The following is a 57,671-nucleotide window of genomic DNA, read 5'->3' as shown; positions in this document are numbered from 1 at the left end:
ATTACTCCATTATCGCCACTGTGAGGATTTATCCCTAAAACCGCGATTTTTGGCTTTTCAACCCTAAAATCCTGCTTCAGCGTTTCATGAATAATTTCAATTTTCTTTTCTATTAATTCCGGAGTAATCACACTGGCAATATCCTTAAGCGCCACATGGTCTGTAAGCAAACCTATTTTAAGCGTATCGGTAATCATAAACATAAGGCTTTCACCTTGCAATTCCCTGGCAAGATAATCGGTATGGCCGGGAAAATTAAATTTATCACTCTGGATACTGCTTTTATTGATAGGCGCGGTAACAAGTACATCAATATCATCGTTTTTTAAAGCGGTTGTGGCGGCTTCCAGAGAAAGAAAGGCATAATTTCCAACATTTGGATCTTCCTCGCCAAAATTGATATTTACATTCTCCTTCCATACATTTACCACATTTATCTTCCCGTCTATGGCTTTAGAAGCTTCCTCCACTCCCTGAAAATTAAGCGATAGCTTATAATGCTTTTTTAAAAATGTAATAATCTTTGCTGAAGCAAAAATTACCGGAGTGCAAAAATCGAGCATTCGGGAATCGTCAAAGGTTTTAAGAACAATCTCGCTGCCAATCCCGTTCAGGTCTCCAATACTAATTCCTAATTTTATCTTTTGAGCATGTTTCATAAAACTTCCCGCTATTTTATTTCTATTTTTACAACACAAATGTACTAATATTATATCTTCCATGTTTACAGGGATTATAGAAGAAGTAGCTGAAGTAGTTGAATTAACGAAGGAAAATAACAACCTACACATCAGGGTAAAAGCCAAGCTGACTCCTGAACTTAAAATAGACCAGAGTGTGGCGCACAATGGCGTTTGTCTTACAGTGGTGTCTCTGGACGAAGAAAGTTATACCGTAACTGCAATCAAGGAGACCCTGGATAAAACTAACCTAAAGGACCTTAAAGAAGGAAATGCCATTAATTTAGAACGCGGGATGAAACTGGGCGACCGGCTTGACGGACACATTGTTCAGGGGCATGTAGACCAGACGGCGGTTTGCACTGCTGTGGAAGAAGCCGGCGGCAGCTGGAATTTCACTTTTGAATATGATCCAAAATTGCAAAATGTAACGATTGAGAAAGGTTCTGTTACGATAAACGGCGTAAGTCTCACAGTCGTGAATTCAGAAAAAAACAGGTTTAGCGTATCTATAATTCCATATACTCACGAGCATACCACTTTTAAATCCTTAAAAAATGGAGATGTGGTGAATCTTGAATTTGACGTAATAGGAAAATATGTAAAGCGAATTTCTGAATTGCGCTAATCCTCTCTTTTTTTTCTCAGGTGATACGCTCCAAGAGCAAGCCCTGAAGCAATAAGTGCTGAAATGCCAAAATCTATAGGAAGTCCCGGAGGAGGGGGCACACCCGGGCGACATTCCCTGGATGGAACACATTGACCACCCGGACCACAAGCGCGGTAACCCGGATTACATTGAGCATAGCCATTTAAACCAAGGAACAGCAATAGCAATAGAATCCCACTTGAGGCAAGTCTTTTATGCTTTCTGAAATATTCCATATTTGGCATCCTGAAACCCGGTACTATATTAACGAATAAAATTAGTCTTTGGTTTTACCGGATAAATGTACTTTAAAATCTAATATTCAATTAAATAGTGTTTGAGATAATTTCCTCACACGTTCTGCTCCAAAACTAAAGAATACCACCTTGGAATTCAAATATATTCGGTAAAAGACAAGATTACAGTAAAATCCAATACAATAGCGTAACAAAAAGGTAAATATTCAGCATTGAATTTTTTCCATCTGAAATTTGTAACTTGCTAACGCAACCGATTGCTTATAATTTCCATAGCTTAAATTCTCTTAAACAATAATGAAAAAAATCGCTCTCACTCTATTTATCCTGTGTTGCAGCCTCAGTAGTATTTCGCAAGCTCAGGAATATTTCCAAAATCCCATTCTCGCCGGCTGGTATCCCGATCCTGCAATTACAGATGATGGTAATGGCAATTATTATATGGTGCATTCCACATTCGCGTTTTTTCCAGGAATTCCTGTTTTTCACAGTACAGATCTGGTTAACTGGGAACCAATTGGAAACGTCATTTCCCGTCCCGAGCAACTTGACCTAGAAGGTTTTGGCGTTTCAAGGGCTATTTTTGCTCCCGACATAAGCTATGATAATGGTACGTTTTATGTAACCTGCACGGTGGTGGACGGAAAAGGGAATTTTGTGGTCACCGCCAAAGATCCCGCCGGACCATGGTCCGATCCTGTGTATTTACCTGAGGTTAAAGGTATAGATCCCGGCCTGTTTTTTGACGAAAATCAAACCTACCTGGTTTATAACAGCGATGCACCAAACAACGAACCGCAGTACAGCGGCCACAGAACTATAAGAATGGTGGAGTTTGACAAGGAAAAACTACAGGTAACCAGCGGGAACAGGATTCTTGTTAATGGAGGAGTGGATATTTCAAAAAAACCGGTATGGGCTGAAGGGCCAAGAATTTATAAAGAAAATGGTTACTATTATCTTATGACTGCGGAAGGAGGCACTGCCGTAAACCATTCAGAAATGATCTACCGCACCAAAGACATTGACAGTGACCTTATTCCCTACAAAGAAAATCCAATTCTCACCCAAAGACACCTGGATCCAAACAGGGAAAAACCTATCACTTCTGCAGGACATGCAGATCTGGTTCAAACTCAAAACGGAGACTGGTACGGAGTGTTTCTGGCGGTAAGGCCTTATGAAGATGATTATTACAATACCGGAAGGGAAACCTTTATGGCTCCTGTAAAGTGGGTAAATGAGTGGCCGGTTTTTGATTTAGGAGGAGAGAATATCAAATATCAGTATCCTTTACCGGAAGGCACCCACCTCAATAAAAATAATTTTCCTTTAAATGGAAATTTCAGCTTCCGCAAAGAATTCGATAAAGACAGCCTTGGGTTAAGCTGGTTGTTTTTACGAACACCAAAAAACAGATGGTATAGTTTTAACAATGGAGCGCTTAAACTGAAAACCAGGCCGGAAACTATAGAAGGCACTTCAAACCCTACTTTTATAGGCCACCGTCAACAGCATTTAACGGGCGAGGCAAGTATCTCCCTTGATTTTAAACCGGTGTCCAAAAATGAAAGTGCGGGTATTGTGGCGTTTCAAAATGAATCACATTACTACTACCTGAATAAATCAATGGAAAACGGAAAATCAGTAGTAGAATTATTACAAGGTACTGAAGATGGAAATAAGGTTCTTGCAAAGACAGAAATTGCCAATACCGTGTCTCCCCTTCTTCTAAAGATTGAATTCAACAAAGACAAGTATAACTTCTATTATGCCAGCGCTCCCGATGAATGGAAAATCCTTAAAAAGGATATTGACGCAAAGTACCTAAGCACTAAAACTGCAGGGGGTTTTGTGGGAGTTACCCTGGCAATGTATACCACCTCTAATGGAGAAAAAAGCGATAATTCTGCCAGCTTTAACTGGTTTGAATATACCGGAAATGATGAGATCTACAATGAAATGGACTAAGAGTTTCAGACTTTTAACCTGTTTCTGAGAATGCTATAAAGGCTGAAGAAACAGATAAAATTCTGCTAATATTTCCTTCAAAATAAAAAACAGGATCAGAGAAGCTCTAATCCTGTTTTTTATGGTTCTTTAAAAATGGTTATTCCAAGCTATCAGTCCTGAAAGGCGACGCTGGAAATCCAGCTTTGTTGTAAAGATTTGCCCCTTCAGGATTATCTGCCCAGGCATATCTTACCGCCACCGGATTTTCAACTTCCGGGCTGGAGACAATGATTTTATCGCCCTGAATTTTAGCATTTGCCCATACGAATTTATGGTCTTTCCCGGCAATGGCAAATTGCTTTAGCTTTGAACCATTTTTAATCATCAGGCCTTTTCCAACATTCTTAAAATCTATTACTATTGAATTCCCCTTGCGGGTATAAGAATTATAAACGGGGCCGCCGGCTACAACTTCTTCATCATACGCTATCTTTCGTGCAGCCTGGGCTAACCTGTCTCCAACTGTTTTTTTATTTAAGGGATGTATATCATTCCATTCCCCAACATCTATGGTAACCGCCATTCCTGTTTCTGGTAAGGACAAAGTCTTTAGCTGGGCATCCCTTAACCTTGCCCAGTTACTATCTCCAGGTTTCTCTTTAGATTCCATAAAATTGGCGAGCTGTACAAAAAGAAAAGGTAAATTTTCCTGTTTCCATTTTTTTCTCCAGTCCCGGATAAGGGTGGAAAACAATTCTTCATATTCTGCCGCAGTATCCGTATTGGATTCGCCCTGGTACCAGATTACTCCCTTTAAAGAGTAGTTTGTAAGGGGGTTGATCATAGCATTATATAGCCCGACCGGTTTCCAACGGATGAAAGTTTGCCCTTTTAAAGGAGGCATTTCCACACCTAATTTATAATTCCATTCTCCAGCCAGATCTATCTCAGAATCCTGAAAAACCAGTTTATATGGTTTATCTTCAACAAAACCACCACGGCCTCCCTCATTTATAACACGAATACTAATAGTATTTTCTCCGGGGTTCAAAACATCAGCAGGAATATTATAACGCCTTGGAGGATACTGGTAAGTTGTATTTCCGACAAACTCTCCATTAACAAAAACAGAATCGGCATCTACTATTCTCCCCAACAACAATTTTGGGGACTGATTAGTAAGCTTCTCGGGAATTTCAAATTTCCTCCTGAACCAAACTACTCCGTTTTTCAACCCCAACTCGTTATCTGCCCAATAACCGGGAATTTGCATTTTGCCCCAATCTGAAACTTTAGTGTCTTCTCCTTTCCAATTTTCTTTTATCCCAATATCTTCCTTAGTGGATTTTTTGTACCAGTCGCCTATTCTTTCTGAATCGCTTTTCTCAATACTATCCCTGAATTCAGCACTTTTATAGCGGGCTGCCTCCTCTAAATAATGTGGAAATTTTTTCAGTGATTCTTCGCTTATCCACGCTTCCGCAGGTGAACCGCCCAAACTGGAATTTATTATTCCCACAGGAACCTTATAGCGCTCATTAAGGTTTTTGGCAAAAAAGTAAGCGACCGCAGAGAATTGCCTAATATTCTCCGGCGTTACCGGCAACCATTTCCCTCCTTCCAGATCTTGTTTTGGTTCATTGAAATTATAGGTTTGTGGAACCTGAAAAAACCGAATGTGTGGATTAGAGGCAGTTGCCACTTCCTCTTCATACAAAGGCTCCACGCGGTACATGGGCAGCTCCATATTAGATTGCCCGGAAGCAAGCCAGACATCCCCCACATAAACTTCTTCAAGACGAATATTGTTTTTGCCGGTTATGTTCATTTTATATGGGCCGCCTGCTTTTAAATTGGCCAGGCTGATGTCCCATTTGCCATTTTTGCCGGCTTTTGTTTCATACAGCTTATCCAGAAAAGAAACACTTACTGCCTCTCCAGCGGAAGCCCAGCCCCATATTTTTACCTCAGCATCCCGCTGAAGCACCATCCCGTTATTTATAAGCTTTGGTAAACATACTTGCGCCTGGAGAAATCCTGTAGAGACTCCAAGCAGCAGGATAAACAGCAATTTTTTCATAATGAATGGGAACTGATTTTACTCTGCCTCAACCATGGCATTTACGGTTTCTATGCTCCCATCTTCGTTAATCTGAAGTTCAGTCATTTTAACACTTCTAAGGTAAGTCTTACCTCCAGACAAAGAACTGTCATGATAGAACAGGTACCATTTGCCGTTATACTCTACAATTGAGTGGTGGTTCGTCCAGCCTAGAACCGGCTCCAGAACAACACCCTGGTAAGTAAAAGGTCCGTAAGGGCTATCCCCTGTGGCGTAAACAATTTTATGAGTGTCCCCGGTGGAGTAGGAGAAATAATATTTGCCATTCATTTTATGTACCCAGGCAGCCTCAAAAAATCTTCTCTCGTTATCTCCTGTGGTAAGTTCATTTCCTTCTTTATCCAGGATTTTGATGTCGCGTGGCGCTTCAGCAAAACCCATCATATCATCACTCATCTTTGCCACTTTAGGCTGAAGGGCAGCTGCGCTATCGGCCGGATACTTATCCTCTTCAACATAATTTCCAGATTGCCAGCGTTGTAATTGTCCGCCCCAAATTCCGCCGAAATACATATAATATTCCCCATCAGAATCGGCAAAAACCGCGGGATCTATGCTAAAGCTATTTTCGATAGGCTCCGGCTGCGGCGTAAAGGGACCTGCCGGATTATCGGCAGTAGCCACTCCAATTTTAAAAATATCATCTTCATTTTTTGCGGGAAAATAGAGATAATAGGTCCCATCTTTTTCAGCTGCATCAGGGGCCCACATTTGCCTTTTTGCCCATTCGACATCTTCAACATCAAGAACAACCCCATGATCCTGAACTTCTCCTCCAACACTATCCATAGAATACACATGATAATCCTTCATATTAAAATGGCTTCCCATATCATCCTCAGGAATACCGGAATCCCAGTCATGCGAAGGATAAATGTAAATTTTGCCATTAAAAACATGGGCAGAAGGGTCTGCCGTATAATTATCGGTTACCAGGGGCTGGGAATTCTCTTGTTCCTGAGCATTTAGCGAATCCTGCTGCACTGTGGTTTCTTCGGAATCATTATCCTTTTTTTCACCACAGCTTATCACGCAAGATGCAGTAAGTATAAGGAAGGAATAATAAAAAGGGTTCTTCATAATCTGGTGTTTTAACGGTGTTTCTGTATTGATTTTAAAAGCTAATGTATAAAAATCTTTAATCAATCGTATTCGTAAAATTTTTAAATATTATATGATATTGTAAATCAACATCTTAATCTTTTTCAAATAGAACTACTTATGTTAAATTTTGAAATATTTTATATTTATTAACGCAACCGATTGCGTCAATAGAATATTTATGTATATTTATCATATCAAAAATTTACAAGTGTTTAATTACACATATTATACTTTTCATTACTAAGAAATATAAATACATCATTATGATCGAAAAATTACCAACTCATGGCAGTCAGTTATGGAAAAGACCATTGTTTCTTTTCTTTCTGATTTTTAGTTTTGCCGCAAATGCCCAAACCTCCACAGTAACAGGAACTGTGACGGATGAGACTGGCCCTGTTCCCGGGGTAACGGTTCTGGTTAAAGGGACTAGCAATGGCACAACCACAGATTTTGATGGAAACTATAGTATTTCCAACGTGCCGGCAGATGCGACGCTCCAGTTTAGCTTTATTGGATTTACCACTACTGAGGTTCCCGTAAATGGCAGATCTTCTATAGATGTTACCCTGCAAGAAGATACGGAAGCTCTGGACGAAATCGTTGTCGTAGGGTATGGTACCCAGCGAAAAGAAGCGGTTACTGGATCCGTTTCCTCTATAGGAGGGGATGAATTAAGAGATGTTCCTTCAGCTAATATTTCTGAAGCTTTACAAGGCCGCCTGCCAGGTGTCCAGCTTTCGCAAACTTCCTCACAACCTGGTGCCACTCAGCAAATACGTATACGAGGAACACGTTCATTAAATGCTGAGAACGACCCACTTATTGTCTTAAACGGTGTACCCTTTGCGGGATCACTGAATGACATTAATCCTAATGATATAAAAAGTATGGATATACTTAAAGATGCTTCAGCAACAGCTATTTATGGATCCCGTGGTGCTAATGGGGTAGTATTAATTACCACAAATACAGGACAACAAGGACAGAAAGCTCAATTTAGTTATGATGCTTTTTCAGGCTTGAAAACTGTTTTTGGAGAATACCCTATGATGAGCGGTCCGGAATTTGTTGCACTACGGGAGGCAGCTGGCCGGTATGAAAATGGTCAGGATGAATTTAATGATATTGATACTGATTGGCAGGATTTGTTCTATGAAAACAGCTTGATTACAAATCATAACTTAGGAGTTTCCGGAGGTACAGAAGGTGGCAGTTATCATGCCAGCCTTGGATATACAAAGGACGAAGCAGTTATTCCAGAACAAAACTTTAAACGTATCTCTCTAAATGCCAACCTTGATCAGCAAATTGGAGATTTTGTACGCGTTGGGCTATCAACAAACAGTAATTATTCAATAAGAAACGGAATGAATTTAGGAATATATGGTTTATTAACTCAATCTCCAATTGCCAGCCCATATGATGAAGATGGTAACCTTAGAAGGATAATAAGAATGCCTCTAGATGAACAATGGGTATATACTCGGGAAAGTTTGGAAAATCTAGGAGATAGTTGGATAGATCAAAGCAGAGAGTTTGGTTCCTACAACAACATATTCGGAGAAGTTAAAATCCCAGGGGTTGAAGGTTTGAAGTATCGTATAAATTTAGGCCTCAACTACCGAAACACCAATGGAGGTAGTTATACAGGACAAGGAGTATTTAGTGCTTCACCAGACACTCCTTCAACCGCTTCAATAAATAATTCCACTACAACAAGATATCTAGTAGAGAATTTACTTACTTATGATAGAACTTTTAATGAAAAACATACTATTAATGTAGTAGGTCTTTACTCTACTGAACAAACACGATTTAACAGTTCAAGCATTGGAGCCCGTGATATCCCTTCAGATCAATTCCAATTTTACAATTTAGGCCGGGCAACCGGAGAAATAACTATCAATCCTAACAACCAGGGTTACTACGAAAGTGGCTTAATGTCTTACATGGGAAGAATCATGTATGAATATGATAATCGTTATATGCTTACAGCTACTGTTCGATCTGATGCCTCTTCCAGATTGGCAGAAGGGCATAAATGGCACACTTATCCCGCAGTCTCTGTAGGATGGAACATTGGCAATGAAACTTTTATGAATGACATTAGCTGGATGAACTCCCTGAAATTACGTGCAGGTTATGGCGAAACTTCTAATCAGGCAATTGACCCTTATTCTACTCTTGGAAATCTTGCTTCAAGGCCTTATAACTTTGGACCTGATGAGTATGCGGTAGGATATTACGTTTCTCAACTGCCTAATTCTGATCTTGGCTGGGAATATTCTACTACCTACAACTACGGGGTAGACTTTTCACTTTTTAACTACCGTCTTACCGGTACGGCTGAGTATTATATTACTAACACTAATGACATTCTTCTTGCCGTAGGTCTTCCACCTACTTCCGGTGTGGCAAGTTATACCGCTAATATTGGTGAGACTCAAAACAAAGGTTTTGAACTCTCACTTAACGGAACAATTATAGATAATCCTGATGGGTTCAGTTGGGATGCAGGATTAAACTTTTATTCCAATCAGAATAAATTAGTTGCCCTGGCTTCCGGAACACAGCAGGATGTGGGTAACAGCTGGTTTGTTGGACATCCTATTAACGTAATCTATGACTATAAAAGAATAGGACTATGGCAGGAGGACGATCCTTATCTGGATATCCTTGAACCCGGAGGCAACGTTGGTATGATTAAAGTAGAATATACAGGAGAATATGATGAAAATGGTGTTCCGGTGAGGGAAATTGGCCCTGATGACCGCCAGGTTATTGATGTTAACCCTGACTTCCAGGGAGGATTTAACACTCGCTTTTCATATAAAAATTTCGATCTTACCGCTGTCGGTGCTTTTCAAAAAGGCGGAACCCTTATCAGTACTGTATATGGTTCAGCCGGTTATCTCAATTTGTTGACCGGACGTCGTGGGAATATTGATGTAGATTACTGGACACCTGAAAACACCGATGCGCGCTATCCAAAACCGGGAGGAGTTGAGGCGAATAATAATCCAAAATATGGTTCTACCTTGGGTTATTTTGATGCCTCCTATTTAAAGATTCGAACCATAACTCTTGGATACAATTTTGATCAGGACTGGCTGGAAAATTTGGGGGCTGATCAGCTAAGATTATATGCCAGTGTCCAAAATGCATTTGTATTATTTTCTCCATATCATGATGAATCAGGAATGGATCCAGTAACCAACTCTTATGGAGATGAAAATTCTGCGGTAGCTTCCTATAACAGAAGGCTTTTAACCATTGGAGCTAATACCCCTTCTACTAGAAATTACCTGTTTGGTATTAATTTAACATTCTAAAATAAATTAACTATGAAAAATATAAATTTAAAAACTTCCATTATATCGAGCCTGATGCTAGCATTATTGCTGATTTCCTGTTCAGATGATATTTTGGAGGAGACACCAAGAGCCACTTTTGAGCCCTCTTTTTTTCAAACTGAAGAAGGTGTATTAGGCGGATTAACTTCTATGTATGCTCACCTTCGCTACATTTATGGTCAAGGTTATTATTATAATGCTTCCGAAACAGGGACAGATGAATACACTTATGGAGCAAATGGTGATCAAAATTTCCTTGTAATGGATCTTTCCGGCCAGGGTAATATCACATCTAGCACGAGCCGCGCCGATGTTCTATGGAATGCCGTGTATTCTAACATTAATACTGCTAGCGGTATTGTTGAAAACGGAACAGAAGTAGGTGTCTCTGACGAACTACTTGCTGAGGCAAGGTTCTTTCGTGGCTTTGATTACTTTTTGTTAGTACAAACTTTTGGAGGAGTGCCTTTAGATTTGGGCGCTGGAGAACTCGTATTTAATACAAATCCTGTTCGAACTTCCGTAAGAAATACAGTTCCTGAAGTTTATACACGCACTGTCTTTCCTGATTTACTTAATGCCGTTGATAATTTACCTGAATATCCACGGGTAACCGGTGGAGCTACAAAAACCGTGGCCAGGCTTTACTTGGCCAAGGCTTATCTCACCTATGGCTGGTGGCTGGAAAATCCTAATAATATTCCAACCTATCCAGAGGCACCGCGTACAGATCCTGATGGACATGATGCCCAGTGGTATTACCAACAGGCATATGATGTAGCAACCACTGCTATCAATAATCCTGGTCCCTTTGGTTTACAGCCAACCTACTATGATGTGAATAATGCTGAGAATGACCGTAATAACGAAATTTTACTTTATGCAGATCATACTGAAACCAGCCAATTTTATAATGGTGGTAGTCTAACTTATGGTACTGGTTCCGCTCCAGATAATTTCGCTGGCTGGATGGTCACCTGGAATTATACAATTATTAGAAGTGCAACGACTCCCAATTGGGAAGAAACCGTTAGTTCTGTTCAAAGGGAAGCTGCGCAAAAGTATGGAAGACCTTGGACTACCATGGCACCTACTATAGGAGCGATTACAGAAACCTTTAATAATAAAGACCAAGATTCACGTTACGATGGTACTTTTACCACAGTGTATCGTGGAAATTGGCCTAAAGGTAATATAGATCAAGGTGTTTTATATAATGCAAACGGATTACCTGTAGAGCCAGGAGATGCTATCCTCACTTTCCTAGATGAACAACCTGAAACTGCTATTAATTATCCTGATGGGCCGGGTAAAAGTAATGTAGGAGGTGGAGAATTGCCAGGAAGATCTGATTTTGTAATAGCTCCAATGGGAATAAATAGAATAGCTTATCCATCACTATGGAAAATCGGAACTTATAGAACCGATAATGGCGAGGGATTAGGTCAGCCAAATGCAGGTAGTACTCGTCCATGGAGTATTGCAAAATTCTCAGAATTATATTTTATTGCAGCCGAAGCCGCTGTACAAGGTGCAAACGCTACTGGCATGTCAGCAAGAGATTTAATTAATGTTATTCGTGCAAGAGCAGGAGTCTGGCGTTGGGACAAAAGTGAAGAAGAACCCAAAATTGCCGATTTCAGTGATGAACTGGTTTCAAATACTCCGGCTGAAATTGATATTGATTACATTCTTGCAGAGCGATCCAGAGAATACTTTGGTGAAGGCTATCGATGGTATGACCTTGTCCGTACTCAAAAATGGGAGGAAAAAGCTTCTACCTATAGAATAGGAGGAAGTACGTTTGGAGATCATACTCCACAAACAATAACCCGAAATATCGAACCTTACCTTTATCTTCGTCCTATTCCACAAAATCAATTGGATGCTATGGAAGGAGATGTAGAAGCATATCAAAATCCCGGATACAATTAATACACTTTATCAAATAATTATATTGGCTGCCTACATAGAAACTCTATGGGCGGCCAATTTTTTCTTATAGTATTTAAAAAGCAATTTAAATCATTTCAGGCATGAAAAAATATAAATCTTTTCAAGATATAATGATTTTCGTCTTGCCATTCCTTCTTTTTTACCCAAAAGAATCTGAGGCGCAATCAGTAACTTCAAGATCTGCCCGGGAGCGGATTTCCATTAATAAGGACTGGAAATTTATGAAGTACGCTTCCGCAGAAGAAGCTGATGATCTTATTTATGATGTACGTCCTGAAGTAACCGATGCCCGCGACGATAAACCGGCAGATGCAAAACCCACTGAAGCTGTAGAGGTTGCCGCAGACCGGCAGGTACTTAAACCATGGATATTACCCACTGGCAATGATTTTATAAAAGATTCTTCTCAACAGTATAAAAGGCCTGCCGGCAATCCGGGAGAAGATTTTTCCTTTGTGAAATCAGGTTTTGATGATAGCGACTGGAAAGATGTAAACCTTCCGCATGACTGGGCTATTAAAGGACCTTTCTTAGAAGGCTGGGATGCTGAAGTAGGCGGTGGAATGGGTCGTTTACCAAGTCCCGGCGTAGCATGGTATCGCAAAAAGATCTTTGTTCCTGAAACAGATAAGGATAAATCTGTTTTTCTGGACATAGAGGGGGCCATGTCTTATGCCATGGTCTGGATAAACGGTAAACTGGCCGGTGGCTGGCCTTATGGTTATTCCTCATGGAGGCTGAACCTTACTCCTTATTTAGATTTTGGCCAGGAAAACCAGATCGCCATTCGCCTTGATAATCCCCCAAATTCCTCCCGCTGGTATCCCGGAGGAGGAATTTACAGAAATGTCTGGCTGGTAAAAACCAATCCGGTTCATGTGGGACACTGGGGCACCTTTATTAAAAGTAAAAATGTTTCTGAAAATTCTGCAGAACTGGACCTGGAAGTAGCCATTGCTAATGATTCTGAAGAAGAAACTGTGGTCAAAACTACTACAAAAGTTTTTTCTTTGAATCAAAATGCTGAAAAAAGTAAAGATCCGGTTGCGGTTTTTGATGAAATTGAAAAGAAAGTTCCTGCAAAAGGAAGCATTAAAATTGAGGATTCCGTCACTATAGAAAATCCGGAATTGTGGGGGCCTCCTCCAACACAGACTCCTAATTTGTATGTTGCAGAAACTACAATTAAGCAAAATGGGCAGATAGTAGATACCTATACAACACAGTTTGGAATAAGGTCTGTAGAATTTGATCCTGAGAAAGGAGTAATAGTTAACGGCGAGCCCATTTTTATAAAAGGTGTAAATCAACATCATGATCTGGGAGCCCTTGGTGCGGCTTTTAATAAGCGTGCGGCAGAACGGCAACTGGAAGAATTAAAAGAGATGGGCGTTAATGCCATTAGAATGGCCCATAACCCGCCGGCTCCGGAACTACTGGACCTTACAGATAAAATGGGCTTTCTGGTTGTGGATGAAATATTTGATTCCTGGGAACGCAAGAAAACTCCGTTAGATTTTCATCTTATTTTTCCTGAATGGCATGAGCAGGACCTTCGTGCGCTGGTTCGCAGGGACCGCAATAATCCTTCCGTAATCATGTGGAGCATAGGCAATGAAGTTGGGGAGCAGTACACCGGGGAAGAAGGAGCTAAAATAGCAAGGGGATTACGAAGTATCGTGAATGAAGAAGATCCTACCAGGCCTATCACTGCTTCTTTCAATTATGCAAAACCTGATATGCCCATAACAGAGGTTATGCAAGTCATCAACTTAAATTACCAGGGAGAAGGGATTAGAAATGCGCCTGCATACGACCATTTAGAAGGCATAAATACTCCGCCGCTTTATCCTGACTTTCACGAAAAATTCCCTGATAAGACTATTATCAGCAGTGAAAATGCCGCAGCGGTTAGCAGCCGCGGAACCTATGTTTTTCCAGTAACTGAAGGGATAAGTGCCCCGGTAAGTGACACCACCGGTGGTGATCCCGGGAACGACTATGTAAGTGCCTACGGTCTTTATACCACCCCTTTTGGAGCTTCCCCAGACAAAGTATTTGCCTCAATAGATAAGCATCCTTATGTTGCCGGAGGATTTGTATGGAGCGGATGGGATTATCTTGGAGAACCAACTCCTTATTACCTGGCCCGTAGTTCATATTTTGGGGTTATAGACCTGGCCGGATTTAAGAAAGACAGGTTCTATTTATATCAATCCCGCTGGAGACCAGATTATCCCATGGCGCATATTTTACCGCACTGGAACTGGACGGAGCGAATGGGAGAAATAACCCCTGTTCATGTATATACTTCAGGAGACGAAGCAGAATTGTTTCTAAACGGAGAATCTCTGGGAAGGAAGAAAAAGGGCAAATATGAATATCGCCTTAGATGGGATGATGTGGTTTATGAACCGGGAGAATTAAAAGTGATCGCCTATAAAAATGGGGAAAAGTGGGCTGAGGATATAGTAAGAACCACCGGAGAACCTGCCGCTTTAAAAATTTCAGCAGATCGCGAAGAAATAAAAGCAAACGGGAAAGATTTGGCGTTTATTACTGTAGAAGTGGTTGATGAGGACGGATTGACCGTTCCCACTGCAAATAATAACATTCAATTTGAAGTGGAAGGTCCTGCGGAAATAGTTGCTACAGATAATGGGGATCCCACCAATATGACTCCTTTTCCTTCACATCAAAGAAAAGCCTTCAACGGAAAAGCACTTGTTATAGTGCGACCGCTAAAAGGTAAAACCGGAGAAATAAAAGTGAAAGCCAATGCTGTCCAGCTTAAAAATTCTGAAGTGATTATTAAGAGTAATTCCGATAATGAATTGTAGAACAACAATACTCAAGCGTATTTTTCTAAAAAGATACTATTTATTGGCTTCAACTGGGGGGTTGCTTCTTCTCTTTCTAAGTTGTGGGATTTCCATTTCCGATAACCCCGAAAAACAATGGGTAGGTACCTGGACTACCGCTCCACAACTTGTAGAACCCAGAAATATGCCTCCTGAACCAGGTTTAAGTAATAACACCCTGCGGCAGATAGTCCGGGTTTCTATAGGAGGGGATAGCCTTAGAATAAGTTTTTCAAATGAATTTAGTTCCAGCCCCACCGTAATGCGTAATGTACAAATAGCCGCTTCAAAAGGAGGTGACTCTATAGACGTCTCAACCGCTAAAACTTTAAAGTTTAATGGAAAAACCCAAGTGGAAATAAAACCTAATAAAGGCATAACTTCAGATCCCATAGCCTTTAATCTAAAGGAGAGAGGAGACCTGGCAATAACCATTCATATTGGCAATGTACCCGAAGATATTACCGGCCATCCGGGATCACGTACTACTTCATATATTATTCAAGGCAATAAAATTAATGCTCCATCTTTTTCCGAAGCAATAAAAACAGATCACTGGTACCTGATTAGCGGGATAGATGTTAAAGCACCTGATTCTGCAGCTGCCGTGGCTATTATTGGAAATTCCATTACAGACGGAAGAGGTTCGGGAACAAATAAACAAAACCGTTGGCCCGATGTATTGTCCGAACGATTATTACAAAAGGAAGACAACAGGCATATTGGGGTTTTAAACCAGGGAATTGGAGGAAATGCAGTACTCAAAGGAGGATTAGGGCCTACAGCATTAAAAAGGTTTAACCGTGATATTCTTGGACAAAGTGGAGTACGTTGGTTAATAATCATGGAAGGCGTTAACGATCTTGGAGCAACAAAAGACAGTGCCGCAGCATTTGAAGTTGCTGAAGATTTGATTGCCGCTTACAATGAAATGATAAACAAGGCTCATGAAAAAGACATTAAAGTATATGGTGGAACCATTACTCCCATAAAAAAGTCTTTTTACTACACCGATTTCCGGGAGGCAGCACGAGAAAAAATTAATAACTGGATCAGGACCAGTGGCAAATTTGATGCGGTAATTGATTTTGATAAGGCGATAAGGAACCCTGAAGATACTTTAGTAATGTTACCTGAAGCGCAGTCTGGAGATTATCTGCATCCTAACGAAAGGGGATACAAAATGATGGGTGAGGCTATAGATTTGTCCCTTTTTGAGTAAGAGCCTAAAGATTTGTTCAGAATTTATGAATTTTGAATTAGTTAGTTTGTTTTTGAGCCGCCTTCTTTTTCCGAGGGCGGTTTTTTTGTGCCTCAAAATTTGTTGTTCAGTATCTTAACTTCATGCCAGTTATTAAAGACAATGATTTACTAATTTAATATATTGGTATGCCTCAATAATGAAAGGATAATAAAAATACCTGGCTATAATACGATCAGAAATAATGAAACAGAAAAAGATTTGAAGGATAGAATAAAACATTTCGTGCTTATTAGTGTCTTGTTTTCTTTAGCTATTCTCCCGGCATTTTCGCAGAACAAATCATTGGCTGAATATCATTTTGAGACACTAAAGAACATTCCCACGCAGCGGGCTGTGGCCAGTATTTCACAGGATAGCCAGGGTTTTATCTGGATGGGAACCAATGGATTGGGCCTTTACAAATATAATGGCATCGATTATACATCCTATCCATTTGTTGAAGGGGATAGTACCAGTTTAAGTAATTCCCTAATTCACATCACATATCTGGACAAGCAAAATAGATTATGGATTGGAACCGAAACAGGTATAGACCTCTACAACAGAAATCAGGATAACTTCACCCACATTAGGCTTGAGGGAAAAACGGAAACCAGCAGTATTTCGGTTCACGCTATTCTTGAGGACAAGAATGGAAATATCCTTGTAGGAACACACCAATCTGGCCTGTACAAAATTGACGCTTCCACTATGTCTGTTTCTAAAGTGCGGACTTCCGGAATTAGTGAAATAAGGAATTTCCTAATAAACAGCATCACCCTCTTTGATGGCCTTATTTTAATTGGGACAAAAGACGGATTATTTCAATATGATGATGAAGATGAAATAATGGCTCCGCTGTATTTTACAACTTCAACAGGAAAGCAGAAAATAGCTGCCCATATTCAAACAATGGAAGTTGACCAAAGAGGAACCGTATGGATAGGTACTACCACAAAAGGAATATATAAGATTGATGGTAATGAAAATGGCAGGTACGTAATTAAACATTTTCCTGTAACCTCTAAAAGAGTCCTGTCCTTACTGGATACTCCGCGTAACACCATTCTCTGCGGGACAGAAAATGAAGGAATGTTTGAATTAAATAGGAAGGGGGAGATTGTAAACCATTACCTCAATAAAAAATTTGATGAAAGCGGCATTAAATCCAATTCGGTTTGGTCTTTATTTCTTGATAAACAGGAAAGGATTTGGATTGGATATTATAATAATGGCGTTGGGGTTTACGATAGGTTATACGATAAATTTGCAGATATAAAGAGCAAGCCGAATTATCCTAATTCTTTACAGTCCAGCTCTGTGACAGGTATAATTAAAGATGAAAAAGAAAGGTTATGGATTGGAATGGATGGCGGGGGCGTAGATGTTTATGATCCAAAAAGTGGCATTTTCACGCATCTGCTAAATAACAGCAATCACATTGCGAACGGATTGGACTCTCCGGATGTCCAGACCCTTTTTAAGGATAGCAAAGGGAATATTTGGGTAGGAACATGGGACTATGGGATTTATTATTTGGAAAAAGGATCAGATTCTTTTATAAATTACTCTGTCCAGAATACCCATGGAGAAATAGCTACAAACCGGATACTAAGTTTTTCTGAAGATTCCCATGGCACAATATGGATAGGTACTTTTTCCCGGGGCATCCATTCCTTTAATCCTGAAACAGGAAAATTCAGGAAGTATGACCAGGCACCCTTTATCACCAAAAGGATAAGTTATAGTGATGTTAGAAGGGTTTATGTGGATAGTGAAGACCGTATATGGATAGGGGGAAATGAAGGATTATTCAGGCTAAAAACTGATGATGGGAAATTTGATCTTGAGACGATGTCTTCCAGATTTTATGAGAATGGCAACAAAGCTTACCACAGCCTGGTATTGGATATTTACGAAGATTCCTCAAAAAATATCTGGATAGGCACCGATGGATCCGGCCTCTGCAGGTATGATATGAAAAAAGATACCTTTTTCTGGCTGAAGCCGAATACCGGCTTTAATAAGGTCACTGTATCATCTATCATTCAGGACGATGGTGGTTCTATTTGGGCTGCCGGCAATAATGGCTTAACCAAAATTGATAAAAATAAAAACTCCCTTAAAAATTATTCTATTCGCGATGGTTTACTAAGTGATGATTTTAATAATAACGCGGCATATAAAGACGCTAATGGGACGCTTTATTTTGGTTCTTATGAAGGTATAAATTATTTTGACCCTGAGGATCTAACAATTAATAAAAATACTTCACCCGTTTATTTAACAGATCTGAAGATTTTTAATCAATCTGTTCCTCCGGCCAAAGAAAACTCTCCTCTGGAAAAAGTTATTTCCCAAACCGATAAATTACGTCTTAAAAACAGCCAATCGGTTTTCACTATAGACTACGCAGCAATAGATTTTACCCGGCCGGAAAAAATTCAATTTGCTTATTACCTGGATGGATTTGAAGACCACTGGAACTATGTGCAAAATGCCAGAAGCGCTACTTATACAAATCTGCCGGCAGGCAATTATACCTTTAAAGTAAAAGCCACAAACAGCGACGGCGTTTGGAAAGAGGAGCCCACTACTTTAAAAATAGAAGTCTTGCCGCCATGGTGGTTCACCAAAATCGCCATTGTATTTTATATAATAAGTTTTCTTACAATAGGTTATTTTATATACCGCTTTATTGACGCCCGGGTAAAAAATAAGCGTTTAATAGAACAGGAGCGGGCGAGACACCAGCAGGAAGAAGCCCTCAACAATAAAAAGATCCAGTTTTTCACCAATATATCTCATGAATTCCGTACTCCGTTAACCCTAATTATGAGTCCGCTAGAAGATATTATGGAAGAACGGAAGTTTCCTGCAAAACTAAAAGGTAAACTAAAGACCATCCATAAAAATACAGCAAGATTAAAAAGGTTAATTGATGAGTTGATGGATTTTAGAAAACTTCAGTTAGACACTATTCCTTTGAGTATAAAATCCTTTAGCATCCATGAACTTTTATCTGAAATCACCGGATATTTTAAAGAAGAAGCCGAGCAGCGGAATATCGCATTATCGCTGGAAATAGATAAAAATATCGATTTTGTATGGGCTGATAGAAACAAACTGGAGAAAATACTTTTCAATATTCTCTCCAACGCTTTTAAAAGCACCACCAATAATGGAATTATAACCCTGGCAGTAGCAAGGAAAGAAGAACATTATTTTAAAAATTCCATTTCAGGCTCTCCACAGGAAGCACTTGAAATTAGTATTGAAGATACCGGTAAGGGAATACATGCCGACGAGCTTTCGAAAATTTTTGACAGGTTTTACCAAATTAAAGAACGAAATGAGCAGTATTACGGCGGCACGGGAATTGGCCTGGAAGTGGTGCGCAGTTTTGTAGACCTTCATAAAGGGGATATAGAAGTGGAAAGTGAAATTGGCGTGGGGACAAAATTCAGGATTCTTCTTCCTCTGGATAAAAATCAATATGATTCTTTAGATATTGAAAATATACCGGCGGTTAAAGTTCCGCAGAAAATAGAAAGGCCACAGATTCCCGAATTGGAAGCTGGTGAGCATAATAAAAGAACTTTATTGGTGGTAGAAGACAACCTTGAATTAAGGCTATATATTACCCAGGAATTAAAAGATGATTATAAAATTGTAGTTGCTGAAAATGGACTGGAAGGCTTGGAACAGGCAAAGAAATATATGCCCGACGCTGTGATTACCGATGTTATTATGCCTGTTATGGACGGACATGAATTCTGCTTAAAGCTAAAGAAGGATTTAAAGACAAGCCATATTCCTGTGCTAATGCTTACAGCCAAAGCAATGGCAGATGATTGGGTGGAAGGCCTTGAAGCAGGGGCAGATGTTTACCTGAGCAAGCCCTTTGAAATGAAAATAATGCGTTCCCAGTTAAAACAACTTATTTTTAACAGGGAACTTCTTTTTTCTAAGTACGTGGAAGGGTTTAATAAAGCTGAAATAGAACCCAATGCCACTTCTATGGACCAGCAATTTATTTTGGAAATAATAAGGTACACTAAAAATAATATTAGAGAAACCAATTTGAATGTAGAGAAACTTTCAGATGAATTTAACCTTAGCAGAAGCCAGCTCTATAGAAAGATAAAGGCCTTAACCGGCCTTACAGCAAATGAGCTTATTAGAAAAATAAGACTTGAACGCGCTAAAGAACTACTTGAGGAAATGGAAAATCCGTCAATTAGCGAGGTAAGCTATAATGTAGGATTTTCTTCCCCCTCCTATTTCTCCAAATGCTTTAAAGCCCATTTTGGGGTGCTTCCTAAAGAAGTTAAAGATGAATAACCCTTTTCTGCAAAATCGTTTTAAAGCAGTAAATTCATTAGCAAACCATAGGTATCCTATCACTCACAATAATTTGGTTTATAAATTCTAAAAATCCCAATCCAGTTTAACCGCATAAAAAAACCGGGTATAAAAACCCGGCTTTTTATTTTTACTAAGTTGAAACTGACTAATTCCTACAAATCCTAGTATTCTAATTCACCTGTAAAATCTTCACTTACATCCCGGCCGGCAAGGCCATCGGCTACTCCTTTGTACGCATGTTTACGCTCATAATTGGCATCCCACAGGTTAGGAGATTCATCTGTTAACCAATATTCGTGTTCATCTGCGTTATCAGAAACATTCCAGATTGTTATTCCATATTGCTGGGCAGAAGGAATATATTCGTTATAAGAATCTATAATAAACTGGTACATATCTGCCTGTTCTGCCAGCTGGTCTGCTGTAGGCGAAGCCGTTCCCAGCCTAACATCAAGTTCAGAAATCTTAATTATTTTTCCTGTACCTGCCAGCTTTTGAAACATACTAGTGATATTTTCCCTACTGGTACTCAAAGAAACATGCATTTGGGTTCCAATACCATCAACAGTAGCGCCCTGGCTTTCTATATATTGAACATAATCAATTAATCCGTCAAGCTTGGCAGGACTGGACTCCAGGTTATAATCATTGATAAAAAGAATATCATCGGGATTGCCATACTGCCGTGCTAAATTGAATGCAGTTACCGCATAATCCTTTCCAAGGTATTTCACCCAATAGAAATCATCACTGGCTGCATCTGTAACATTACCATCACGCAGGGTACCACCTTCTCTCATAGGCTCATTTACCACGTCCCATGCAGACACTTCATCTTTATAATGAGTAACCATGCTGGAAATCCAATCTTCCATGGCAGCGCCAATGAGCTCAGCCTTTTCTTCCTCGGGCATTTCAATTATAACCGGGCCTGTTCCCGTGGCCACTTCGCCAGAAGTTAGCACAACATCATCGATATAAAATGTAGTTGCGGTTTGTCCAAAATCAAACACAAGGGCATTATTACCTGCCGTAGGTGTTACGGTCCTTGTGATTTGACTCCATGTTGTTCCTATTTCAATAGGTCCTGAATATTGAGCAGAACCACCTTGAATTTGAACCTGAATGGTAGCCGGTGTGTCCGCCTTGACATAAAAAGAATATGTATATTCAGTTCCTTCTTCCAAGGGTTCATCTAAAGTAAAAACCTGTTGTGCTTCGTATAACTGGGCTTCAACAGGATTTGTTAGCACCATTGCATAACCGCTATCTCCATAGCCTTCTCCCTCAGCAGAAACAGCTCTTGAAGATCCATTCCCCCAACCGTTCCAGCTATCGAGATTACCTCCTTCAAAATCTCCATTGGTAATAAGATTCACAGTTTCCGCCTCTGCGTCTAAATCTACCACACTAATATTATCCACATCAATATAGTAGGTTACATCCGGCACATATCCCAGGTCAAAAGCCATACTAAAGGTATCTCCTGAAAAATCATTAACAGTGAACTTTACCTGTTGCCATTGAGAAGTTGTCTCGAAAGCTTCTGTTTGACCTGCTCCATTACTGTACCAGTCTTTCCAGGGGTAATTATTTTCCAGTCCGCTAAATGAAATACGTCCTTTCCCAGGCTGATCTGATTTAATATAAAAGGAAACTTCATATTCGTGGCCATTTACCACAGGGATCTCGGGAGTTGCAAGTTGTAAATCATAAGCATTTGAGGAACCTGAGCCCGCTATTAGCTGAATTGCCTGAGAGTTTTCCCCCAAACCTGCATCCTCAACTATTGTAATACCTGCCCCGGGATTGTTCTTTGCCCAACCGGTAAAGCTTGCGTCCTGCAAGCCTGATAAATCCAGTGCATTGGCACCACTTGAACCTGGTATTACCGTTGGCGCAATTAAACTGTTTAGATAACTGGCATTTTGGTTAGCATGCCAAACAAGAGTGTGACCATAAACACTCAATCCGGCCGCATTGGTTTGTGCAATAAAATCGTCTATGGGATCAAAATTAATCTCTCCCTGTGCATTTACCATTGCGCCATGCTTCATCGCATAACCTACAGTAACCTCATCAAAGTTTTCATTTACGATATTCCTGTAAGTTTCGTCATTCATGTAAAGGTCCAGGATGATACCGGCACCAAGGGTATAATCTGAATAACTCTTTAAGGCATCATACCTTTCTATTTTTTCTTCAAGTTCCAATGGCAGCTCCGCCGTGGTTATCCTGTCTTGCTCATCCCTTTCTTCCCATTCCATGACTTCTTCCTGGCAGGATGTAAAGAGCATGGACGAAAGAACAGATATGAATATTAAATTTTTGTATTTCATTTTCTATTATTTTTTAAGTTTATTCAGGAAAGTCGGTTACCGTTGGAGTTTCTAAGGAAACTATCCTCCAGTTATCGGTATAGACCTGTACTGATGTTTCTGAAGAAGGAAATTCAACATCGCTACTGTATTCCGGAATATCACTCAGGTTAAAATCGGAATTTTCGAAGAAGATCCCGAAGTTCTTATAAGTAGCAGACTCCCGGTACTGCAGAACATCTTCAAAAGTATAATCTTCACCGTCATTAAATAAATAAAAATCTGTAAAAGGGATGGTTACTGTTTGCCAGCCTTCTGTTTCAAATGGTTCCACTTCTCCATCTACAATCCATGGCACATAATTATATACTCCACCGGTCCATTCGCCACCGTTGAAGTTGTTTATCAGCAAAATTTTAAGGTATCCGCTGCCTTCCCATGGTTCAGGCACATAAATATCAAATTGAAAAGCTACTTCATCCAGCGGGGTATCAGCCGGGATAAATGGTGTAAATTGTGAACGCCAGCTTTCGTTACCGGAAGTAAACACTTCTGCCACACGGTTTTTACCAGCACCAAAAGAAGCAATGGTATCATTACGAAGCGGCACATAATTTCCATGGGAAACATTGCCCATTCCAAGTGGCTCTGATTCCAACTGGCTCTGGCGGATGGTGTTGCCAAATTCCCCTAGCTCTCCCATCCCGTCAAAATTAAGGATAACACCTCTTTCCACGTTGAAAAAAGCAGGCGAATAAGCAGCCCCGTTTGCTGTTTCCACATAAAGCGATCCTCCGTCTTCAGAAACTCCTTCCGGAACAGTTACCGTGAAAAATTCACCCTCTTCTTCATCATAAGTGATGCCTTCAGTAACCTCCACATCACCTGGAAAAACCACTCTGCTTACCTCTATCAAACCTGTACCATATACCGTAATTTCTTCTCCAGGGTTAGGCAGGGTATTAGAAATCTTTGTAATACTTGGCGCCGAAGAGCGGATTTCAAAATCAATAATGGTTTCAGAATTGTCTTTTACCAAGCGAATAGTATTGCGCACATCTTCTTCAGCCTCTATTGTTGGAGTATCTGCAGAAACACGAATCAGCATGGAATTATCAGAAACATATACCGGGTTAAAGGATGTTTGGAACCCATTGATATAAGCTCTCCTCACTCCTGTAAAGCCAGAACCTTCAAGGCGCAAAAGCTGGCCCAGCCTGGCAAAATCCACCTCCCTGTCCGGAACATCAGAATTTACATCTTCCAGATATACAGCATCTATAGTAATCTCGCCTCCGGAAGCCCCATCATCATCATTGGAACAAGAGGTAAATAGCAAGGCCATTAATATTATCCCCAGAAAGGAGAAACAAATCCTGTTACTTTTATTTAAAATTTTTTGCTTCATCTTATTTTTAAATTTTGTTCGTTATCAACTTTTACTGGAATAATTCATCCGTCAGTCGTTCTTCTGTAAACTCATATGGCACAGGTTCTTCCCTTAGCAATGGATTTTGAACCACTTCAGATTCAGGATAAGGCAGAATAAAAATACTGCCGTCTGCATCGCCAACCGCACGTGTGGTAACATCGCGTGTGTCATCAACAGAAACCGTATTGGTTTCAGCATCGTATGTAAAAGGAGTTATTACAGCTCTTTCCTGGTTATCTATATACTGTATTACTTCCTGCTGTTCGTAATATGCGCGTCTCACCAGGTCATACCAAAACTGACCTTCCATAGCAAGCTCTACCCTTCTCTCATGAAAAATATCGTCAAAAGTAAGACTCGTCTTTGGTTCCAGGCCAGCCCTTTCACGCAAAGCGTTTACATACATTAAAGCTGTGGCATCACTCGTGGAAGCATTATTGCCCAAAACCGCTTCAGCATAATTTAAATATACTTCACCCAGGCGAAGCATATAGGTATTTAAGCCGGAATTCATCCTTGAAATATCCGGATTATCTTTATTAGAACCCACCACACCTTTCTTCACATTTACATAAGTATTTTCATGCTCAACAAGATAACCTCCATTAGCCTGGCTTATTTCAGGATAGAAATCACCGTCTGCCATCCAGGTAGCTTTACGTCTTACATCGTTTTGTTCATATTCCTGGAGAACGTCATAAGATGCTCTTGTGTAATATCCCCATGCCGCATCATCTCCTGTTATTTCTGAACCAAGCGCAAAATAAGCCTGGTGTGGATTAGTAACACCATATTCTCCGTTTGGCACCCATTGCAGGGCGAACATAGATTCTGAATTGTTATTACTTTCCACCATGAACAAATCGGCATAATCGTCCATTAAGGAATAGGGGCCTTCAGTAATAGCTTTTTCTGCGGCCATTTTAGCCAAATTCAGAAGCCCTGCATCTCTTGTACCGCTATTGGGATTGTCGCTAACTCCGGAGTAGGATAGATAAACTCTGGACAACATGCCGTAAGCACTATATTTTGTCACACGACCTGCCTGGCCTGCCTGCTCTGGTAAATACATGGCGGCATACTCCAGGTCGCGGATGGCAAATTCAAAAACATCATTCCTGGGGCTTTTATTAATAATAGGATTATTAATAATTTCAGCCTGGCTTGTTGTGATAATAGCATCTCCCCACAATGAGGCGATATACCAGTATGCGGTACCACGCATAAAACGGGCTTCAGCTATATACTGGGTTTTTAATTCTTCAGCTACACTGCTTCCTCTAATAGCTTCAATAGTATTGTTGGACTGCTGAATAACAATGTAAAATGATCTCCATGCTTCTACCAGCGGGCCTGTTAAACCTGTTTCTGTTAAATCGCTGAAAGGATAAACATAGTCAGAAAACGGTGCATATAAGTTGTAAGAACGGCCATCCCCTAGCCCAAAATAGAATTTGTCATTAAACGAGAACCATACCCTGTTGTAAAGAGGTGCCGTTGCCGCCCTGAAATCTGCTTCAGAATTGAAAAAATTTTCTTTAACGATCACATCGTTTGGCGCTACTTCAAGATCATCGCTACAGCTGTAAGAACTAACGAATATCGTTGCTAATAGAAGCTTTAAAAATAATTTATTTGTACTCATAATAATCTTTTTTTAAAAATTGACATTTAAGCCTACAATTATAATACGAGGCGAAGGATAACGACCATTGTCTATTCCCGTTAAAAGCGCATCCTGGTTGATTGATCCCACTTCAGGATCAAATCCTGAATATTCAGTAAACGTATATACATTCTGCATGTTGGTGTATAACTTCAGGTTAAGAAGCCCCAATCGCTCTACCCAGTCGCGTGGGAAATTATATCCGAAGGAAATGTTCTGGATTCGCAGATAAGAGCCATCTTCCAGGAACCTGTCGCTATACCTAAAGTTGGATGTTGATGCTGCTGATGAGGCAGCAATACGTGGCATATGAGGATCTCCACCTACAATTTGCACATTTCGATAATCATTCGGGCCTTCAGGATCTATTAGCCCCAGCTCGGCATAACCAAGGGCCGTGCTCAACAAATTAGTGTTTTCACGAGGATTTTCCAGAAAACGCCTCTGGTAGTTTACCACTTCGTTTCCATAAGATCCCGAAAGCTGCACATTTAAATCGAAACCTTTATAACTAAAGGTATTGCCAATCCCGTAAGTAAAATCGGGTAAAGGGTTTCCTATATAATCCCTGTCCTGATCATTAATAACCCCGTCTTCATTGATATCCTTAAAAATATAATCTCCAATCCATACTCCATTTTCTCCAATTTCCAAACCTTCCGGTAAAGCGGTAGGCACTACTTCTCCATCCTCATTTCTATAGTAGAAATCTGTAGCATCTTCAAAACGTCCAATTACTTTATAACCATAAAACTGGCCTATAGGTTTGCCCACAGCTGTTCTGGTAACAATAGTCACATCTGAGCCCTGTTGTAAGGTCCTGTTTATAATTCCATTTTCTGTGGCCAGGTCCAGCACTTTATTCCTGTTAAGGGTGAAAACCAGGTTTGTTCTCCAGGAGAAATCTCCCTTATCAACATTAACCGTATTAAGAGTTAGTTCAAGACCTTTATTTTCAAGAGAACCGATGTTTACATAAGGAGCAGAAGCAGCACCTATACCTGTAGTCCCCGAGTAGTCGGGATATGGAGCCAGCAACAATAAGTCTTCCGTTTTTTTATAGTAAGCATCAGCAATAAATTCAATTCGGTTGTTAAACATATTAAGGTCTAAGCCTATATTGCTGGAATAGGTGGTCTCCCACTGCAAGTCTGGATTTGCCGTATTTGAAGCTAACAAACCTGTACCAAAAGGTGTTGCCGAACCAGAGTAAACAGAGAAATAAGCGTTGTTGGGCACGAACTGGTTTCCAACAGCCCCATAACCAAGACGAAGCTTAAGGTTATTGATAACCTCGCTATTTTTCAGGAAGTCTTCGTTGGAAACCCTCCAGGCAAATGCTGCAGACGGGAACCATCCCCAGCGATTTTCACTTGAAAATTTTGAAGAACCATCGTACCGTAAAGTTGCCGTAAGCAAATATTTATCCTGAAAGGAGTAAAAGGCCCGTGAAAAAAGTGAACTTAAGGCCGTTCTATTGCTGCCACTGGAATTTCGTGCAGTTAAATCATCACCTAAACCTAGATCTGTAGCCCCATTGGTTAAATAGCCCGACTTATAGCCGTACAGGCTTTCATAAAGCGTTTCCTGGTATTCCTGGCCCAACATAGCATTTATGCTATGCTCACCAAATGTGCGTTCGTAAGTAAGAACATTTCTAAAGTTATAATATTTGTTGTAGGATTTTGTCCTGCTACCTTCCCTAACATTATTTACGATGGCCCCAAACTCGTAAGAAGGATTAAAGGTATAGTTGTTTGATACGCCGTAGTCTATAGAATATTCGGACCTCAACTTTAAGCCTTCAAGGAATTCTATTTCAGCATAAGCATTGGCCCTAATCCCCGCACTTTCATTGTCGTTATCACGTATGCTAGCCAAACCTACCGGGTTGGTTTGTGTAAATTCGTCTGTAACTGGGCCATCAAAAGTACCTTCAGAATTTCGCACGGCCACATTTGGCGTTTGTCTTAATGCGGTTAAAATCAAAGACTGATCAGAAAATGTGGTGGTTTGCTTTATATTATTGAAGGCGAAATTTATACCTGCCTTTAAATAATCTTTTAACTGCGAATCAAAAACCCCTCGTAGGTTAAGGCGGCTAAAGGAAGAACCCAGCGCGATTCCCTCCTGGTCTAAATACCCACCGCTCATGGAGTAGGTAGTTTTATCGTTACCTCCCGAAATTGAAAGATTATGGCTTTGCATCATAGCCCGGGTAAACATCTCGTCCTGCCAGTTTGTTCCCTCACCCAGGAGGTCTGTGCGAATAAACTCCGGATCCTGCTGAACAATATCCAGATCGGCACGGGTATTTTTAAGAATGGCGTACTCCTGAAGGTTCAACAGGTCTAATTGCTTTGGTATTTCCTGGTATCCCACATAGCTGTTAAGGTTTATTGTGGCTTCCCCGTTTTTACCGCGCTTGGTGGTAATAAGGATAACCCCGTTAGATGCCCTGGAGCCGTAAATAGCAGTAGCTGAAGCACCCTTTAGGATGTCTACGGAAACAATATCAGATGGGTTAACAGATGCAAAAGCATTCTGCCCTCCCTGGCCCGTCTGGCTTTCCACAATAACCCCGTCTATAACGAAAATTGGCTCGTTAGATCCAGTAATGGAACTAATCCCCCTTATACGGATAGAAGAGCTGGCGCCAGGCGCACCACTGTTTTGCTGTATCTGCACCCCTGCGGCACGTCCCTGCAGTACCTGGTCCAGGGTGGTAGGTATGGATTCTTCGATTGCATCTTCTGCAACAGAAACCACCGCCCCGGTAAGGTCTTTCCGTTTCATGGTACCGTAACCTACTACAACCACCTCGTCCAGTGATGAAACATCTGTTTCTAATGTGGTATTAATCTGGCTTTGGCCATTCACTGGTACTTCCTTAGTCTGAAAACCCACAAAGCTGAAAACAAGTACTCCATCAGCAGGAACATTATTAATGGTATAGTTTCCATCAAAATCGGTAACCACTCCGTTAGAAGTTCCTTTTAACATAACTGTTACTCCAGGTACAGGACCATTTTCATCTGTCACGGTGCCCGTAACTGTACTTTGTGCGAATGCGGTGAAACTAATGAGGCTCATAAGAACAAAACAGAAAAGGCTTCGAATCTTAGGGCTTAATTCATTAAGTAAATGATTTGTCATTGTCGAATTAATTTGATAGCGAGTTAAAATATTTTTTAATAATTGAATCAGGATTTTGTTTGCATGATCTGCTAAATTGATAAAGCGAATAATGTAATTTATGTCACGAAATCGATTGATTAATAAAATATAGTTAAGGAATCTTAAATGTTACTAAACAAATATATCAGCCTAACCTCAATTGGAATACCACATATGTTGCAACTCTACATAAATTTTGAAGCATTCCCTTTATAACAGGGCCTTTCAGGCTCATTTTGCGGGAAATCTGCTCCGGAAGTTTCACGGGAAATTAATTTGTAACTTTTACGTAAAATTTCAGCTTCAAAACCTGAAATATCTTATGATAAATACCCAAAATTTGGGGTCTGATATCCTGGAATTTCCCTCATTTCAATTAAAGTAGCACCTATATGTAGTGTTGAGCGAAATTTTATTGGCCTACGGGAATTAGAACAACAAAACCCAGCCCAGACATAAGATATCTTGAGATGGTATAAAGACTAACTGTAACATCCAAAAAATATATTTTTTCCAAGTAATTGTATAAAGAGGCTGCTAAATGCAGCCTCTTTTCCTTTATACTTTATAACTGCAGATAAAAAGCAGATTACTAATTAATAAGAATTAGCAATGATTTGCTCATAGAGTTCCTGCTGACCGCTTATTTGTTTTGGTTCACCATTTTCACGGGCAATTTTGCTAAGGTCTTCAAGAGAAAGTTCCCCGCTCTCATATTTGGCGCCATTGCCACTATCAAAAGAAGCGTATCTTTCCTTACGCAGCTTTCTGTAATCCGAATTTTCCAGGATTTCACTTGCACAAATTAATCCACGGGCAAAAACATCCATTCCGGCAACATGCGCAATAAATTTATCTTTCAGGTCGGTCGAATTACGTCGTACTTTCGCATCGAAATTAATTCCACCACCCTGGATTCCTCCTCCTTCAAGAATTACCAGCATCGCCTGGGTGATCTCATAGAGATTGATAGGGAATTGATCGGTATCCCAGCCGTTTTGGTAATCACCGCGGTTGGCATCTATACTTCCTAACATCCCCGCATCTACAGCCACCTGTAACTCATGCTGAAATGTATGACCCGCCAAAGTTGCGTGGTTTACTTCCAGGTTCAGTTTAAAATCATCCTGAAGCTCGTATTTGTTGATAAATGCCAAAGAAGTAGCAGCATCGTAATCGTACTGATGTTTCGTTGGCTCCATAGGCTTAGGCTCTATAAAGAAGGTACCTTTAAAGCCCTGTTTACGTGCATAATCTTTACAGGTATGCAGGAATTTTGCTAAATGATCCTGCTCTCTTTTCATATCGGTATTCAGCAAACTCATATAGCCTTCTCTACCACCCCAGAATACATAATTTTCACCATTTAGCGCAATGGTTGCATCCAAAGCAATTTTTGCCTGCCCTCCGGCATAAGCGAGCACATCGAAATTTGGATTGGTGGCTGCACCATTCATGAAACGTGGATTACTGAACAAATTGGAAGTTCCCCAAAGAAGTTTAATTCCTGTCTCCTGTTGCTTTTGCTTAGCGTACTCCACCATAGTTTGTACACGCTTTTCAAATTCAGCAAGAGTTGGCGCTTCGTCCACCACATCCACATCATGAAAACAATAATATGGCATTCCCAGCTTTGTCATAAATTCAAAAGCGGCATCCATTTTATCCTTTGCACGGGTAATGGGATCGTCACTTTTGTCCCATTCAAAGGTTTCTGTTCCAGGGCCAAAAGGATCGGCTCCGGTATTGTTAAAGGTGTGCCAGTATGCCGTGGCAAAGCGCAAATGCTCTTTAAGGCTCTTGCCGGCCACCATTCTGTTCTCATCGTACCATTTGAATGCTAAAGGATTATCACTCTCCCGGCCTTCAAATTTGATCTCATTAACGTCTTTAAAAAATTTACTTTCCATAATCTACTCTTCTATTTTAATATGCTGTTTCCAATTTTCGTATATGTCCTGGTATTGAGCCGATAATTCTTTTTGAGGCTCCAGGCTCTCCAGGATTTCAAGATTCCCAAAAGCTTCATCCAGGTTTTTATAATAACCATAACCATAAGCTGCTCCACGGGCTGCCCCTTCTGCTCCCGATGTTTCATAAAGCTGAACGCTGGCCTGCGTGGTATTGCAGAAAATTTCCCTAAAAACGGGACTCAGGAAGAGATTTCCTTTCCCTGCACGTACCACATCGCCCGAGGTGCCTAAGGATTTCATTACATCAAAACCGTAATTCATGGCAAAAACAATTCCTTCACATGCAGAGCGGATCAAATGTGCGGGTTTATGAATATTAAAGTTCAGGTTCTCTATTCCCGAATTCACTCCTTTGTTGTTAAAAATCCGTTCCGCACCGTTTCCAAAAGGATAAAATTTTAAATCTTCACTTCCGGGGGCCACTTTAGCGGCTTCTTCATTTAAAACATCATAAGAAAGGAGTTCCTTTCGGCCCAGGGAAATAGTTTTCCTGAGCCATTGGTATAAAATTCCGGATCCATTAATAATTCCCAGAATTCCGTTACGTTTCTGATCCTCATTATTATTTACATGCAAAAAGGTATTTATACGGCTTTGCTCGTCATAAATATCCTTATCGGTCACCGCGTAAATCACTGCCGAAGTGCCAGCCGTGGTGGCTATTTCCCCCGGATTTAGAACATTAAGGGATAAAGCGTTGTTTGGCTGATCTCCTGCCCTGTAGGCAATGAAAGCTTCGGGATTTAGGCCTAATTCTGAAGCAACCTCAGCATTCACCTTTGCCTGCTTTGCAAAACTGGGCACTATTTCGGGAATTAAATCTTCAGAAAGTTCCATCTTTTCTAAAACTTCCGTAGCCAGTTTTCCATTTGGAAAATCCCATAAGGCAGCTTCAGATAAACCTGAAGCAGTAGTTTGCGCAATACCCGAAAGTTTCGCGGCAATAAAATCTCCCGGCAACATCATGTATTTTGCCTTCTTATAGATCTCCGGCTCGTTTTCTTTTACCCATTTTAATTTGGAAGCCGTAAAATTGCCCGGGCTTCCAAGGATCTGTTTTTGACTATTTTCCCGGCCAATTGCTTTGTAAGCTTCGTTTCCTATTGCTACCGCACGACTATCACACCAAATTATAGAAGGCCTTAAAGGCTTGAGATTTTCATCGGTAAGCACCAGCCCGTGCATTTGGTAAGCGATGCCAATTGCCTGTATTTTCTTAAGATCTACCTGGTGCTTGTTCTTTATTTTGCCCAGGCCATTTTTTACATAGTCCCACCATAATTCAGGGTCCTGCTCTGCCCAGCCGAATTTGGGGGCAATCATTTCCATTTCGGCTTCGGGAACGGTCACTGCACAAATTTCTTTTCCCTTTTCAGCATCTAAAACCGAAAGTTTTATGGAAGAGCTTCCTAAATCTATTCCTAAGAAGTACATAATTTATTTTTTTTCAATTCTTATAATTTATCTTTTGGCCCCCATAAAAGTTCCATTTCTTCAAGGGTCTTTCCTTTAGTTTCAGGTACAAATTTCCAGATGAAAAGTCCGGAGAGCACCGCCATAATTCCGTAGATCCAGTAAGAGAATCCATGGTTAAATGTTTCCACCAAAGCTTCATTATTGTTCATCATAGGGAAGGTCCAGGATACCAAAAGGTTTGCAAGCCATTGTACTGCCACGGCCACAGCCATAACGCCCTTTATCTTATTCGGAAAAATTTCAGAAAGCAATACCCAGGTTACAGGGCCCCAGGACATAGCGAATGCAGCAATATAGAGCAGCATCCAAAGCAAGGCGAAGATTCCTTCAGACTGAAGGTAAAGCACTACACCAAGCCCGATCATACTCACAGCCATCACCGCGCTTCCTATGAGCATTAATTTTTTTCTTCCGAAGTTATCCACGGTAAAAATAGCGAGGACGGTAAAAAGCATATTTATAGCCCCCACTATAATGGTCTGGAGCATGGAAGCATCGGTCTCCATTCCCATTCCTTTAAAAATTTCAGGAGCATAATAAAGCACCACGTTAATCCCCACAAATTGCTGGAAAACCGAAAGCAGAATACCTATTACTATTATTCCCCACCCAAAGGTGAGCCAATGGGCCCGCGTCTTACTGAAGGACGCTTTTATTTCCTGGAGGATTTGCGAGGCTTTTTCAGGACCGTTTAGTTTGGTCAACACCTTCACCGCATCTTCTTCATTCCCTTTCATCGTCTGAAAACGTGGAGTTTTGGGCACCACCAGTAAAAACAGAAAGAACAGTACCGCTGGGATACCTTCAGATAAAAACATATAACGCCAGCCTGTTAGGTTAATCCAGTCTTCCGTCTGGCCGCTCACTATAAAATAATTCACGAAATAAACCACCAGCATCCCTGTAACGATTGCGAACTGGTTAAAGGAAACCAATTTTCCCCGGATATTGGCAGGTGCCATTTCAGCAATATAAAGCGGTGCCAGCATACTCGCCAGGCCAACGCCTATTCCACCAATTATCCGGTAAATTATAAAGGAAGTTAAAGTATTGGCCTGGAAGATATTCATCGGTTCCGGATAGGCAGAACCACAGGCAGAAATCAGGAACAAAATGGCCGCCAGAATAAGGCCATTTCTACGGCCAATAGAGTTTGCCGCCTTGTCCCCCATAGATGCGCCAATTATACAGCCAACCAAAGCACTGCTAATCATAAACCCAAGAATAGAGTTTTGTAAATTCTCGGTCATTACATCTGGCAGGGATAAAAACTGGAAATAATAAATAGCGCCTCCTAAAATTAGAATCCCGGCAATAATCGCATAGGCTTTGGTTCTTTTAAAAAATTTAAGAATAAATGAAGCAAATAGAATCCCTACAGCAAGTATACATAAGCTGATAATGACTTTAAACTGAAAAATAGTACTCGCCGAGAGAACTGCATCATCCTGAAGGGAGGTAATAAAATAATTTTCAAGTGCGCCAACCGCTCCGGAAATAACTGCGGTATCATAACCAAATAGCAAGCCTCCCAGACTCGCAACTATTGTTATGAGGTAAACACTTTTTTGACTAATTTTTGCTGTCGCCATCGTTTGCGGAAATTATGTGTAAGTTTATACCTTATGGTTTGTATGACCACAAGTTTAGATAATATTTTTTAGTTTAGCAATTTATTAAACCTTTTTATTAATATTTACTAAAATTGCCAGTTCATTCTCTTTTATATTTTAAAAATATTAGGATAGCAGAAATGAGCCTCTGAAAAGACTTATACAAGAACCCATGAAAAAAACATTAATTAACCATGAGTCGGGCGAATTGATAGAAGCCCGTGTGATGAGTTCCATCACCATAGATTGCGTAATTTTTGGCTTTGAAGCAGGTAGCCTGGAAATTTTGCTGGTAAAGCACGGCCAGGGCATCAGGAAAGGGGAATGGGGACTGCCCGGGGGCTGGATAAAAGAACAGGAGGGCCTGGATGAGGCCGCACATCGGCTGCTAAGGGAGCTTACCGGACTGGACAATATTTACCTGGAACAGCTCAAGGCTTTTGGGGAACCAGACCGGTTTCCCGTAGGAAGGGTAATTACCATTGGCTATAATGCCCTTATAAAAAGAGAAGATTATAACGTTAAAGCGGGGTTTACCGCATCTGAAGCGAAATGGTACAAAATCAATGAAATCCCTGATCTCATTTATGATCATAATGAAATCCTGGAGTACAGCCTGAAAAGATTAAGACGTAGGGTAAGAAAAGCACCAATCGGATTTAATTTGCTTCCTGAAAAATTTACTTTACTTCAACTCATGCAGCTTTATGAAGAAATATTGGGCGTGGAAATGGATAAACCCAACTTCCGCAGGAAAATTTTGCGAATGAAACTCCTGGTGGATCTAAACGAAAAACAAAAAGATGTATCCCACCGGGCGGCCAAACTTTACCGTTTTGATGATAACATTTATAAAAGACTTACCGAAAAAGGATTTAGCTTCGAATTTTGAGTGAGAATTTCTCCAATTAATGTTATTTTTACAATTATTACAGTCCCCCTTATTGTTGCATTGAATTTCTAGGTTACAACGCAATTGTTGCCGTTTCGAATCTACCTATTTTAAAGGCTTATGAATAAAATGAATTCATTATATTTGAAATTCTGCGCAACAACCAGCAAGGTCTTTGAAACCAGCAAGCGTCAATATCTTTTGTAATGAAGAAGAAAAAAAAGGAAGTAACTATTTATGACCTGGCCAGGGAGTTAAAATATTCACCTTCCACCATCTCCAGAGCTCTAAACAATCATAAGAGCATCAGCCAGAAAGCGACCAGGGAAATTCAAAAAGCTGCAAATAATATGGGGTACCGCCCAAATTCTATCGCAGCCAGCCTTCGGAATAATAAAAGTAAGACCATAGGCATAATGATAGCCAGGATTAACAGGCCCTTTATCGCTTCCTTAATTAGTGGCGTGGAAGAAGCTGCCCGAAAAGCCGGCCACAATGTACTTATTAGCCAATCCAATGACCGGTATGAGAATGAAATAAACAATGCCAAGGCACTTTATGACAGCCGAATTTGTGGTTTAATTGTTTCCCTGGGCATGGAAACAAAAGATACCCGCCATTTTCAACAATTTGCAGACCAGAATATCCCTATTGTTTTTGTAGACCGTGTCCCGGATTCATTTAATTCCTACAGGGTCATTATTGATAACTATGCGGCAGGATATCGTGCCACCAAACATCTTATAGACCAGGGTTGCAGGAGGATCGCCCATTTTGCCGGGGCGCAGCACCTTAATGTGTATAATCTTCGGAAAAAAGGTTATCTGGATGCCCTAAGGGAAAGTAAGCTGGAAATTGACGAAGATTTAATTGTGGACTTCAATACCATGAGTTCTGAAGAAGGAGAAGAAGCTACAAACCGGCTGTTAGATATGGCCAACCCACCTGATGGCTTGTTTTCCTCCAATGACACTGCCGCCGTAAGCGCCATCCTGACTGCCAAGAAAAAAGGAGTAAAAGTGCCGGATGAATTCGCCGTTATTGGTTTTAATGACGATCCCATAGCTTCCATTGTCGAACCGGCATTATCTACCGTTTCACATCCCGCCATGAAAATGGGAGAAATTTCCACCCAGCGCATCCTGGACCATTCATCAGAAAACCTCGATACCAATATTTCAGAAATTACGATGCTGGACACAGAAATTATCGTTAGAAATTCCAGTCTTAAGAAAACAGTGCAAAGCAGCCTTCTGCACACTTCATAGTCCCTGCAGGATTCAGCTATACCTGGTCTCTCACCAGGCAATTAGCACCCTCATTACCACCTGTTAGATAAGATCTAATTCAGCGTAAAAGTGGCTTCTTCAACTTCAGTCATCCCCAACTCAACATTTCTTTGGTGGGGAGTAGAACCGCCCAGATAGACTTTAAAATCTCCTTTTTCCAATACACGCTCTCCTTCCAGGTTAACCAGTTCCATCATCTCCGGAGTAATTTCAAAACTGATTTCTTCGGAAGCACCCGGCTCCAGTTTCACCCTTTTCACCCCGAATAACTGGTATTTTGGAGCATCTACTGAAGTTTCCACATCTGACACATAAAGCTGTACCACTTCTTCGGCTCCTTTCTCGCCGGTGTTGGTAACTTTAACTGAAGCCTGAAGGGAATTGCCTTTTTTCACCTTATTCTTTGACAGGTTGATACCAGAATAGTCAAAACTGGTATAGCTAAGCCCGTAGCCAAACGGGTACATTGGCGCCTCATCCATGTATTTATAAGTCCGGCCATTCATACTATAATCTTCATAAGGAGGAAGGTCATCAAGAGATTTTGGAAAAGTGATCGGTAATCTTCCCGAAGGAGAAACTTTGCCAAAAATCACATCGGCAACCGCGTTACCTCCTTCTTCGCCGGGATACCATACGAGCAACACCGCATCTGCCAATTCATGCACTTTTTCAAGATTCATTGGGCTACCGCCGGTAATTACCGCAATAACAGGATTATCGCCTGCGGCATCGCTTAATTTTTGTAAATAATCGATCTGGTTCTGCGGAATATTATAATCCAGGCGGTCACCGAAAGTTTCAGAAGCTATAGACTCGCCTTCTTCGCCTTCCAATACTCCTGAAATTCCCAAAACGGCAATAGTAGCGTCACTGTTCCCAGCGTTTGGAGAAGCCCAATCCTGTGGGTTTGCGTTGGGACGATCAAACAAGGTCCCCTGCCTGTACTGCATCTGGCTTTGTGGCTCGATAGCTCCTGCAAGTCCTTCAAGAATGGTAACTAAATCAGGGTTTATTCCATGGTAATTCCCCAGCAACACTTCTACACTTGTAGCATTAGGCCCGGTAACAAAATATTTGGAAAGATTATTCTTTAATGGAAGCGCCCCATTATTCTTCAACATTACAATTGACTTCTGCGCGGTTTTCCTGGCCAGCTGCCGGTGTTCTTCGGTATTTAAATCTTCCACAGAAAGTTTAGAATACGGGTTATCTTCAGCCGGATCAAAAAGGCCCAGCTTGAACTTGGTCTTTAGCAAAGTTGCCAGCTGTTCATCAATTTCCTCCTCGGTCACCAATCCCTGCTCTACTGCGGCGGGAAGATGCGGATAAACACTTCCGCAGTTAAGGTTCACACCACTTTTAATAGCAAGTGCGGCAGCCTCTTCAGTAGTTTCCACTACATTATGCCCTTCATAAAAATCAACTAAAGCCCAGCAATCACTCACAATATGCCCGTCAAAATTCCATTTATCACGCAAAACATCCTGGAGCAGATATTTATTGGCACAACAAGGTTCGCCGTTGGTGCTGTTGTAGGCGCACATGATGGTTTCCACATCTGCATCCACAAGGGCCTTAAAGGCGGGCAGGTAAGTTTCCCATAAATCTTTTTGGGAGGCTTCAGCATTAAATTCGTGCCTTAGTTTTTCGGGGCCGCTGTGTACTGCAAAATGTTTTGCAGCCGCAGCCGTCTTCAAGTATTTTGGATTATCTCCCTGAAGGCCGTTTACAAAAGCAGTGCCCAGGATAGAAGTGAGATAAGGATCTTCTCCATAGGTTTCCTGCCCCCTTCCCCAACGCGGGTCCCTGAAAATATTGATATTCGGCGTCCAGAAAGTAAGGCCGCTATACTGGCGGCGATAGCCATTTTCAACTGCCGTATTATGTGTAGCCCTGGCTTCGTCTGAAATTGCAGAGGCCACTTCCTTTATAAGTTCTTCATCAAAAGTCGCCCCCATCCCTATGGCCTGTGGAAAGACCGTGGCAACGCCAGACCTTCCAATCCCGTGCAAAGCTTCGTTCCACCAGTTATATTCCGGGATACCCAATCTTTCTACCGCCGGGCTGTTATGCACCATTTGCATTGCCTTCTCTTCCAGGGTCAATCGATTGATTAAATCCTGAACTCTTTCATCTACAGGCAAAGCGGGATTCCTGAAAGGATAAGCCCCGGAATTACCGGAATTTTGCGCATTGGCCTGAGCAAAAAAAACAATGCCCATAATAATGAGCAGGACTTTAGTAATTACTATTCTCATGGCTTCTATAGTATTGAAAATTATGATTTTTTGAAAATAAAGGGATGAATATCGCAATAGCTTAACAAATAACGCATAAATTTAAATTAAACGCAACCGATTGCGTAAAAAATTTTGTTTACATGCTTTTTTTACCTAATTTTCGCCATACATGTGCAAATTGCCATGAGCATCTTTTTTATTGACTCCTGTTTTATGAAACTTAAAAAGCTAATTTTAAGCACCTTAACTCTCTTTTTAGCCATCAACTCTTTTTCCCAAAAGGGTTATGACCTATGGCTGCAATACAACAAAATTACAGATGCCCAACTTCAGAAAAATTATCTTAATAAGATTCAGGGAATTAAAATTTTAGGAAACTCTCCAACCCTTAATGTTTCTGCGGAAGAAATGCAGACCGCCTGGAAATCCTTCTTCGGAAAAGAACTTCCGGAGAAAAATTCAGGTGAAAATATACTGGTGCTGGGAAAAATGGATCAACTTCCGCAGCAGCTTCAAAAAAATTTAAAATCAGATTTCGAAAATATCAATTCTGAAGGTTACATTATTAAAGAAGTAAAATTTGAAGGCAATAATACAATTCTTATAACCGGGAAATCCCACATAGGTGTACTTTACGGCAGTTTTCGACTGCTTCGGGAAATGCAGCTGCACAATAAACTGTCCAATCTTGATATCTACGATAGCTCTAAAATCCAGAAAAGGGTGCTTAATCACTGGGATAACCTGGACCGCACGGTGGAAAGAGGTTATGCCGGCTTTTCCATCTGGGACTGGCATCTTCTGCCAGATCTTATCAAGCCTGAGTATACAAATTATGCCCGCGCTAACGCCTCTATTGGGATTAACGGGACCGTGCTCACCAATGTAAATGCCAATTCCCTTGTTTTAACTGAAGAATATATTAAAAAAGTAAAAGCGCTTGCTGAAGTTTTCAGACCCTACGGGATCCAGGTTTACCTTACCGCAAGATTTTCTTCTCCCATAGAAAACGGTGGCCTGGAAACTGCCGATCCTTTAAATGAAGAAGTAAGGCAATGGTGGAAAGACAAAGCCGACCAGATTTATGCTGAAATTCCCGATTTTGGTGGATTTTTGGTTAAAGCGAATTCTGAAGGGCAGCCGGGGCCAAATAACTATGGCCGCTCACATGTGGATGGCGCTAATATGCTCGCCGAAGCCGTGGCTCCTCATGGCGGAATAATTATGTGGCGCGCCTTTGTATATTCTGAGCATGACCCTGAAGACCGTGCAAAACAGGCTTATTCAGAATTTGTTCCTTTTGACGGAGAGTTTGCAGATAATGTTTTGCTACAGGTAAAAAACGGAGCTATAGATTTTCAGCCGCGGGAGCCTTTCCACCCGCTGTTCGGTGCAATGCCCAACACTCCTTTAATGATGGAATTTCAAATTACCCAAGAATACCTTGGCTTTGCCACGCATTTGGTCTTTCTTCCGAAGTTATTCGAAGAAACCCTGGAAGAAGACACCTATGTAAACGGTGAAAATTCTACGGTTGCCAAAGTTATTGATGGCACACTTTCCAATAAAAAGCTTACCGGAATGGCAGGAGTCGCAAATATTGGAAATGAAAGGAACTGGACGGGACATCCCTTTGGGCAGGCCAACTGGTATGGCTTTGGGCGCCTGGCGTGGGATCCTTATATGGATTCCGGGGATATTGCTGAAGAATGGCTTAAAATGACCTTTACCAATAATGAGGAATTTGTTGAACCCATGAAAGAAATGATGCTGGAATCCCGGGAAACCGTTGTTAAATATATGACGCCGCTTGGCCTTCATCACATTATGCGTACCGGCCACCATTATGGCCCCGGGCCGTGGGTAAGTAATCTTTCCCGCCCGGAATGGAATCCTGTGTATTACCATAAGGCAGATTCGGCAGGAGTTGGATTTGACCGCACCAGCTCCGGTAGCAATGCCCTGGAGCAATATGCCGATCCTATCGCTGAGAAATACAGTTCTCCTGAAACCACTCCTGAAAAGTACCTGCTTTGGTTCCATCATCTCCCATGGGATTATGAAATGAAAAACGGCAAAACCCTCTGGTACAATATGGCCTCCAAATATCAGGAAGGCGTGGAAGAAGTTGAAGATATGACTGAAACCTGGAATAATATGGAGCAGTACGTAGATGAGGAAAGATTTGAAAAAGTATCTATGTTATTGCAAATTCAGCTAAAGGAAGCTAAATGGTGGAGAGATGCCTGTCTTCTTTATTTTCAGCAGTTCTCTAACATGGAAATGCCGGAATTTATACCAGAACCCGCACATACCTTAGAATATTATAAAAATTTAAAAACACCTTATGCCCCGGGAATTTAATCTCCCGCGAACAAAACTATAACCTGAAAAAGGAGAAAAACGGCTTCTAAAGCGGGAAAATCTCCCAAACCCTATTTAAATGAAAGAAAATCTAACCGCAATTGTTACCGGCGCTAATGCCGGATTAGGATATGCCACCGCTAAAAAATTATGCGACAACGGCGTTACTACTTATGTAAATGGCAGAAACGAAGAAAAAACCAAAAAGGCCTGTGAAGAACTTGGCCCCAATGCCAAACCTTTTATCCTGGACCTCAACAACCTGAAAGATATTCCCGCCGCAGTGGCAAAGATTGCTGAAGAAGCTGGCAGCATAGATATCCTGGTAAATAATGCCGGGATCAATATGAAAAAGGAATTTCTGGAAGTGACCGACGAGGAATTCCAGTCTATTCTGCATACCAATATTACCAGCGTTTTTGTAATGAGCCGCGAAGTTTCAAAATATATGAAACAGAAGAATTCGGGAAGCATTATTAACATTAGTTCTATGGCCGCCCAATATGGTATCCCGAAGGTAATAGCCTATTCCGCCAGCAAAACCGCTATTGAAGGAATGACCCGCGCCATGGCTGTTGATCTTGCCGAATTTGGAATAAGGGTAAACTGTGTGGCTCCCGGGTTCATCAAAACCAATATGAGCGGTAAGGCACTGGACAGCGATCCCGAAAGAAAAAATAAGGTGCTCTCCAGAACCCCAATGGGCAAACTTGGAGAACCTTCAGATGTTGCAGATGCTGTATTTTATTATGCGACGACCGAATCAAAATTTACCACAGGAACTATTTTGCCTATAGACGGCGGAAATTCAATAGGATTTTAAGATCATTATATAAGTGCGGTTTCGATTCCGCTCAACCTGACCATCTGGTATAAATATCAACGAACACATTATCCAATTATGAAAAACCGAATTACAAATCTAAGTTTCCTTCTGCTTTGCACACTGCTGCTCTTCAGCTGTAAATCCAATAATGAAGAAAAAGAGGAAAATGCAGCTATTGCTTCCGCAGAAAAATCAGAGGAAAAAGGGCTTAAAGACTATTATGATGGTTATTTCCCAATTGGCGTTGCCGTAGCTCCCAGATCACTTGAAGGTCAATCTAAAGAACTCATTTTAGAACAGTTCAACAGCATGACGCCGGAGAACGTGATGAAAATGGGAGAAATTCATCCTGAACAAAACCGCTATTATTGGGAAGCTGCCGATAAAATTGCTGAGTTTGCACGGGAACATGATATGAAAATGCGTGGCCATGCCCTGGTATGGCACCAGCAAACCGGCGATTGGATTTTTAAAGCTGAAGATGGCGGCCAGGTGAGCAAAGAAGAGCTTTTACAACGGATGAAAACCCATATAGACAGCGTGGTTTCCAGGTACAAAGGAACAATTTACGCCTGGGATGTGGTGAATGAGGCCATATCAGACAATCCCGAAGAATTCTTAAGAAATTCCCCCTGGTATGAAATTGCCGGGGAGGATTTTCTGGTAAAAGCTTTTGAATATGCGCATGAAGCCGACCCTGAAGCAAAGCTTTTCTACAATGACTACAATGCCGTTATTCCTGAAAAAAGGGAGCGGATTTACAAGCTTCTAAAACTGCTGAAAGACAAAGGCGCCCCGATTGACGGCGTGGGAATCCAGGCACATTGGTCAATTTTTGACCCTTCCGAAAAAGATTTAAGGGAAGCCATAGACAAATATTCTTCGTTGGGCCTTGACGTGCAGATAACCGAACTCGACGTTTCCCTTTATCCGTGGGAAAAGGAACGAAGGGAATTAAGAGAGGGCGAATCTGATGAATTTACCCCTGAAATGGAGCAACGGCAAATTGAAAGTTATGATATGTTTTTTAAAGTTTTTAGGGATTATAAAGACGTGCTGACAGGAGTTACTTTTTGGAATGTATCTGACAATTACAGCTGGCTTGACCATTATCCTGTAGAAGGCAGAAAAAATTATCCGCTGCTTTTTGATGAAAATTATGAGCCGAAAAAAGCGTACTGGAAGGTGGTTGAGTTTGACGAAAAAAATTAAAGAAATGAAGATTTCCGCAGCAGCAAGATTAAAGAAAAGATTTTTTTACGGTGTAATTGCTTTTTTGCTTCCGGCGCTTGTCTTTGCGCAGGAAAGTTATATCACCCAAAACGCTGAAGAAGGAGCTTTTGCTTTAGCTTCTGCTTCAGAATTACCATCAATTTATCTAAATACTGAAGATTTTAAAGGCGTAAAACTGGTAGCCGAGGACCTGAGCCAGGATATTGAACGGGTGACGGGAAGGCTTCCGCAGATAGACAGCACAGGAGAAATAAGTGCCAAAACTGCCATTATTGTGGGTACGCTGGGTAAAAGTCCGCTTATCGATCAACTTGCCGGTAACGGAAAATTAGACGTATCGGAGATTGTGGGGAACTGGGAAAATTTCAGCATACAGGTAGTGGAGAATCCAATGCCCAATGTGGAAAAAGCCCTGGTAATAGCTGGGAGCGACAAGCGGGGGACGATTTTTGGGATGTACGATGTTTCTGAAGAAATGGGTGTTTCTCCCTGGTACTGGTGGGCAGATGTTCCTGCTAAAAAAGCTGATGAGATTTACGTGAAAAGCGGAAAATTTACTGATGGTTCCCCAAAAGTAAAATACCGCGGAATCTTTATTAATGATGAAGCACCGGCGCTTTCGGGTTGGATCATGGAAAATTTTGGAGGCTTTAACAGTCAGTTTTACGAGCATGTTTTTGAACTTATTTTACGCCTAAAAGGTAATTATCTCTGGCCGGCAATGTGGGGCAGGGCGTTTTATGATGACGATCCAAAAAATCCCAAACTGGCTAATGATTATGGCATTGTGATAGGAACTTCACACCACGAACCTTTGATGCGTGCCCATGCGGAATGGGGAAAATATGGTGAAGGCCCCTGGGATTATACCAAAAACAAAGAGAACCTTCAGGAATTCTGGCGCAAAGGCATGGAAAGAATGGGCGATAATGAGAGCCTGGTAACCATTGGAATGCGTGGCGATGGAGATGAACCTATGAGCGAAGGCACGGCTATAAACCTGCTGGAAAATATTGTGGCAGACCAAAGGCAGATAATTTCTGAAGTTACCGGGAAACCTGCTGAAGAAACTCCACAGGTTTGGGCGCTGTATAAAGAAGTGCAGGATTACTACGACCAGGGAATGCGGGTACCGGATGATGTTACCTTACTGCTTTCTGACGATAACTGGGGAAATATCCGCAAATTGCCAAATCCTGAAGAAGAGCCACGGGAAGGCGGCTATGGAATTTATTATCATTATGATTATGTTGGTGGCCCGCGAAACTATAAATGGATCAACACCACACAGATTTCACGGGTTTGGGAACAGATGAACCTGGCCTATGATTTTGGGGCAGACCGCCTGTGGATTGTAAATGTGGGCGATATTAAGCCTATGGAATATCCCATTAGTTTTTTCCTGGATTTCGCCTGGAATCCTGAAAAAATCGCTGCAGAAGACCTTAGGGACTATACCGTAAATTGGGCCGCAGAGCAATTTCCGCAGGAGTATGCTGAAGAAACCGCAGATTTACTGCTTACTTATACCAACTACAACAGCCGAAGAAAGCCGGAACTTATTAGCCCCGAAACTTACAGCCTGAACAATTTTAATGAAGCAGATAAGGTGCTGAAAGATTTTGATACCCTTGAAGAAAAAGCAGAAAACGTCTATAGTAAAATTCCGCAGGAATATAAAGATGCTTTTTACCAACTGGTTTTATTTCCTGTAAAGGCTTCAGCAAACCTCAATAGGCTTTACATTGCCGCTGCAAAGAATAAATTGTATGCAGAACAAGGCCGGGCTTCAGCAAATGAGTATGCTGATAAAGTAGAGGAGTATTTTAAGAAAGACGCTGAACTTACCGATTACTATCACCACGAAATGGCTGATGGTAAATGGAACCATATGATGTCCCAGACGCATATTGGCTACACCTATTGGCAGCAGCCGGAGCAAAATAATATGCCTGAGGTTACCCGTATTGATGTACCTCAAGATGCTGCAATGGGCGTTACGATAAGCGGTTCAGAAAAATCATGGCCGGAAGCGTCGGGAAGTGCAAAATTGCCAATTTTGAGTCCGTATAGCAATCAGGAGGCGAAAATTACCATTTTCAACAAAGGGCAGGAAGAGTTAAAATACAAGATCAAAAACAAAAAGGACTGGCTTCAGCTTTCTTCAGAAAAAGGAACGGTAACCGATAACCAGGAAATAACGGTAAATGTAGACTGGAAATCGGCGCCAAAAGGAACTACTGAAGTTCCATTGACAATTAAAGGCCCCGGAAGAACAAAGGTTGAAGTAATTGTTCCTGTTCATAATAATCCCGCGGAAGCTGATATTTCAGGCTATGTAGAAAGCAACGGGTATATCTCTATTCCCGCAACGGGATATTCAGAAAAATCTGAAGGAGAAAATGCCTGGCAAGAAATTCCGAATTTAGGAAAGACCGGCGCTGCAATGTCTTCAGGAGAAATGCAGCCTGGCCAGGAATTTACTGAAGATAATCCTTACCTCCAATATGAATTTTATGCATTTGAGTCGGGAAAAGTTGAAGTGGAATTTACTTTATCCCCAAGCCTCGATTTTCTTGATCGCGGCGGATTAAGATTTGCAGCATCCATTGATGGAAAAGAACCTAAAATATTAAACCTGCAGGAGGACACGGAGGACGACTGGAATACTTCAGTAGCTAATAATGCCACCAGGGTGACTGCCTCTTTTGATCTTGAAGCTGGCGGGAACCACAGCTTAAAAATCTGGGCGGTAGATCCCGGAATTGTAATTCAGAAGATCCTCATTAAAACCGGGGAAGTTGGAGATTCTTATCTTGGACCGCCGGAAAGTGTGAAGGTGGAATAACTGTTAATGTAACAATGGAGCAATGAAATAATTTGAAATACTGTTAGTTCGAGCCTGCCTGAGCGGCAGAAAGGTAGGCTCGAGATGACTATGGTAGGATTTAAAATGCCGGACGTATCCTTGGCCTGTGATACAAGAATTATCCAGTATAGGTATATGACGAAATATTCTTTATCAATCCTGTCCTACATAAATTTTATATTTATTTCAGTACAAAATTTCCTATGAATTCTTTCTTTTTTGCATGCATTCCTCTCCCTCCGGTTGTCGGATGCAAAAAAAAGAAACAAAAAAGTCTAGGCTTACGGAAAGCTTATCTAAATTTTTCGTTCAGCACCTAAATTTTAGAAACTCGCCACTGTAATTCAACTAAAGATAGAAAAAGGTCAGGCTCAAACAGCCTAAAATTTTACGGTGCTTTCTCTTCAAATTTCACAATAAGCTTTCGATAGGCCGGATCAAATTAATGCAAAGGCAAAAAAATGACCGAAGGGAAAATTGTTATTGGAAAGAAAATGTCAATGGTAGTTTATTTTAAAATCTTCTGAAGATTTATTAGAATTCAACATAAAGAAGCTGAAACCAATTCAGCTTGACATAAAAGAAGTTAATCCAGTTCCCTTACCCAAATATTCCTGAAACTTACCGGATTGCCGTGATCCTGAAGCACGATGGGCAATTTTTCGGCATGTTCCGTATAATGTGGAATTCCGGTATATACAGTTGGGCCTTTAAGTTCAAAATTATTCTGGACCACCACCCCGTTATGCAAAACAGTGATTTTGGCCGGGTTTAATACCATCCCGTTTTTATCAAATTCCGGCGCGGTGAAAATAATGTCATAGCTATTCCATTCTGAAGGCGGATTGGTGGCATTCACCAAAGGAGAGGACTGCTTATAAATGCTTGCCGCCTGCCCGTTGGTATAGGTTTCATTCTCATAAGAATCCAATACCTGGACTTCATAATTATCCATCAGGAAAATTCCGCTATTGCCACGGCCCTGTCCTTCTCCTTTCACCTCAGCAGGGGATTTCCACTCCACATGCAGCTGTACATCAGCAAAATTCTGTTTTGTTTTAATAGCTCCCGCTCCGGGGTTTACCACTAACGCATCACCTGATATGTTCCAGTTGGCTTCAGTATTATTTTCGGCATTTTGCCATGCATCCAGGTTAGTCCCATCAAATAAAATAATGGCATCTGAAGGCGGCGCAGTCAAAACCGGTTCAGATTGTACTTTTGGAGGCACAGGCTCATAAAATTCGGTTGCTTCGGGAGGAAGATCGGCAGGGTTTTGAGCATTGAGCATACAGCATACAAGGAAAAAACAAAAGCTGGCAAAGAAGGACAAATCAGTTTTCTTCATAACAGTAAGTTTCAGAGATATTATTGAAAAATAAAATTAGGTTTTAATCCGGCTTCTTCAAAAAATACAGCAGGTTTTATTATTGGTTTTCAGATTAGGAACTGCTTTTCGCGGAATTGAATTTCTCTTTGAATATCATTTAGTAAATTGCTAGCCTGAAATCATCTTCAGTATATTCTAATATGAAACTGAAAACTTATATAATTTTCATCACTATTTCTGCAGTTTTCCTTTCCTGCCAGGATTCAGAAAAGGAAACACATCAGGATAGCATTCCGCAGAAAGAAACAACTTCTTATAAACTTCTGGTAAAAAAGCCCGATAGTATTGCTGTGCCTGAAGGCATGAAATGGGTTTCGGGCGTGAAATTCACCATGGGCGCAACTGAAGATGATCCTTATGCGCTGCCCCGGGAAAAACCGGCACATCCGGTTGCCGTGGATGGTTTCTTTATGGATGTAACCGAAGTAACCAATGCCGAATTTGCCAGATTTGTAGAGGAAACCGGCTATGTGACCGTTGCTGAAAGGCCCATAGACTGGGAAGAAATGAAGAAACAATTACCTGCTGGTACTCCAAAGCCACATGACAGTATTCTGCAACCGGGATCGCTAGTTTTTAGGAAGAGCCTTGAAAAAGTTACCAATCTTAACGATTATTCGCAGTGGTGGGAATGGGAAATTGGTGCCGACTGGAGGCATCCTTACGGTCCGGGAACCAATATTGAAGGTAAAATGAATTATCCTGTAGTACACGTTTCTTATGAAGATGCCCTTGCCTACTGTAAATGGGCAGGAAGAAGTTTACCTACAGAAGCGGAATGGGAAGCAGCCGCAAAAGGGCAGCTCAACGGCGGAATTTATACCTGGGGAGATGAAGAAAAAGAACTGAATGAAAATGCCAACACCTGGCAGGGAAGCTTTCCTACTGAAAATAAACCGGAAGATGGATTTAGCTATGCCGCACCGGTAAAATCCTTTCCTCCAAACAGCATAGGCTTATATGATATGGCCGGGAATGTTTGGGAAATCACTACGGACTGGTTTGATGTTAATTACTATAAACAGGCGTTAAATGAGGGCGAATTAATTAATCCTGAAGGTTCACAAACATCTTACAATCCAGATAATCCCTACGAAATGCAAAAGGTAATGAAAGGCGGTTCTTTTTTATGCAATAAATCTTACTGCGCCAGTTACAGGATTTCAGCAAGAATGGGAATGTCTTTAGATTCCGGAACAGACCATGTAGGGTTTAGAACCGTTTTAAGGCCGGAGAAAAAATAGCTACGTTTTTCTATCCTGGGGTACCTGCGTGGTGACGATTAAAATCCCCAAACCGGCAAGAACAGCGCCCACAACAAAAGGCACTATAAAACCAAAACGTACGGCATAACCTGAAAGGAAAGATCCAAGGGAAATTCCTAAACCAAAAGCCATAGTTACCACGGAAAGCTGCGTACCCGTCTGGCCTTTTTGAGCAAGGTCGCCGGCAAGTGCAAGTGCCGGAGCAAAAACCATTGCAGCACTAATCCCCTGGAAAGCCCGGGCAGCGATCATATGCCAGGACTCTGTGGCGATCCCCTGAGCAAGTTCCGCAGGAATTAAAGCAATAAGACCGATAACGATAAAAATCTTCCGCCCATATTTATCACTGGCTTTACCAATTAAAGGCTGAAAAATAGCCAAAACCCCAATTAGCGCACTAAATTCTACTGAAAATAAGAAAGCACCCTGCCCTAAACGTTGATTGGTTTCGGTTTCTATAGGAGCTAAAAGAGAGAAGCCAAAACTCATTATAAGCGTTGCCAAACCAAGGGCAAAAATGGGATCCAGGATCCGCCCTTTTTCCGTAGATTTTACGCGGATGGACATTTTCCTGTCGCTTGGTTCAATATCCTCAGGATCGTGCACCAGCAGGGAGACCAGCGCAGCACCTAGTAAGGCTGCAAATGAAGCAATGTAAAAAGAAGCGGTGAAGCCATCTATAGTTCCCAAAACAGGAACATTATATGGCCCTCCCTGTGCCAGAACGCCACTTATTAAAGGACCGGCTCCAAACCCGATTAGCCTGAAAGAATTGTACACGCCCATATTATTTCCCCTGCTGCCTTTGCCACTAAGTTCGCTTACCAGTGCCAGGCTGGCCGTAATAGTAAGTGCCGCGGCCAGGCCCTGGAATGCCCTTACCATCATTAGTGCCCAGTAGGTGTGGACAAAGGAATAACTAAAATTGGCAATGGTAAAAAGCCCGAGCCCAAACAGAACAAAGAGTTTTCTTTTTCCGAATTTATCGGAAAGCCTTCCTGCAAAAGGTTGGGTGAAACTTGTTATGAGGCCAAAAAGGCCAAGCACCAGCCCGGTAATAAAGGATTCTGAAAGTCCGAAGAATTCTCCCTGTACTTTTTCACTGGCGATGTAAAGCGGGAGCACCACGATAAGAAAAGAATTCCCCAGTGAATCTGCCATTCTTGCAATTCCAAGGATTATAATTCGCTTATCGGTTCCAAACATATTCTGCCGCTATCTGATAATTTAAATTTTCAGGGGAACTTCAAAATTAAATAATACGGCAGCAGAAGCGGTTTTAACGGCTGATAAAATGTTGTTAAGATACAGGCCATAACGGCCATTCTTCAGAAGAAAATGTAAAAAAGGCCTTAGATTATTCCCTAAAGCCCTTTACTTTGATTATTAACATTAACGATTTAATTAATACACCCTGCCAATCATAGGGTTCTCAACTATAGTTTTCATGAGTTCTTTAAAATCTACTTCCCCCTGATATTTCCATACCACCTCTCCGCCGGGCTCAATAAGCATGGTGTAGGGCAAAGCCCCGTTCCAATCTGGATCTATGGCTTCTATTAAAGCATATTTATCATCATTGGTAACTAGAAAACCACAAAATCAGGTTACAAGCGAACCTACAGCAAATAAAGAGCAAAGAATTGCTCAGGCTGCCCCATCAGGGGCGTCTGTTTTAAAGGTAAGAATGAACGGGTTGTAGAGCGAAATCATACTCTGGAACATCCCATTCTTCGATATTTTTAGAATGTAGTATGGGTATAAAGGCCCCCATTCTGAAGAAGTTGCTGTAGCCCAGAAATCTTTACTTACACAAACAACAGACGGATCGGCAAAATCCTCTTTAAGTACGGGATTTTCTATAGTGTTTAAGTTCAACCCTTCCTGCGCAGTAATTTGCTGATCTTGCTTTCCTTCAACTCCTCCACAAGAAAAAATAACAGCTATAATAAGACTATAAATAGTGCTCTTCAATCTATTTAGATATTCCATTGTTCTATTAAAAGTGTTTTAATTTTTCTTAATCCAAAAGTCCCGTATCTTATTCTTTTAATGATTTATAATATTGGAGACTATGTTTAGGCTGCTCATATCTTTTAGGAATTTCTTTCCTGGAAAAACTCTGAAAGTATAGTAGGCAAGCATCTCTCCATCTCACAGCATCTCTCTCCTGAATTTCCAATAGTGATTTCACATGGTTAAATCTTTCCGTATCTATTTCATTTTCTAAGAAATCCCATAACTCCTGCATTTCTCTTACCTGATTAACGCCAACATGATAATGATTTACTAATTCTTCCCATAAGGAATTGCCGGATTTCATGGTATAATCCCACCTTACATGATGGAACCATAGCAACAGCTCTTCCGGAATGGTACTTAAATTGTTAAATTCTGATGCTAAAGGTTCATGATATTGGGAAACCGCACTAGAGCCACTAGTGGAGCGATTAAAACCAATACCTACTTCGTCTGCATGATGGAAAATTTGTGATCTTTTTGACCAAGGTGCTGGACCATAATGAGAACCAGTGCCAATATGGGTCAGTCCCAAGGGCTCCCTATAATTGACAGCGGCTTCGGAAGAAATTGACATAATTTTCTGTATCTTTTCCACTACTTTTTCCTCATTTGAAAAGGTCATTTGGATCCATTCCCTTGCTATTTTGTCAGGATCAAGTTGGTAATTCCAGGCAAGTCTTCCGAAGGCATACCAGCTGGACTGCACAAAAGGATGCCCAGTCCAATTTCTGGCTGTCCCAGGATTAATCACTCCTGCCATACCAGTTAGATTGTATTTAAAAATTTTTCCAGAAATAATATCCCCCACTAAAGTTCCTTTTCCATGGGCATAGGTATCAGACATCAATATTTTATTGTACATTTTCCCCTTGTATAGAAGGTGATTTGCATTCCCAAGGTATTCCTGAGTTACTTGAAATTCAATCATTGTATTCGTGTTAGGCATAGCTCCAAATAGAGGGGAAAATGGTTCCATAGGCATGAAATCCAATGGTCCTTTCTTTACCTGAAGGATAACATTATCATTAAATTCACCATCAAGAGGCACAAACTCATCATAAGCTTCTCTAATCCTATCTTCCTGTTTTTCACCATACACAAAAGCCCTCCACATTACAATTCCTCCATGTGGTTTTAAAGCATCTGCCAATAAATTAGCTCCATCTGAATGAGTACGTCCGTAGGTATTTGGACCAGGTTGGCCTTCAGAATCGGCCTTTACCAAAAACCCTCCCATATCAGGAATTTTATTGTAGATTTCCTGAACTTTCGATCTCCACCATTCCCTTACATCTTCATCTAAAGGATCTGCCGTATTTAAATTTCCTAGTAACTGGGGAGAATTAAAATTAATAGACAGATATATCTTTATGCCGTAAGGTCGGAAAATATTAGCCAAAGTAGCAATACGATCCAAATACCGGGATGTAATAAATTCAGCATTTGCATTAACATTGTTAATAACTACTCCATTGATTCCTACAGAAGAACTTAATCGCGCATAATCAGTGTACCTTGGATCTTTATAATTGGGTAACGTTTTCCAATCCCATAGTGAAAGCCCGGCGTATCCTCTTTCTACAGATCTGTCAATATTGTCCCAATGGTTTGCTACCCTCAACTGGACCTCTGGAAATTCTTTTATGTTCAGTCGTGAAAGGGATTTTCCAGTTTGCATTAATCTCAAAAGATGAAACGTTCCGTATAATAACCCAATATCTGTATTTGCGGAAATAATGGTCGTATCATATCCGTTAACTGATCTCTTTTGGAGAATAAATCCCTCATTTCCTACAGATTTTAGCTCTTTAATTAAAACTTTCTTCAATGAAGTTTTTAACGCTGGTGATTCGGGTGTACTTATTAATATAGCTCCATCCCGATCTATTGTCCTTCGAAACTGAGGTGCTATAGAAAGCAATCCCTTTAGCCCGATTTTAAGTTCTTTTTTTATGGCACTCATAGTACCAGAATTATCGTTGAGAACTACTGATGCAAACCTACTTTTATATTGTTCAAGTAATTCAATATTTTTCACAGTTTCATACCTAAGCCACATACGATGTCCATCCTCAAAAGAAGGTAAATTATTCCCCTGAACATCCCTTGCGATAAACAGCATTACTATGGAAAAAATCATCAATTTGAATCTTAACAGATTAACAACTACAGTCATAAAGTCAGTTACGTTTGAATAGTTCTAATAATTCCATGTTCTAAACCTCGAAGTTCTGCTAGCCCTCTTAGCCTCCCTATAGCCGAATATCCCGGATTGGTTGTTTTTTGAAGGTCATCCAGCATTTTATGTCCATGATCCGGACGCATGGGCATTTTAAAATCTTTTCGGCCTTCTGCAATCCTTCTCCCCTGTTCTTCTAACAAAATTTTTATCACACTGTACATATCTACATCTCCATTTAAGTGATCTGCCTCATGGAAATTTCCTACCTCATCCCTTAATGTACTTCTTAGGTGAATAAAATGAATTCTCTCGATAAACTGTTTTGCCATTTCCGGAAGATCATTATCTTTTCTGACTCCAAAGGATCCGGTACAGAAAGTAAGTCCGTTTCTTCTACTAGGAACAGCTTCGAAAAGATTCTGAATATCTTTAGCTGTACTGACTACGCGCGGTAATCCTAATAAAGAAAATGGCGGATCATCAGGATGTATGCACATATTGACATTTGATTCTTCAGCTGCAGGAACTATCCTTTGAAGAAAATAATGGAGATGATCTTTCAACTCTTTTTCCTCAATATTATTATAACGGTCTAATATCCTGTTAAAATCGCTTAAACTATAATTCTCTTCGGCTCCCGGTAACCCGGCGATAATATTATTAACTAATTTTTCCTTTGAATCTTCTGATATTGAAGTTATATATTCTTCAGCTTCTTTAACCTCTTTTTCTGAATATCGTTTTTCAGCTCCAGGTCTTTTTAATAAAAATAATTCAAAAGCCGCAAAAGCAACTTTTTCAAAACGCAATCCCGTAGAACCATCTTCCATTTCATAGTCGAGATCAGTTCTTGTCCAGTCCAGGACAGGCATAAAATTATAGCAAATGGTATCTATACCACATTCACCAAGATTTTTAATTGTTTCGCAGTAATTCTGGATATATTTTTTATAGTTACCACTTTGGGTCTTTATATCCTCATGGATGGGTACACTTTCCACGACAGACCAAATAAGACCACTATTTTCAATTTGGTCTTTCCTTTTTAAAATTTCTTCTTTTGTCCAAACTTCTCCATTTAGAATATGATGTAACGCTGTCACCACACCGGTTGCTCCTGCTTGTTTGACATCAGCCAGCGATACGTTATCTTTTGGCCCGTACCATCGCCATGTTTTCTCTAATCCTAATTTCATTTTTTGTTTTTTTAAACTCCACTAAATGCACTAAAACCCCCATCGATTGGAACAACAATTCCTGTTATAAAATTTGACCCATCTTCGCACAACCAACGTGTTGTAGAAATAAGATCTTCTGGAGTGCCAAATTTTCTTAATGGTGTTCTTTTTATGATTGTTTCCCCTCTTTCTGTTAAACTGCCATCTTCTTGTGTCAGTAATCTTCTATTTTGTTCGGTTAAGAAAAAACCTGGTGCAAGAGCATTCACTCTTATACCAACTTTTGAAAAATATACAGCCAACCATTGTGTGAAATTAGAAATTGCTGCTTTTGCACCACTATATGCGGGTATCTTAGTGAGAGGCTGGAATGAATTCATGGAAGAAATATTTATAATATTCCCTTCCTTTGCCTCAACCATATCTTCTGCAAAAACCTGCGTAGGCAACAAAGTCCCCATAAAGTTTAGATCAAAAACAAATTTGATCCCGCTCATACCTAGATTAAAGAAAGTTTTGAGTTCTTCTTTATGATTAGATGATGTGTCATAGAACAGATCATCTGTAGTGGCCGCAGGATGATTCCCCCCTGCTCCGTTTATTAATACCTGACAAGCGCCGAATTCTTCATTAATTCTATTTTTCGCCTGAACCAGGGATCCTTTCTCTAGAACATTCACTTTCAAAGCAATGGCCTTACCTCCCTTTTCCTTTATGGAGTCAGCTATATGTTGAGCTGCTTCAATATTGAGATCAAGTAAAGCAATTTGATGTCCTTCTTTAGCCAGAGCTTCTGCTAGAGTACTACATAAAATTCCTCCAGCTCCTGTTATTACTATTGTTTTCATTTTATTATTCATTTTTTAATTTTTAATCAAATAAACTTGGCAGCCAAAGGCTGATGGCAGGGATAAAAGTTACCAGCAACAATACAATAGCCATTACAAGGTAGAGCGGCAGCAGCGGTTTTATCACTTTTTGAAGCGTGGTTTTGGCCACGCCAACCCCAATAAAGAGCACTGCACCAACAGGCGGTGTACATAATCCCACGCATAAATTCATCACCATGATGATCCCAAAATGTACCGGGTCTACGTCCAGATTTACCATTACCGGTAGAAAGATTGGCGTGAAAATGAGCACTGCCGGGGTCATATCCATAAATGTTCCCACGAACAACAATAGCAGGTTGATAATAAGCAGGATCACATATTTATTTTCACTAAGGTTTAATAAAGCTGAACTTACCGACTGCGGAATATTTTCGTAAGACATCACCCAGGACATACTCATGGACGTGGCGATAAGCAGCATTACAATGGCCGTTGTTCCCACAGAATTTAAAAATACGTTGTAAAGCATTTTTGGGTTAAGTTCCCCGTAAATAAGAGAAAGGATCAGGCAGTAAAGCACCGCTATTCCGGAAGCCTCGGTAGCCGTAAAAATTCCCGTAACTATTCCTCCAATTACCACCACCAGTAACAATAAACTTGGCAGCGCATTTAGGAAAGTAGAGGCAATTTTTCCAAAACTACTGGCATTGCCTGCAGGATATTTTTTCTTTTTAATCCATATCGCCGCCACCAGCATAAGAGCCAGCCCCATTAAAATTCCGGGGAGATATCCCGCTAAAAAGAGTGATGCAATAGAAACTCCGCCACTGGCAAGGGAATATACAATCAGGATATTGGACGGTGGTATCACCAGCCCCGTGGTTGAAGAAGTCACATTAATAGCCGCACCAAATTCCCGGGAATAATTTTCCCTTTCCATAGGTGGGCCAAGGATCCCTCCAATAGCCGAAGCCGCGGCAACGGCAGAACCCGAAATCGCACCAAAAAGCATGGCCGCGATTACATTTACATAAACCAGCCCGCCGGGAAGCGAACCAATGAGCGCTTTGGCAAAATTAATAAGCCGGTTGGCAATCCCCCCCTGATTCATGATTTGTCCTGCGAGAATAAAGAAGGGAATAGCCAGTAAGGCAAAGCTATCCAGCCCGGTTCCCATACGTTGGGCAACGGTGGTAAAAGCTGCCAGGGAGTCTATTGTTGCCAGCATGGTAAACAGACAGGAAAGGCCAATAGACCAGGCAACAGGCACGCCAATTGCCAGTAACACCACAAACGAAATGACCAGGATTAATATTTCTGAAATCATACTAAATACTTTTGGGGATTTAAAATCTCATTGATTTTATAGATTATGATAAGGACGCCGCTTAGCGGAATAACGAAATAAACGATGTACAGCGGAATTTCCAGGGCTGCAGAACGTTGACCAAGATCATAACTGACATACACAAGGTTTCCGCCGCCTATAATGAGTACGGTAATACAAAAGAAAATGATTAAAATATTGATCCCAATCCTCAATCGTTTTCGATTTACTGCATCCAATTTCTCTTCGAGCAGGTTAATTGACAGATGTGCCTGCTGACCTGCGGCATAAGCCGCTCCCAATATACCGATCCAGATGAGCAGGTATCTGGCCAGTTCCTCTGTTATGGAGCTTGGCGACTGCATGACATACCTGGAAAAAACCTGCCACAAAACAGCAACAACCATGATCGCCATGAGGAGTACTAAAATCCCTCCCAGAATTCTATCTAAGCTTCTTTTCATATTATTCTACTGCTTGTATTTCTTCTATGATTTTTGCCATTTTTGGGTCCTGGCTAAATTCCTTGTACATGGGCTGGACTTTTTCGCGGAATTCTTCTTTATCTGGATGAATTATAGTTACACCAGCCTTTTTCATTCCATCTAAAGCTTCCTGCTCAGACTGTTGCCATAGTTTCTTTTGATAAACCGACGATTCTTCAGCTGCTTCTTTTAACCATTTCTGCTGCTGAACGGTTAATTTTCCCCAAATAATACTACTAATTAACAGTTCATCTGGAACAGCAGTATGTTCATCCATAGTATAGTAGGAACATACTTCAAAATGATTATTCAGGTAATAACTTGGTAAGTTGTTTTCAGCCCCGTCAACAATTCCCTGCTGCAACGCAGTGTAAAGCTCCCCCCAGGCAATGGGCGTGGGAGAACCACCTAAGTTCTTCACTGTATTTATTGCAGTTTGACTGGGCATCACCCTTAGTTTTAAGCCATTCAAATCTGAAGGTGAATTTATTGGTTTATCTGCGTAAAAATTTCGGGTTCCAGAATCGTAAAAAGTAAGTCCTACTAAGTTTTTATTCTTACTGCTCTCTAACAAGTTTTGTCCAATTTCACCTTCGAGAACAGTAAAACGGTGTTCACTGTTTCGGAATAAGTAAGGTAGATTTAAAACTTTGAACTCTTCAGCAAAATTTTCCATAGTAGCAGCAGAAACTTTTGTCATTCCTAAACTACCTATTTGAAGTAACTCTACACATTCCCTTTCTGAACCCAACTGCTGATTAGGATAAATCTGGATAGTCATTTTACCACCTGATTTTTCCTCCAAACGCTCTGACATAAAGACCATAGCTTTATGTACAGAATGTGAAGTATCTAAACCATGACCTAATCGGATTACGTGCGTTTTGTCTTCGGCATCACATCCGGAAAATAAGACAATAAAAAAGGTTAAAATCGGAATTGTAATTTTATAAATTTTCATTTCCTGAAGCTTTTTATAATTTTTATGGCGGCTCCCACTTTTTCTGAAATCCCTTCATAATTGAAACTCCCGTCTTCTTTTTTCTGAAAAAGTTTAGAACCGATGCCA

Annotated in this window: 36 protein-coding genes (1 of these 36 running past the window's edge); 14 read left to right on the top strand and 22 right to left on the bottom strand. The window is 40.8% G+C overall.

The window, feature by feature from the left end; translation table 11 throughout:
• Positions 1-659: the 5' portion of a 4-hydroxythreonine-4-phosphate dehydrogenase PdxA gene (pdxA, locus tag RM553_RS12100; protein ID WP_311535197.1), read on the bottom strand. The gene continues 388 nt to the left of window position 1, outside the view; only the first 659 of its 1,047 coding nucleotides appear in the window; it begins with the start codon at positions 657-659; the stop codon falls past the left edge of the window.
• Positions 660-720: 61 nt separating this feature from the next.
• On the opposite strand from pdxA, the gene RM553_RS12095 reads away from it, so the two are divergent.
• Positions 721-1,308, top strand: coding sequence for a riboflavin synthase (locus tag RM553_RS12095; protein WP_311535196.1), 588 nt, complete (start codon positions 721-723; stop codon positions 1,306-1,308).
• Here the strand turns inward: RM553_RS12095 and RM553_RS12090 are convergent.
• Positions 1,305-1,565 carry a PID-CTERM protein-sorting domain-containing protein gene (locus tag RM553_RS12090; protein WP_311535195.1) on the bottom strand — a complete coding sequence of 87 codons (261 nt, stop codon included), beginning with the start codon at positions 1,563-1,565 and terminating at the stop codon, positions 1,305-1,307. The two genes, RM553_RS12095 and RM553_RS12090, sit on opposite strands and share 4 nt — an antisense overlap.
• A 318-nt stretch (positions 1,566-1,883) precedes the next feature.
• Between RM553_RS12090 and RM553_RS12085 the strand changes: the two genes are divergently transcribed.
• Positions 1,884-3,557: a glycoside hydrolase family 43 protein gene (locus RM553_RS12085; protein ID WP_311535194.1), complete on the top strand. Its 1,674-nt coding sequence runs from the start codon at positions 1,884-1,886 to the stop codon at positions 3,555-3,557.
• A 139-nt stretch (positions 3,558-3,696) separates the two neighbouring features.
• Here RM553_RS12085 and RM553_RS12080 read toward each other — a convergent pair whose 3' ends face one another.
• A complete protein-coding gene (locus RM553_RS12080; RefSeq protein WP_311535193.1) occupies positions 3,697-5,619 on the bottom strand; it encodes a sialate O-acetylesterase in 1,923 nt (640 codons plus the stop codon).
• Between the two features lie 18 nt (positions 5,620-5,637).
• Positions 5,638-6,741 carry a glycoside hydrolase family 43 protein gene (locus RM553_RS12075; protein ID WP_311535192.1) on the bottom strand — a complete coding sequence of 368 codons (1,104 nt, stop codon included), beginning with the start codon at positions 6,739-6,741 and terminating at the stop codon, positions 5,638-5,640.
• Positions 6,742-7,028: 287 nt separating this feature from the next.
• Here RM553_RS12075 and RM553_RS12070 point away from each other — a divergent pair, with 287 nt between their 5' ends.
• The 5 genes from RM553_RS12070 to RM553_RS12050 all read left to right on the top strand — a co-directional run bounded on the left by RM553_RS12070 (position 7,029) and on the right by RM553_RS12050 (position 20,525).
• Complete coding sequence (locus RM553_RS12070; RefSeq protein WP_311535191.1) at positions 7,029-10,100, top strand: SusC/RagA family TonB-linked outer membrane protein; 3,072 nt, start codon at positions 7,029-7,031, stop codon at positions 10,098-10,100.
• Between the two features lie 12 nt (positions 10,101-10,112).
• Positions 10,113-12,056: a RagB/SusD family nutrient uptake outer membrane protein gene (locus tag RM553_RS12065; RefSeq protein WP_311535190.1), complete on the top strand. Its 1,944-nt coding sequence runs from the start codon at positions 10,113-10,115 to the stop codon at positions 12,054-12,056.
• Between the two features lie 101 nt (positions 12,057-12,157).
• A complete protein-coding gene (gene galB, locus RM553_RS12060; RefSeq protein WP_311535189.1) occupies positions 12,158-14,917 on the top strand; it encodes a beta-galactosidase GalB in 2,760 nt (919 codons plus the stop codon).
• 43 nt (positions 14,918-14,960) lie between these two features.
• Positions 14,961-16,160, top strand: a complete 1,200-nt coding sequence (locus RM553_RS12055) for an SGNH/GDSL hydrolase family protein (RefSeq protein WP_311535188.1) — start codon at positions 14,961-14,963, stop codon at positions 16,158-16,160.
• A gap of 240 nt (positions 16,161-16,400) precedes the next feature.
• Entirely contained in the window at positions 16,401-20,525 is a 4,125-nt protein-coding gene (locus RM553_RS12050; RefSeq protein ID WP_311535187.1) for a hybrid sensor histidine kinase/response regulator transcription factor, read from the top strand.
• 185 nt (positions 20,526-20,710) lie between these two features.
• Here the strand turns inward: RM553_RS12050 and RM553_RS12045 are convergent, their stop codons facing one another.
• The 7 genes from RM553_RS12045 to xylE form a co-directional block, all read right to left on the bottom strand.
• The gene (locus RM553_RS12045) at positions 20,711-22,888 is read right to left on the bottom strand and encodes an endo-1,4-beta-xylanase (RefSeq protein WP_311535186.1); all 2,178 of its coding nucleotides are present in this window, start codon (positions 22,886-22,888) and stop codon (positions 20,711-20,713) included.
• Positions 22,889-22,907: 19 nt separating this feature from the next.
• Entirely contained in the window at positions 22,908-24,275 is a 1,368-nt protein-coding gene (locus tag RM553_RS12040; protein ID WP_311535185.1) for a glycan-binding surface protein, read from the bottom strand.
• 31 nt (positions 24,276-24,306) lie between these two features.
• Positions 24,307-25,944: a RagB/SusD family nutrient uptake outer membrane protein gene (locus RM553_RS12035; RefSeq protein ID WP_311535184.1), complete on the bottom strand. Its 1,638-nt coding sequence runs from the start codon at positions 25,942-25,944 to the stop codon at positions 24,307-24,309.
• Between the two features lie 12 nt (positions 25,945-25,956).
• On the bottom strand, positions 25,957-29,121 hold the full coding sequence (locus tag RM553_RS12030) for a SusC/RagA family TonB-linked outer membrane protein (protein ID WP_311535183.1): 3,165 nt from the start codon (positions 29,119-29,121) through the stop codon (positions 25,957-25,959).
• 617 nt (positions 29,122-29,738) lie between these two features.
• Positions 29,739-31,052 carry a xylose isomerase gene (gene xylA, locus RM553_RS12025; protein ID WP_311535182.1) on the bottom strand — a complete coding sequence of 438 codons (1,314 nt, stop codon included), beginning with the start codon at positions 31,050-31,052 and terminating at the stop codon, positions 29,739-29,741.
• Positions 31,053-31,055: 3 nt separating this feature from the next.
• Complete coding sequence (locus tag RM553_RS12020) at positions 31,056-32,549, bottom strand: xylulokinase (RefSeq protein WP_311535181.1); 1,494 nt, start codon at positions 32,547-32,549, stop codon at positions 31,056-31,058.
• A gap of 20 nt (positions 32,550-32,569) precedes the next feature.
• On the bottom strand, positions 32,570-34,183 hold the full coding sequence (xylE, locus tag RM553_RS12015) for a D-xylose transporter XylE (protein ID WP_311535180.1): 1,614 nt from the start codon (positions 34,181-34,183) through the stop codon (positions 32,570-32,572).
• Between the two features lie 193 nt (positions 34,184-34,376).
• Between xylE and RM553_RS12010 the strand changes: the two genes are divergently transcribed.
• Complete coding sequence (locus RM553_RS12010) at positions 34,377-35,096, top strand: NUDIX hydrolase (RefSeq protein ID WP_311535179.1); 720 nt, start codon at positions 34,377-34,379, stop codon at positions 35,094-35,096.
• A gap of 206 nt (positions 35,097-35,302) precedes the next feature.
• Positions 35,303-36,364, top strand: coding sequence for a LacI family DNA-binding transcriptional regulator (locus tag RM553_RS12005; protein WP_311535178.1), 1,062 nt, complete (start codon positions 35,303-35,305; stop codon positions 36,362-36,364).
• Positions 36,365-36,438: 74 nt separating this feature from the next.
• On the opposite strand, the gene RM553_RS12000 is transcribed toward RM553_RS12005, so the two are convergent.
• Positions 36,439-38,646, bottom strand: coding sequence for a glycoside hydrolase family 3 N-terminal domain-containing protein (locus tag RM553_RS12000; protein ID WP_311535177.1), 2,208 nt, complete (start codon positions 38,644-38,646; stop codon positions 36,439-36,441).
• Positions 38,647-38,841: 195 nt separating this feature from the next.
• Here RM553_RS12000 and RM553_RS11995 point away from each other — a divergent pair, with 195 nt between their 5' ends.
• The 4 genes from RM553_RS11995 to RM553_RS11980 all read left to right on the top strand — a co-directional run bounded on the left by RM553_RS11995 (position 38,842) and on the right by RM553_RS11980 (position 45,899).
• Entirely contained in the window at positions 38,842-40,992 is a 2,151-nt protein-coding gene (locus tag RM553_RS11995) for an alpha-glucuronidase family glycosyl hydrolase (protein ID WP_311535176.1), read from the top strand.
• A 79-nt stretch (positions 40,993-41,071) separates the two neighbouring features.
• On the top strand, positions 41,072-41,815 hold the full coding sequence (locus RM553_RS11990; protein ID WP_311535175.1) for an SDR family NAD(P)-dependent oxidoreductase: 744 nt from the start codon (positions 41,072-41,074) through the stop codon (positions 41,813-41,815).
• A 78-nt stretch (positions 41,816-41,893) separates the two neighbouring features.
• Entirely contained in the window at positions 41,894-43,030 is a 1,137-nt protein-coding gene (locus RM553_RS11985; protein ID WP_311535174.1) for an endo-1,4-beta-xylanase, read from the top strand.
• A 4-nt stretch (positions 43,031-43,034) separates the two neighbouring features.
• The gene (locus RM553_RS11980; protein WP_311535173.1) at positions 43,035-45,899 is read left to right on the top strand and encodes a glycosyl hydrolase 115 family protein; all 2,865 of its coding nucleotides are present in this window, start codon (positions 43,035-43,037) and stop codon (positions 45,897-45,899) included.
• 607 nt (positions 45,900-46,506) lie between these two features.
• Here the strand turns inward: RM553_RS11980 and RM553_RS11975 are convergent.
• Positions 46,507-47,268, bottom strand: a complete 762-nt coding sequence (locus tag RM553_RS11975) for a 3-keto-disaccharide hydrolase (protein ID WP_311535172.1) — start codon at positions 47,266-47,268, stop codon at positions 46,507-46,509.
• Positions 47,269-47,450: 182 nt separating this feature from the next.
• Here RM553_RS11975 and RM553_RS11970 point away from each other — a divergent pair, with 182 nt between their 5' ends.
• Complete coding sequence (locus tag RM553_RS11970; RefSeq protein WP_311535171.1) at positions 47,451-48,554, top strand: formylglycine-generating enzyme family protein; 1,104 nt, start codon at positions 47,451-47,453, stop codon at positions 48,552-48,554.
• Here the strand turns inward: RM553_RS11970 and RM553_RS11965 are convergent, their stop codons facing one another.
• The 9 genes from RM553_RS11965 to RM553_RS11925 all read right to left on the bottom strand — a co-directional run bounded on the left by RM553_RS11965 (position 48,555) and on the right by RM553_RS11925 (position 57,563).
• Entirely contained in the window at positions 48,555-49,736 is a 1,182-nt protein-coding gene (locus RM553_RS11965) for an MFS transporter (RefSeq protein WP_311535170.1), read from the bottom strand.
• 243 nt (positions 49,737-49,979) lie between these two features.
• The gene (locus tag RM553_RS11960) at positions 49,980-50,102 is read right to left on the bottom strand and encodes a hypothetical protein (protein ID WP_311535169.1); all 123 of its coding nucleotides are present in this window, start codon (positions 50,100-50,102) and stop codon (positions 49,980-49,982) included.
• A gap of 120 nt (positions 50,103-50,222) precedes the next feature.
• Positions 50,223-50,567 (bottom strand): hypothetical protein, encoded by a 345-nt coding sequence (locus RM553_RS11955; protein ID WP_311535168.1) that lies wholly within the window; start codon positions 50,565-50,567, stop codon positions 50,223-50,225.
• A gap of 49 nt (positions 50,568-50,616) precedes the next feature.
• The gene (locus RM553_RS11950) at positions 50,617-52,773 is read right to left on the bottom strand and encodes an alpha-glucuronidase family glycosyl hydrolase (protein ID WP_311535167.1); all 2,157 of its coding nucleotides are present in this window, start codon (positions 52,771-52,773) and stop codon (positions 50,617-50,619) included.
• A gap of 8 nt (positions 52,774-52,781) precedes the next feature.
• Complete coding sequence (uxuA, locus tag RM553_RS11945) at positions 52,782-53,975, bottom strand: mannonate dehydratase (RefSeq protein ID WP_311535166.1); 1,194 nt, start codon at positions 53,973-53,975, stop codon at positions 52,782-52,784.
• Between the two features lie 11 nt (positions 53,976-53,986).
• The gene (locus RM553_RS11940; RefSeq protein ID WP_311535165.1) at positions 53,987-54,805 is read right to left on the bottom strand and encodes an SDR family oxidoreductase; all 819 of its coding nucleotides are present in this window, start codon (positions 54,803-54,805) and stop codon (positions 53,987-53,989) included.
• 22 nt (positions 54,806-54,827) lie between these two features.
• Positions 54,828-56,117, bottom strand: coding sequence for a TRAP transporter large permease (locus RM553_RS11935; protein WP_311535164.1), 1,290 nt, complete (start codon positions 56,115-56,117; stop codon positions 54,828-54,830).
• Positions 56,114-56,581: a TRAP transporter small permease gene (locus RM553_RS11930; protein ID WP_311535163.1), complete on the bottom strand. Its 468-nt coding sequence runs from the start codon at positions 56,579-56,581 to the stop codon at positions 56,114-56,116. The genes RM553_RS11935 and RM553_RS11930 overlap by 4 nt, the downstream gene beginning before the upstream one ends.
• Position 56,582: 1 nt before the next feature.
• Positions 56,583-57,563, bottom strand: coding sequence for a TRAP transporter substrate-binding protein (locus RM553_RS11925; RefSeq protein WP_311535162.1), 981 nt, complete (start codon positions 57,561-57,563; stop codon positions 56,583-56,585).
• Between the last annotated feature and the right edge of the window lie 108 nt (positions 57,564-57,671).

It is taken from the genome of Autumnicola tepida (assembly GCF_031846485.1).
GTDB lineage: Bacteria > Bacteroidota > Bacteroidia > Flavobacteriales > Flavobacteriaceae > Autumnicola > Autumnicola tepida.
This window is presented reverse-complemented; position numbering and strand designations above follow the sequence as displayed.

Excerpts from the sequence above, each read along its gene's own strand:
- RM553_RS12095 (WP_311535196.1), top strand. The coding sequence starts at position 721 with ATGTTTACAGGGATTATAGAAGAAGTAGCTGAAGTAGTTGAATTAACG.
- RM553_RS12090 (WP_311535195.1), bottom strand. The coding sequence starts at position 1,565 with ATGGAATATTTCAGAAAGCATAAAAGACTTGCCTCAAGTGGGATTCTA.
- RM553_RS12085 (WP_311535194.1), top strand. The coding sequence starts at position 1,884 with ATGAAAAAAATCGCTCTCACTCTATTTATCCTGTGTTGCAGCCTCAGT.
- RM553_RS12080 (WP_311535193.1), bottom strand. The coding sequence starts at position 5,619 with ATGAAAAAATTGCTGTTTATCCTGCTGCTTGGAGTCTCTACAGGATTT.
- RM553_RS12075 (WP_311535192.1), bottom strand. The coding sequence starts at position 6,741 with ATGAAGAACCCTTTTTATTATTCCTTCCTTATACTTACTGCATCTTGC.
- RM553_RS12070 (WP_311535191.1), top strand. The coding sequence starts at position 7,029 with ATGATCGAAAAATTACCAACTCATGGCAGTCAGTTATGGAAAAGACCA.
- RM553_RS12065 (WP_311535190.1), top strand. The coding sequence starts at position 10,113 with ATGAAAAATATAAATTTAAAAACTTCCATTATATCGAGCCTGATGCTA.
- galB (WP_311535189.1), top strand. The coding sequence starts at position 12,158 with ATGAAAAAATATAAATCTTTTCAAGATATAATGATTTTCGTCTTGCCA.
- RM553_RS12045 (WP_311535186.1), bottom strand. The coding sequence starts at position 22,888 with ATGAAATACAAAAATTTAATATTCATATCTGTTCTTTCGTCCATGCTC.
- RM553_RS12040 (WP_311535185.1), bottom strand. The coding sequence starts at position 24,275 with ATGAAGCAAAAAATTTTAAATAAAAGTAACAGGATTTGTTTCTCCTTT.
- RM553_RS12035 (WP_311535184.1), bottom strand. The coding sequence starts at position 25,944 with ATGAGTACAAATAAATTATTTTTAAAGCTTCTATTAGCAACGATATTC.
- RM553_RS12030 (WP_311535183.1), bottom strand. The coding sequence starts at position 29,121 with ATGACAAATCATTTACTTAATGAATTAAGCCCTAAGATTCGAAGCCTT.
- xylA (WP_311535182.1), bottom strand. The coding sequence starts at position 31,052 with ATGGAAAGTAAATTTTTTAAAGACGTTAATGAGATCAAATTTGAAGGC.
- RM553_RS12020 (WP_311535181.1), bottom strand. The coding sequence starts at position 32,549 with ATGTACTTCTTAGGAATAGATTTAGGAAGCTCTTCCATAAAACTTTCG.
- xylE (WP_311535180.1), bottom strand. The coding sequence starts at position 34,183 with ATGGCGACAGCAAAAATTAGTCAAAAAAGTGTTTACCTCATAACAATA.
- RM553_RS12010 (WP_311535179.1), top strand. The coding sequence starts at position 34,377 with ATGAAAAAAACATTAATTAACCATGAGTCGGGCGAATTGATAGAAGCC.
- RM553_RS12005 (WP_311535178.1), top strand. The coding sequence starts at position 35,303 with ATGAAGAAGAAAAAAAAGGAAGTAACTATTTATGACCTGGCCAGGGAG.
- RM553_RS12000 (WP_311535177.1), bottom strand. The coding sequence starts at position 38,646 with ATGAGAATAGTAATTACTAAAGTCCTGCTCATTATTATGGGCATTGTT.
- RM553_RS11995 (WP_311535176.1), top strand. The coding sequence starts at position 38,842 with ATGAAACTTAAAAAGCTAATTTTAAGCACCTTAACTCTCTTTTTAGCC.
- RM553_RS11990 (WP_311535175.1), top strand. The coding sequence starts at position 41,072 with ATGAAAGAAAATCTAACCGCAATTGTTACCGGCGCTAATGCCGGATTA.
- RM553_RS11985 (WP_311535174.1), top strand. The coding sequence starts at position 41,894 with ATGAAAAACCGAATTACAAATCTAAGTTTCCTTCTGCTTTGCACACTG.
- RM553_RS11980 (WP_311535173.1), top strand. The coding sequence starts at position 43,035 with ATGAAGATTTCCGCAGCAGCAAGATTAAAGAAAAGATTTTTTTACGGT.
- RM553_RS11975 (WP_311535172.1), bottom strand. The coding sequence starts at position 47,268 with ATGAAGAAAACTGATTTGTCCTTCTTTGCCAGCTTTTGTTTTTTCCTT.
- RM553_RS11970 (WP_311535171.1), top strand. The coding sequence starts at position 47,451 with ATGAAACTGAAAACTTATATAATTTTCATCACTATTTCTGCAGTTTTC.
- RM553_RS11965 (WP_311535170.1), bottom strand. The coding sequence starts at position 49,736 with ATGGCAGATTCACTGGGGAATTCTTTTCTTATCGTGGTGCTCCCGCTT.
- RM553_RS11955 (WP_311535168.1), bottom strand. The coding sequence starts at position 50,567 with ATGGAATATCTAAATAGATTGAAGAGCACTATTTATAGTCTTATTATA.
- RM553_RS11950 (WP_311535167.1), bottom strand. The coding sequence starts at position 52,773 with ATGACTGTAGTTGTTAATCTGTTAAGATTCAAATTGATGATTTTTTCC.
- uxuA (WP_311535166.1), bottom strand. The coding sequence starts at position 53,975 with ATGAAATTAGGATTAGAGAAAACATGGCGATGGTACGGGCCAAAAGAT.
- RM553_RS11940 (WP_311535165.1), bottom strand. The coding sequence starts at position 54,805 with ATGAAAACAATAGTAATAACAGGAGCTGGAGGAATTTTATGTAGTACT.
- RM553_RS11935 (WP_311535164.1), bottom strand. The coding sequence starts at position 56,117 with ATGATTTCAGAAATATTAATCCTGGTCATTTCGTTTGTGGTGTTACTG.
- RM553_RS11930 (WP_311535163.1), bottom strand. The coding sequence starts at position 56,581 with ATGAAAAGAAGCTTAGATAGAATTCTGGGAGGGATTTTAGTACTCCTC.
- RM553_RS11925 (WP_311535162.1), bottom strand. The coding sequence starts at position 57,563 with ATGAAAATTTATAAAATTACAATTCCGATTTTAACCTTTTTTATTGTC.